Annotated in this window: 40 protein-coding genes, 2 tRNA genes and 1 pseudogene; 15 read left to right on the top strand and 28 right to left on the bottom strand. The window is 62.4% G+C overall.

Annotated features, from left to right (window positions below):
* The first annotated feature begins 1,147 nt into the window (after nt 1-1,147).
* The 4 genes from FJ319_05025 to FJ319_05010 all read left to right on the top strand — a co-directional run bounded on the left by FJ319_05025 (nt 1,148) and on the right by FJ319_05010 (nt 5,854).
* Nucleotides 1,148-1,381 carry a hypothetical protein gene (locus FJ319_05025; protein MBM3933649.1) on the top strand — a complete coding sequence of 78 codons (234 nt, stop codon included), beginning with the start codon at nt 1,148-1,150 and terminating at the stop codon, nt 1,379-1,381.
* A 43-nt stretch (nt 1,382-1,424) separates the two neighbouring features.
* Nucleotides 1,425-1,679, top strand: a complete 255-nt coding sequence (locus FJ319_05020; protein ID MBM3933648.1) for a hypothetical protein — start codon at nt 1,425-1,427, stop codon at nt 1,677-1,679.
* A 444-nt stretch (nt 1,680-2,123) separates the two neighbouring features.
* Nucleotides 2,124-4,262 (top strand): RNA-binding transcriptional accessory protein, encoded by a 2,139-nt coding sequence (locus FJ319_05015; GenBank protein MBM3933647.1) that lies wholly within the window; start codon nt 2,124-2,126, stop codon nt 4,260-4,262.
* A gap of 878 nt (nt 4,263-5,140) precedes the next feature.
* On the top strand, nt 5,141-5,854 hold the full coding sequence (locus FJ319_05010; protein MBM3933646.1) for a GNAT family N-acetyltransferase: 714 nt from the start codon (nt 5,141-5,143) through the stop codon (nt 5,852-5,854).
* Nucleotides 5,855-5,925: 71 nt separating this feature from the next.
* Here FJ319_05010 and FJ319_05005 read toward each other — a convergent pair whose 3' ends face one another.
* From FJ319_05005 to FJ319_04995, 3 genes are all read right to left on the bottom strand, one after another.
* Nucleotides 5,926-6,156: a hypothetical protein gene (locus FJ319_05005; GenBank protein ID MBM3933645.1), complete on the bottom strand. Its 231-nt coding sequence runs from the start codon at nt 6,154-6,156 to the stop codon at nt 5,926-5,928.
* A 572-nt stretch (nt 6,157-6,728) separates the two neighbouring features.
* Nucleotides 6,729-9,209 (bottom strand): endopeptidase La, encoded by a 2,481-nt coding sequence (gene lon / locus FJ319_05000; protein ID MBM3933644.1) that lies wholly within the window; start codon nt 9,207-9,209, stop codon nt 6,729-6,731.
* 3 nt (nt 9,210-9,212) lie between these two features.
* Entirely contained in the window at nt 9,213-9,620 is a 408-nt protein-coding gene (locus FJ319_04995) for an Hsp20/alpha crystallin family protein (GenBank protein ID MBM3933643.1), read from the bottom strand.
* Between the two features lie 183 nt (nt 9,621-9,803).
* Between FJ319_04995 and FJ319_04990 the strand changes: the two genes are divergently transcribed.
* Together FJ319_04990 and FJ319_04985 are read left to right on the top strand one after the other, a co-directional pair.
* A complete protein-coding gene (locus FJ319_04990) occupies nt 9,804-10,553 on the top strand; it encodes a DUF4145 domain-containing protein (GenBank protein ID MBM3933642.1) in 750 nt (249 codons plus the stop codon).
* A gap of 88 nt (nt 10,554-10,641) precedes the next feature.
* A complete protein-coding gene (locus FJ319_04985) occupies nt 10,642-11,937 on the top strand; it encodes a citrate synthase (GenBank protein MBM3933641.1) in 1,296 nt (431 codons plus the stop codon).
* A gap of 97 nt (nt 11,938-12,034) precedes the next feature.
* Here the strand turns inward: FJ319_04985 and amrB are convergent, their stop codons facing one another.
* The 8 genes from amrB to FJ319_04945 form a co-directional block, all read right to left on the bottom strand.
* Entirely contained in the window at nt 12,035-12,766 is a 732-nt protein-coding gene (gene amrB, locus FJ319_04980; protein ID MBM3933640.1) for an AmmeMemoRadiSam system protein B, read from the bottom strand.
* A gap of 192 nt (nt 12,767-12,958) precedes the next feature.
* Complete coding sequence (locus FJ319_04975; protein MBM3933639.1) at nt 12,959-13,264, bottom strand: hypothetical protein; 306 nt, start codon at nt 13,262-13,264, stop codon at nt 12,959-12,961.
* A gap of 441 nt (nt 13,265-13,705) precedes the next feature.
* Nucleotides 13,706-13,780: transfer RNA gene (locus FJ319_04970), tRNA-Gly, on the bottom strand.
* 30 nt (nt 13,781-13,810) lie between these two features.
* Nucleotides 13,811-13,886: transfer RNA gene (locus FJ319_04965), tRNA-Phe, on the bottom strand.
* Nucleotides 13,887-14,062: 176 nt separating this feature from the next.
* Nucleotides 14,063-14,926 (bottom strand): hypothetical protein, encoded by an 864-nt coding sequence (locus FJ319_04960; GenBank protein ID MBM3933638.1) that lies wholly within the window; start codon nt 14,924-14,926, stop codon nt 14,063-14,065.
* A 6-nt stretch (nt 14,927-14,932) separates the two neighbouring features.
* On the bottom strand, nt 14,933-15,136 hold the full coding sequence (locus FJ319_04955) for a hypothetical protein (GenBank protein MBM3933637.1): 204 nt from the start codon (nt 15,134-15,136) through the stop codon (nt 14,933-14,935).
* A gap of 62 nt (nt 15,137-15,198) precedes the next feature.
* Nucleotides 15,199-15,693 carry a hypothetical protein gene (locus tag FJ319_04950; GenBank protein ID MBM3933636.1) on the bottom strand — a complete coding sequence of 165 codons (495 nt, stop codon included), beginning with the start codon at nt 15,691-15,693 and terminating at the stop codon, nt 15,199-15,201.
* Nucleotides 15,694-16,117: 424 nt separating this feature from the next.
* Nucleotides 16,118-17,533, bottom strand: coding sequence for a hypothetical protein (locus FJ319_04945; protein MBM3933635.1), 1,416 nt, complete (start codon nt 17,531-17,533; stop codon nt 16,118-16,120).
* Between the two features lie 360 nt (nt 17,534-17,893).
* Here FJ319_04945 and FJ319_04940 point away from each other — a divergent pair, with 360 nt between their 5' ends.
* The 3 genes from FJ319_04940 to FJ319_04930 all read left to right on the top strand — a co-directional run bounded on the left by FJ319_04940 (nt 17,894) and on the right by FJ319_04930 (nt 21,315).
* Nucleotides 17,894-19,387 carry a thioredoxin-dependent thiol peroxidase gene (locus tag FJ319_04940; protein MBM3933634.1) on the top strand — a complete coding sequence of 498 codons (1,494 nt, stop codon included), beginning with the start codon at nt 17,894-17,896 and terminating at the stop codon, nt 19,385-19,387.
* Nucleotides 19,388-19,422: 35 nt separating this feature from the next.
* The gene (locus FJ319_04935) at nt 19,423-20,268 is read left to right on the top strand and encodes an amidohydrolase (GenBank protein MBM3933633.1); all 846 of its coding nucleotides are present in this window, start codon (nt 19,423-19,425) and stop codon (nt 20,266-20,268) included.
* Between the two features lie 147 nt (nt 20,269-20,415).
* Nucleotides 20,416-21,315, top strand: a complete 900-nt coding sequence (locus FJ319_04930) for an aminoglycoside phosphotransferase family protein (GenBank protein MBM3933632.1) — start codon at nt 20,416-20,418, stop codon at nt 21,313-21,315.
* A 169-nt stretch (nt 21,316-21,484) separates the two neighbouring features.
* Here the strand turns inward: FJ319_04930 and FJ319_04925 are convergent, their stop codons facing one another.
* The 5 genes from FJ319_04925 to FJ319_04905 all read right to left on the bottom strand — a co-directional run bounded on the left by FJ319_04925 (nt 21,485) and on the right by FJ319_04905 (nt 26,054).
* Nucleotides 21,485-22,477, bottom strand: a complete 993-nt coding sequence (locus FJ319_04925) for a hypothetical protein (protein ID MBM3933631.1) — start codon at nt 22,475-22,477, stop codon at nt 21,485-21,487.
* On the bottom strand, nt 22,474-23,379 hold the full coding sequence (locus FJ319_04920) for an ABC transporter ATP-binding protein (protein MBM3933630.1): 906 nt from the start codon (nt 23,377-23,379) through the stop codon (nt 22,474-22,476). Before FJ319_04920 ends, FJ319_04925 begins: the two co-directional genes overlap by 4 nt.
* Nucleotides 23,376-23,765: a GntR family transcriptional regulator gene (locus tag FJ319_04915; protein MBM3933629.1), complete on the bottom strand. Its 390-nt coding sequence runs from the start codon at nt 23,763-23,765 to the stop codon at nt 23,376-23,378. The genes FJ319_04920 and FJ319_04915 overlap by 4 nt, the downstream gene beginning before the upstream one ends.
* Nucleotides 23,766-24,067: 302 nt before the next feature.
* Nucleotides 24,068-25,099 (bottom strand): Gfo/Idh/MocA family oxidoreductase, encoded by a 1,032-nt coding sequence (locus FJ319_04910; GenBank protein MBM3933628.1) that lies wholly within the window; start codon nt 25,097-25,099, stop codon nt 24,068-24,070.
* A complete protein-coding gene (locus tag FJ319_04905) occupies nt 25,092-26,054 on the bottom strand; it encodes a sugar phosphate isomerase/epimerase (protein ID MBM3933627.1) in 963 nt (320 codons plus the stop codon). Before FJ319_04905 ends, FJ319_04910 begins: the two co-directional genes overlap by 8 nt.
* A 70-nt stretch (nt 26,055-26,124) precedes the next feature.
* Between FJ319_04905 and FJ319_04900 the strand changes: the two genes are divergently transcribed.
* Genes FJ319_04900 through FJ319_04890 form a run of 3 tightly spaced genes read left to right on the top strand, consistent with a single transcriptional unit; the run spans nt 26,125 to nt 30,145 of the window.
* On the top strand, nt 26,125-27,498 hold the full coding sequence (locus FJ319_04900; GenBank protein ID MBM3933626.1) for an MFS transporter: 1,374 nt from the start codon (nt 26,125-26,127) through the stop codon (nt 27,496-27,498).
* Nucleotides 27,495-28,820: an MFS transporter gene (locus tag FJ319_04895; protein MBM3933625.1), complete on the top strand. Its 1,326-nt coding sequence runs from the start codon at nt 27,495-27,497 to the stop codon at nt 28,818-28,820. Before FJ319_04900 ends, FJ319_04895 begins: the two co-directional genes overlap by 4 nt.
* Nucleotides 28,817-30,145 carry an MFS transporter gene (locus FJ319_04890; protein MBM3933624.1) on the top strand — a complete coding sequence of 443 codons (1,329 nt, stop codon included), beginning with the start codon at nt 28,817-28,819 and terminating at the stop codon, nt 30,143-30,145. The genes FJ319_04895 and FJ319_04890 overlap by 4 nt, the downstream gene beginning before the upstream one ends.
* Here FJ319_04890 and FJ319_04885 read toward each other — a convergent pair.
* The 4 genes from FJ319_04885 to FJ319_04870 all read right to left on the bottom strand — a co-directional run bounded on the left by FJ319_04885 (nt 30,111) and on the right by FJ319_04870 (nt 34,029).
* Nucleotides 30,111-31,226, bottom strand: coding sequence for a hypothetical protein (locus FJ319_04885; GenBank protein ID MBM3933623.1), 1,116 nt, complete (start codon nt 31,224-31,226; stop codon nt 30,111-30,113). The genes FJ319_04890 and FJ319_04885 overlap by 35 nt on opposite strands.
* 6 nt (nt 31,227-31,232) lie before the next feature.
* Entirely contained in the window at nt 31,233-31,511 is a 279-nt protein-coding gene (locus FJ319_04880; GenBank protein ID MBM3933622.1) for a hypothetical protein, read from the bottom strand.
* 95 nt (nt 31,512-31,606) lie between these two features.
* Complete coding sequence (locus FJ319_04875; protein MBM3933621.1) at nt 31,607-33,001, bottom strand: hypothetical protein; 1,395 nt, start codon at nt 32,999-33,001, stop codon at nt 31,607-31,609.
* A gap of 65 nt (nt 33,002-33,066) precedes the next feature.
* Complete coding sequence (locus FJ319_04870) at nt 33,067-34,029, bottom strand: GNAT family N-acetyltransferase (GenBank protein ID MBM3933620.1); 963 nt, start codon at nt 34,027-34,029, stop codon at nt 33,067-33,069.
* A 323-nt stretch (nt 34,030-34,352) separates the two neighbouring features.
* Here FJ319_04870 and FJ319_04865 point away from each other — a divergent pair.
* Nucleotides 34,353-34,445, top strand: a pseudogene (locus FJ319_04865) (histone H1).
* A 232-nt stretch (nt 34,446-34,677) separates the two neighbouring features.
* On the opposite strand, the gene FJ319_04860 reads toward FJ319_04865, so the two are convergent.
* The 8 genes from FJ319_04860 to argJ form a co-directional block, all read right to left on the bottom strand.
* Entirely contained in the window at nt 34,678-36,336 is a 1,659-nt protein-coding gene (locus FJ319_04860) for a D-aminoacylase (GenBank protein ID MBM3933619.1), read from the bottom strand.
* A gap of 204 nt (nt 36,337-36,540) precedes the next feature.
* Nucleotides 36,541-37,500 carry a hypothetical protein gene (locus FJ319_04855; protein MBM3933618.1) on the bottom strand — a complete coding sequence of 320 codons (960 nt, stop codon included), beginning with the start codon at nt 37,498-37,500 and terminating at the stop codon, nt 36,541-36,543.
* 165 nt (nt 37,501-37,665) lie between these two features.
* Nucleotides 37,666-38,841: an NAD(P)/FAD-dependent oxidoreductase gene (locus tag FJ319_04850; GenBank protein MBM3933617.1), complete on the bottom strand. Its 1,176-nt coding sequence runs from the start codon at nt 38,839-38,841 to the stop codon at nt 37,666-37,668.
* A 169-nt stretch (nt 38,842-39,010) separates the two neighbouring features.
* Complete coding sequence (gene argG, locus FJ319_04845) at nt 39,011-40,279, bottom strand: argininosuccinate synthase (GenBank protein MBM3933616.1); 1,269 nt, start codon at nt 40,277-40,279, stop codon at nt 39,011-39,013.
* Nucleotides 40,280-40,395: 116 nt separating this feature from the next.
* Nucleotides 40,396-41,598: an aspartate aminotransferase family protein gene (locus tag FJ319_04840; GenBank protein ID MBM3933615.1), complete on the bottom strand. Its 1,203-nt coding sequence runs from the start codon at nt 41,596-41,598 to the stop codon at nt 40,396-40,398.
* Nucleotides 41,599-44,373, bottom strand: a complete 2,775-nt coding sequence (locus FJ319_04835; protein MBM3933614.1) for a UPF0182 family protein — start codon at nt 44,371-44,373, stop codon at nt 41,599-41,601.
* A 10-nt stretch (nt 44,374-44,383) separates the two neighbouring features.
* Complete coding sequence (gene argB, locus FJ319_04830; protein MBM3933613.1) at nt 44,384-45,277, bottom strand: acetylglutamate kinase; 894 nt, start codon at nt 45,275-45,277, stop codon at nt 44,384-44,386.
* 163 nt (nt 45,278-45,440) lie between these two features.
* On the bottom strand, nt 45,441-46,649 hold the full coding sequence (gene argJ, locus FJ319_04825) for a bifunctional glutamate N-acetyltransferase/amino-acid acetyltransferase ArgJ (protein ID MBM3933612.1): 1,209 nt from the start codon (nt 46,647-46,649) through the stop codon (nt 45,441-45,443).
* 222 nt (nt 46,650-46,871) lie between these two features.
* Here argJ and FJ319_04820 point away from each other — a divergent pair, with 222 nt between their 5' ends.
* Both FJ319_04820 and FJ319_04815 read left to right on the top strand, forming a co-directional pair.
* Nucleotides 46,872-47,783: a universal stress protein gene (locus FJ319_04820; GenBank protein MBM3933611.1), complete on the top strand. Its 912-nt coding sequence runs from the start codon at nt 46,872-46,874 to the stop codon at nt 47,781-47,783.
* Nucleotides 47,784-47,880: 97 nt separating this feature from the next.
* On the top strand, nt 47,881-48,297 hold the full coding sequence (locus FJ319_04815) for an archease (GenBank protein ID MBM3933610.1): 417 nt from the start codon (nt 47,881-47,883) through the stop codon (nt 48,295-48,297).
* The last annotated feature ends 140 nt before the right edge of the window (nt 48,298-48,437 follow it).

Raw genomic sequence — 48,437 nt, 5'->3', positions numbered from 1 at the left:
CCCGTCGCTCCACTCGCCCGCAAGGCGGCGCCTCCCGCGGGGGCCCCGGCCCCCGCCGCAACAGCGCCTCCCGCGGCGCGCCGGACCGGCCCTACAGCCGTCCTGCCGGCGGCGCGAAGGGCCGCCCGCCCATACCCACGGAGCTACCGCGCTCACCGATAGGCAAAGGGTCCGGCCAGGGCGCAAAGCGCTCCACAGAGCGCTCCGCTCCCGCATACGACAACCGCAAGAAGCCTGAAAACGCCACCCCCAGGGACGCCGCCCAACGCCGTGGCGGCCGCCGCGCCAAGCCCTAAGCAGCCTGTCGGACCCCGCGACTACCTTTCTTCACCTAACCCCATCTCTCCGACTTCAGAGAGAAGGCCCCGATGGAATCGGGGTGAGGGCGAAGCCCACAGACTCCCTGCTGAGCCTTCGGCTCAGATTCGATCCTTATCCATGATTCCTGCCCCATCTTCTTTCTCCCCCTCGATGGGGGAGATGTCCCGGCTTTGCGGGACAGAGAGGGTGACCGGGGTTGGGTAAGTCAGGCGGGTCTCCCTCCTCCCCGAGGCAGAGGCCTTTGCCGCTCTGGGTCCGCCGCGGCGGATGAGGGCCACGGCAGTTCTGCCCCATTCTTACCTCTCCCTCGACGGGAGAGGTCGACCGGCGCCCTGGCCGGTCGGGTGAGGGTGCATGCTGTTCGGCTGTCCCCGTACCCTGTACCCCGTACCCCGTACCCCCCAAAATCCCCCTCATCCCGTCTTGACACGTGCGCTTCTAATGACCATAATGGAGCCGTATTTCATCCTTGGGAGGGTCCCAATGTCTCAGCGCAAACAGTCCAATACGTTTCGAATGGGTTTCAACCGCCCCGGTATGGCCGGCGCCGTCATGGCTTATCACGCCAGCCACAACACCTCGTCCATACGGTTACGCGGCAGATTCTCAGGAGAAACAAAAGCATGTGCGGAAGGAATTCGACTCCAAATATCATAAGCGTTGAGGTCTTCTCTTGCGAGACAATAGAGGACCTTAAAGCCCTTACGGTGCTGCTCATCAGCACCTCTCCCCGGCCTGCCGGGTCACAACTGAATATTCCGATCGAGCAGATCAGGCCCTGGCCGCAGGGCGCCGTCGTCGCAGACACAAGTGACGGGGACAGATTATGATTATTCTAGAAGGTAACGACTCAAACGCGGCCAGGAACACGCTCGACACTACCCTGCCTGCGGATGAATACGACACAATACCGGACCTCGCGCCCATAAAGGTGCGGACGAGAGTCATATCGCCACCCCGGCCCGCGCGGGACGGCATCGAAGAGGTAGAGCACATCACAGAATTCGCCTCCTGGCCGGAGGCACAAGCACCGCAAGTTCGAGGTGAGGAGCTAAATTGAATAAGTTCGGACTCCTTGCCGAGACGGAAAAGGAGTAATTAACATGACGACGAAGCTTAGAAGAGGTGTGACAGCGGAGGGAGAGGCAGCCAAGCGGCTCCGCCTCCAGCTCGATTTCTCCCCCGAGGCCCACGAGAGGCTCATGCGAATCCGCGAGCGCTCGGACGCCTCCACCAACGCGGAGGTCGTACGAAACGCCCTCCGTATCTACGACTGGTTCCTGGAGCAAAAGGTAAAAGGCGGCAAGCTCCAGGTAGTCGATGGCGACACCGTCAAAGAGGTACAGATCCTCTTCTAGGCAACCCGTCACCGTTAACAAATCACGAACCCGCCCCAATTTACTCGGGACTGCTGATTTCTGTAGCCTGCGCGATTCATCGCGCCTGTACTGCTCGCCGGGTTTGCCTGTACGCAACCCGGGCGATGGGAGTTTGAGGGCGAAGCCCTCAGGGATCGGTCCCCCCTCTCTCTGAAATTGGAGAGAGGGGGCTAGGGGGAGAGAGGTCGGGGGCGCCGGCCCTACGCACGCCGCCCTCATCCCCAGCCAACCTCGCGCTCCGATCCTACGCCGTCACGCGCCCACCGCCCTCGGACATCCCCTCTCCGCCCTCCGCGACCTCTGCGCGTAATCCCCGGCTGTTCAACTCGTAATTCGTAACTTGTAACTCATAATTTTCCCTTGACCTCTCCCCTCCTCCGCCGCATGATGGATACGTTCAACTCTCCTTTCACGGTGCACGCCATGACCCAGACCTGCGCCGCCAAAATCGCTGCCGAGCTCGCCGTCCGACCGCAGCAGGTGGACGCCACCGTCGGACTGCTCGACGGCGATGCTACCGTACCCTTCATCGCCCGCTACCGCAAGGAGGTCACCGGCAGCCTGGACGAGGTGGCCATCACCGCCATCCGCGACCGCGTAGGCCAGCTCCGCGAGCTCGACAAGCGCCGCAAGGCGATCCTGAAGTCCCTTGAGGAGCGCAACCTCCTGACGGACGCGCTCAAGGCCGATGTCATGGCCGCCGAGACGATGGCCGCGCTGGAGGATGTCTACATCCCCTACAAGCCCAAGCGCCGCACCCGCGCCACCATCGCCCGCGAGAAGGGCCTTGAGCCCCTCGCCATGCTCATCTACGCCCAGCAGCGCAATACCAACCCGTTCGCGGAGGCCGCCGCCTTCGTCAGCGCCGAGAAGGGTGTCGCCGACCAGGATGAGGCGCTCGCCGGCGCGCGCGATATTATCGCGGAGTGGGTCAGCGAGAACGCGGATGTCCGCGCGAAGCTCCGCGAGCTGTACGTCACAAAGGGCGTATTCGTCTGCCGGATGGTCGAGGGCAAGGAGGCCGACGGCGCGAAGTACCGCGACTACTTCGAGTGGGACGAGAACGTCGCGACGGCCCCATCCCACCGCGTCCTCGCGATGCGCCGCGGCGAGAACGAGGGCTTCCTGACCCTCAAGACCGTCGCCCCCGAGGGCGAGGCGATGTTCGCCGTCGAGCAGCTCGTCGTCAAGGGCGAAAGCCCGGCCGCCCGCCAGGTGCGCGAGGCCGCCGCGGACAGCCTCGCCCGCCTCCTCTCGCCGTCGATGGAGACGGAGGTCCGCCAGTTTACCAAGGACCATGCGGACCTGGATGCCATCCGCGTCTTCAAGGAGAACCTGCGCCAGATCCTCCTCGCCGCGCCCCTGGGCCAGAGGAATGTGCTCGCCATCGACCCTGGCTACCGCACCGGCTGCAAGCTCGTCTGCCTGGATAAGCAGGGCCGCATGGCCCACAACGATGTCGTCTACCTCCAGGCCTCCGAGGCCAAAATTAAGGAGGCCGCCGACAAGGTGAAGGCGCTCGTCAAGAAGTTCAAAATCGAGGCCGTCGCCATCGGCAACGGCACCGCCAGCCGCGAGACGGAGGCGTTCGTCCGCGCCCTGGACCTCGGCAAGGACATCGCGATCGTCATGGTCAACGAGTCGGGCGCGTCCGTCTACTCCGCCTCGGACGTCGCCCGCGAGGAGTTCCCCAACCACGATATCACCGTGCGCGGCGCAGTCTCCATCGGCCGCCGCCTCATGGACCCCCTCGCCGAGCTGGTCAAGATAGACCCCAAGTCCATCGGCGTCGGCCAGTACCAGCACGATGTCGACCAGCCCGCCCTCGCCGGCGGCCTGAACGATGTGGTCGTGAGCTGCGTCAACGCCGTCGGCGTGGAGGTCAACACCGCCAGCAAGCAGCTCCTCACCCACGTCTCCGGCCTCGGACCCCAGCTCGCCCAGAACATCGTGGACTACGTGGGCGCGAACGGCCCCTTCAATTCGCGGAAAGAGCTCCGCAAAGTCCCGCGCCTCGGCCCCAAAGCCTTCGAGCAGGCCGCTGGCTTCCTCCGCATCCGCGATGCCGCCAACCCGCTCGACGCCAGCGCCGTCCACCCGGAGAGCTACCCCATCGTCGAGGCCATGGCCAAGGACCTGGGCTGCACCGTCGCCGAGCTCATGCGCAGCCCCGAGCGCCAGGCCACCCTGGACCTCAAACGCTACGTCACGCCCACCACCGGCATGCCCACCCTCGTAGACATCCGCGCGGAGCTCGCCAAGCCCGGCCGCGACCCCCGCGAGACCTTCGAGGAGTTCAAGTTCGCGGACGTCCAGAAACCCGAAGACCTCCGCCCCGGCATGAAGCTCCCCGGCATCGTCACCAACATCACAGCCTTCGGCGTATTCGTAGACGTCGGCGTCCACCAGGACGGCCTCGTCCACATCTCCCAGCTCGCCGACAAATACGTCAAAAACCCGGCCGATGTGGTGAAAGTGGCCCAGAAGGTAATGGTAACGGTGGTCTCGGTAGACCTGGAGCGGCGCCGCATAGCCCTAACCATGCGCGGCGGAGGAGCTTAAGAGAGGAAGATTAATCGCAGAGTTCGCAAAGCACGCAAAGGTAAGACGGAGAGGGGGATTTGGGATCCTGTTTCTCCCCCTCGATGGGGGAGATGTCGCCGCTCCGGGCGACAGAGAGGGTGACTGGGGTGGTGATAGGCTGGGAGGCTCTTCCTCCTCTCCCCGAGGGAGAGGTGTCGCCGCTCTCGGCGACGGTGAGGGCTAAGGCTGCCGGCTCCCGGACCGGCCCACGGCTCACTGCCCACAGCGGCCGCCCCTTCACCGCACCCTTTCCCCTATTTTGGCATCCAATCCCTCACACCCCAACCCAAACCACACGCCGCCATGCCCGACCAACACAACCGCATCGAATACACGTTCATCAAACGCCTCGTGGGCGAGCCCTACTACCGCCTCCTCGACTACGCCGTCGACGTCTGCCCCACCATCTCCTTCAGCGCCGTCCCCCATTGCGGCGGCGACGAGCTCAGGTTGACCACCACGACACTCGAGCTATTCGGCAAACTGAAGCCGTTTCACGAGAAGACCTACGTGCACACCGAAGAAGGTTACCGTCCAAGGACCATATTCAAGCATCGCTACAGCCGCGAGTGCGCCGAAATCCTCAAGCCCGTGGCCGAATGCATAGACGACTGGTATCTGCTAGGCCTTCCGGAAGACCTCACGATCTATCGCAAAGACGGCTCCAGGTGGCTGGAGATGTGCTCACGCGAGGACTTCACCACCATGTTCCTGACCCATGAAGAGCACGACCGCCTTGTAGATGCGATCCCTGAGCTCAGCCCGGCGCTCGCCCCGGACAGCGACGACCCGGACGTGATCCGCCGGAATCACATTGCCACGCTGCACGACCTCACGGAATCTGAGGATGTCCAGGAGTGCCTGCGAGGACTCATAAACCTCAGGACCTATGTGTCGGAAGAAACGAACGCCGCGCTCGTGAGGCTGTGCGACAACCGCGATGTAGACATCGCCCACCAGGCCGCCCGGTACCTGGCCGAGCGCAAACACCCCCAAGCTCAGGAACTGCAGGCGCGGGTGTGGGCAAGGGCGAAGGAGTCCCATTGAACGTCCTCAGCCCCGACTTTCCCACAATCCGCCCCCTCCAGCGCCGCGACGTGGATGATCTCGCCCGAGCGTTCTCCGCCACCGACCCTCGCAACAAAACCGTAGCCCTCTTCCAGCGCTACTGGAACGAGAGCGCCACCGGAGATCGGTCCGTCCTCGTCGCCATCCTCAACGACACGCCCGTTGGTTACCTGACCGTCGTCTGGCGCTCCCCCTACCCGCCCTTCCGCGACGCCGGCATTCCGGAGATCGTCGACTTCAACGTCCTTCCCAGCCATCGGCGCAAAGGCATCGGCGCCGTCCTGATGGACGCTGCGGAGAACGCAATCGCCGAGCGCTCTCCGGTAGCGGGCATCGGCGTCGGGCTGGACCCCGGCTACGGCGACGCGCACCGCCTCTACGTCAGGCGCGGCTACATCCCGGACGGCCGCGGCCTATACCAGAACGGCAAACACGCCATCTACGGCGATACAGTGGTCGTCAACGACGGCCTCTGCCTATTCTTCACCAAGCGCCTGAAATAGAACAGCAGAGGGCGGCCGGGATTCCGACCGCCCTCTGCTTACTAAGGCTCCTGCAGATATCGACTCGCTCCCTACACCGCCACGTCATCCCGCCCCGACGCCAGCGTCGCCATCAGTTCCGCGCACACCGCGTCGTCTATGGACCGCTCCCTCCGCAGCCTGTCCACCACCAGCGCCGCGCTCGCCCGCTGCGCCTCCCGCCCAGCCGCGTCGTCCAGCGACACGAACCGCAGCTCGCATGCCTCCGCCACCAGCCCGCGCCGGCACAGGATGTGGCCTACCTTCCAGATGAGTTTGTCCATAGTGCCGTAACGCCGGCGGCCGGCCCTCGGTCCATTGGCGAGCTCGCCCTGTTCCCCGACGCAGGCGCCCTGTGCAGGCTTCGGACCATCCCCTGTCCCCTTCCTGCCTTCGGCGGAAGGGGAAAGAATCAATGAAGAATCTTGGGCTCCGCCCCAGACCCCGGCTCGGGGCTTCGCCCCGTACCCCACTGAGGGCAAGGCCCTCAGACTCCCAAGTTATCGGGCCGGAGGCCCGATCGTCGATCCTGACACCGGCTTCCATTTCCCGGATTTGTTTCTCCCCCTCAGGGGGAGATGTCACGGCTTTGCGGGACAGAGACGGTTTCGCCCTTTTCCTTTCTCCTCGTGACGGGGGAGATGTCGCCGCTTTGGGCGACAGAGAAGGTGACCGGGGTGGATGTGGATGGGTGGCTCTTCCTCCTCTCCCCGAGGGACAGGCCTTTGCGGCCCTGCGCAAAGGGTAAGGGCTATGGCTGGGCGGCTGTTGGCCCTGCCCCCTCTCTCTCCGTGCACGGTCGAAGATCCCGTATGCACCATCGGGAAGAGAGAGGGCCGGGGTGAGAGATGTCTCTTCACCCCGCCGCCTCCACCTTTGTCTCCGCCGACTTCCGCGTCCGCGTTTTGGCGGCCTCCAGCGCGTTATCCAGCACCTCGCTTACCGTGTCGGCAAGCACGACCTTCAGGGTGTCGCGCAGCTCCGGCGGAATGTCGTCGATGTCGCGCTCGTTGCGCTTGGGCAGGATGATCGTCTTGAGCCCCGCGCGGTGCGCCGCCAGGACCTTTTCCTTGATGCCGCCCACCGGGAGCACCTTGCCGCGCAGCGTGATCTCGCCGGTCATCGCCACGTCGCTCCGGACGCACCGGCCCGTGACCAGGGACGCCACTGCCGTCGCGATGGTGACGCCCGCGGATGGTCCGTCCTTGGGGATCGCGCCGGCCGGGACGTGGACGTGCACGGCCTTGTTTTCGAAGACCTCCGGGCGCACGCCAATGGCGGCGGCGCTGGATCGCACGTACGATAGCGCCGCCTGCGCGCTCTCCCGCATGACATCCCCGAGCATGCCGGTTATGATGAGCTTCTCCTCGTGAGCCGGCATCAGCGCCGCCTCGACGAACAGGATGTCTCCGCCGACGGGTGTCCACGCCATGCCGGTCGCCACACCAGGACGCTCCGTGCGCTCGGAGACCTCGTCCTCGAAGCGCGGGCGTCCGAGGTACTTCACAACCGCAGCAGTGTCGATTGTCGTCTTTGCCTGGCCGCCTTCGGCGATGTCTCGCGCGACCTTGCGGCAGATGTTAGCCACCTCGCGGTCCAGGTTGCGCACGCCGGCCTCGCGGGTGTAGCCCCGGATAATGGAGCGAATGGCCTCCCGCCGGAACATGATCTCGTCCTCGCCCAGCGCGTGCGCCTTCATCTGCTTGGGAACAAGGTACTTCTCCGCGATGGACGTCTTCTCCTCGTCCGTGTACCCGGAGAGCTGCAGCACCTCCATGCGGTCACGGAGAGGCGCGGCTATCGTGTCCAGCGTGTTCGCAGTCGCAATGAAGAGCACCTGCGACAGGTCGAACGACACCCCCAGGTAGTTGTCCATGAAGCTGTGGTTCTGCGCGGGGTCCAGCACTTCAAGCAGCGCCGACGACGGGTCGCCGCGCCAGTCCGCGGAGACCTTGTCTATCTCGTCCAGCATGAAGACCGGGTCCATAGCCTCGGCGCGCCGGAGGTTCTGGATGACGCGGCCGGGCAGCGCGCCGATGTAGGTACGGCGATGGCCGCGAATCTCCGCCTCGTCGTGCACGCCGCCGAGCGACACACGGATGAACTTGCGGCCCAGCGCACGGGCAATGGACTGTCCCAGGCTCGTCTTGCCGACGCCCTGGGGGCCGACGAAGCACAGGATCGGCTCGCGTGCGACCTCGTCCGAGGGCGTCAGCGTGTGCGGCGCTTCCGTTTGCGGCCCTTCCGCAGGCGGCGCCTGGGCTGCCAGCCGGTCCTGCCGCAGCTTTTTGACCGCAAGGTACTCGAGAATCCTGTCCTTGATCTTCTCAAGGTCGTAGTGGTCTTCATCCAGAACGCGCCGGGCGAACTTGATGTCGATGTCCCCGCCGGTCTTCTTACCCCATGGAAGGTTGGCCATCCAGTCCAGGTACGTCTGTATGATGCCGTGCTCAGGGGATGCCGAAGGAATGGACGAGAGCCGTGATAGCTCGCGCTCGGCCTCGCGACGCGCCTCGGGTGGCATCTTCACCTCTGCGATCTTCTTGCGAAGCTGCGCAATCTGCGGCTCGCCGCCCTCGTCCTCGCCCAGCTCCTTGCGGATCGCCTTGAGCTGCTCGCGGAGCACGTACTCTCGCTGGGCTTTGCTCATTTCCTTTTGCGATTCCGTCGCGATCTTCTGCTTGACCCGCCGGACTGCGAGCTCGTGCTGGAGAATGTCGACGAGCTTCTCAAGCTTCTCGTCAACGGTGTTCATTTCGAGGATTGCCTGGCGGACAGAGGTTTGGATGGGCGTGGCCCCTGCGACGAAGTTGGCAATCTGGTGGGCGTCGGACATACCGTCGATGACGGGGACCATCTCATCCGGCATCTCGTCGCTGAGCCGCACGAGCTCCTTGAACAGGTCTGCCACCGCGCGCGCCAGCCCCTCAGCCTGCACGCCGGAAGACTCTATTGCGGGAGCGCGCTCAATTCGGGCACTCGGGTACGGCTCGCTGGACACGTACTCGTTGACCCGGATGCGCTCCACGCCCTGGATCATCAGCCCCACAGTGCCGTCCGAGCCTCTTGCGAGCTGCAGGATGACGACGGCAGTACCGATGCTCGGCAGCTCCTCTACCGAAGGCTGGGCGGGCGCCTCCTTCTCGTGCGCCACCAGGGCCATCATGCGGTCCTTGCTGCGCATTACGTCGTCGATCAGCCGGATCGATCGCGGCTGTCCAACCATCAGCGGCACGACAGCCATTGGGAAAACAACGGTGTTGCGCACGGGCAACACCGGGAGAACGTCTGGGATTGGCGGCGGGCCAAGGGGGACCGACTGCTGCTCTGATGTCATGAATTAGCCTCTTCTTGCCCTTGGCAAGGTGATCTGCAGGAGTCCGCTCTGGTACGCAGCATTAACCCTGTCCGGGTCTACCGGCGACGAGAGCTCTATTTCCACGCGGAACTGCCCCTGGCGAATGCCGGCGGACCGGTAAGCCCCCTGCTCCGGCATCGGAGGCAGGGTCCGGTTGCCTTCGACCACGAGCGCATTGTTGTAGAGAGTGACCTCAGCGTCCTCTTCGCTCACGCCCGCGAGCTCCACCGTCACGATAATGGAGCTCTCCGTCTCGTACACGTCCGCTGCCGGTACCCAGCAGGTCTGAGAGAGGGTGTACCCGGAGGCGTGCATGCGCCTGAGCATGGGGTATGACCCTGCGTCCTGGACCACTACTTTGTAGCTGTAAGAGACCTTGCGGTACCGCATAGAGACGCCCCTCCAGAGCTGACGCGAACATAGGCCTATTGCGAGTGTAAGTCTGTGCCACTCCGCCGTCAATCAACTGGCGGGGCATTGGACATACCTTGAATAAGAACATGCCCGCATGAGAAACTTTGCGACAGATTCTAAACCTTGCGCCGCGCGCGCAGCCAGGCGGTCTGAGAGAATATGGACTTCGGGCCACAACAGTTCGCTGTCATTGCCGGTATACTAGTGTTCCTCGCCCTCCTCGCGTTCGTCCGCGTCACTCTCGCCAAGCGGGGCCTTTCGAATAAGAGCAAGAAGAAAGAGCAACGGGAGACCAAGGCCGCTCCTGCGTCAATTGTGAAGCGGACGAAGCCCCGGCCGGCCGCCCGCAAAGGGAGGCTCATACAGGACGTGCATGAGCCGGAAGACAAGGACCCGGCGCCGGAAGACGAAGTCGAAGAACCCGAGGAGCAGATAGAAGTACAGCCACCGGCCAAACGGAAGCGAAAGACGAAAGCGGCCGCGCAGGAGGCCGAAGAGAACGGCAACGGGTCTTACATGGGCGACCTGGTGGAGTTCGCCGAGCGTGCAGGGTTCGATGTGCCAATCACCATTAACCCGGAGATAAAGGCCGTCGCGCAGGCTTCGCCGCGCGCCGCCATACCTCTCGCGTGGGCGCCCGTCGAAAACGAGCTCGATCTCGCCGTGAAGCGCCTGCGGCTAGTTGAAAAGGGCGAAGAGACCGACGCCTTCGAGAACATCAAACGCCTGTCGGACGCGGGGGCGGTCAACCCAACAGCCGTCTCCCTGCTCCACAAGATGCGACAACTACGTAACAGCGCGGCCCACGATACGAAGATACGTATGCCTTTGACTACTGAGGACGCCATCAGCTACAGCCGGCTGGCCATGTGGCTTGAAAGGGAGATCGGCGGCAAAAAGGCCACATAGCCGTTCAGCAGGAATACTGTACTTGCCGCTACGTAGCTACAGTGCTAGACTTCCCCTAATCTAAGGCCCGCGTCCCACGGAGGCACTGATGCCATCCAATACCCTGACCGTTGTCGATAACCGCACGGGAAAAACTTACGAAATCCCGATACAGGAAGGGGCGATCAGGGCGACAGACTTACGGCAGATCAGGGTTACGGACGACGATTTCGGGCTGATGAGCTACGACCCGGCGTTCAACAACACTGCCTCCTGCCGCAGCGCGATCACGTACATCGATGGGGACGCCGGCATCCTCCGCTATCGTGGCTACCCCATAGAGCAGCTTGCTGAGAAGTCCACTTACCTGGAGACGGCGTACCTGCTGATCTACGGGGAGCTGCCGAACAAGACCGAGCTTGCGAAGTGGACCCGGAACATTACCATGCACACGATGCTCCATGAGAACATCAAGAAGTTCATGGAGGGGTTCCGCTACGACGGCCACCCGATGGGCATCTTCCTCAGCACCGTGGGGGCGCTCTCCACCTTCTACCCCGACGCGCGCCTGGTGGGCGACCCGGTGTCCCGGGAGATGCAGACCTATCGCGCCATCGCCAAGATGCCGACAATTGCGGCGTTTGCTTACCGCCACAGCCTGGGTTTCCCGTACATCTATCCGGACAACCGTCTCGCCTATCCCGGCAACTTCCTTAATATGCTGTTCCACCCCATGGCGGACGTGGAGTACAAGCCGAACCCGGTGGTAGAGCGCGCGCTGGACGTGCTTCTGATCCTGCATGCTGACCACGAGCAGAATTGCAGCGCGAACGCTATGCGCAGTGTCGGCAGCTCCAAGGCAGACCCCTTCTCCGCCATCGCCGCCGCGAGCGCCGCGCTCTACGGCCCCCTTCACGGCGGCGCGAACGAGGAAGTGGTGAAGATGCTGCAGAAGATCGGCTCGAAGGACAGGGTCCCCGAGGCGATCAAGCGCGCCAAGAGCGGCGAAGAGCGGTTGATGGGCTTCGGCCACCGCGTCTACAAGAACTACGACCCGCGCGCGAAGATCATCAAGCAGATAGCCGATCAGGTCTTCCAGGTGGTCGGCCGCAACCCGCTGATAGATATCGCGCTGGAGATGGAGCGCATCGCGCTGGAGGACGAGTACTTCGTCAAACGCAAGCTTTACCCGAACGTTGACTTCTATTCAGGCATCATCTACCAGGCGATCGGGTTCCCAACGGCAATGTTCCCGGTGCTCTTCGCCATCGGCCGCACGGTGGGCTGGCTGGCGCAGTGGCGGGAGATGATAACGGACCCGGAGCAGAAGATCGCGCGCCCGCGCCAGATATACACGGGCCCAGAGGCACGCAGCTACGTGCCAATGGAGAAGCGGGGGCAGTAGTTGGTAGTTAGTGGTTGGCCAGAAAGTAACAGGGGCGGCGATCAATCGCTGCCACTGTCTTTTTGTATCTGGCTGTTGACCAACTACCAACTACCAACTACCGCTCCCGCCCCCACAACAGTGCGCCCACAATAGACACAATCGACCCCGCTTGCTGGTCTGCCGGGCACTGATCGTAACCCATGGACTCGCCTCTTGCGGCGCCGTTCAGATAGCGGAGGGCCATGTAGATCGGCGGGAGACCGCATATCTTTTTCTGGTCTTCCTCCGCCCGCGAGATCTCGAAGAACCTGTCGGCATCCCCGACGCAAATCGCCTCAATGGACGCGGAGTCCTTGTCCATGATCGCCGCTTTGGCCGCGGCGTTGAGGGCGTTGGGATCACCGAACGCCGGACCCACGTGGGCGAGGTCGCCGGCGGCGATGACTATCGTATTCTTCCCCTTTGTGGCCTCCCTCAGGTAGTCCACCGCAGCGCCGATCGCCCTGTCCTGGCCCGGACCGGCCTCGCCGGTGATGAACTGGTGGAACGAGCCGCACAGGATGGGCACAACAGGGACCGTCCGGCCTCCGGCGGCGTAGTGGAACCATACCGCGGCCAGCTCGATTGAGTGCTCGTTAATGTGGTGGAGTTCCTCCGCGAAGGCTTCCGAAGGGCCGAGAACATCCGCTAGCCCGTCCACGATATCCCTGTCCGTCGGCAGCGTCCCCAGCGGCGTCGCATAGTTCTGTCGCGTGGGCGTGAGCCTGCCGGGGCCGCCCGCGTGGTCGGTGCCGAAGATAATCGCCAGCTCAACGTCCTTCAACGCCGCCGCGCCCCTGTTCCACATCTGTGCGTAGCTCTTGCCGCCGCGCTCGTAGTCAATGTGCGGGGAGATAACCCCCGCAAGCCTGCGCGTGTCTGCATGCTCAGGCGCCGGTGCGGTGCCGTGCCGCTGCAGGGCCGCCGCCAGCGCGCGCTTGTCGGAAGGATATACTGCGTCGGCGTGGGAGAGCTTTCGGTGCCGCTGGGCGCGGAAGCTCTATAGGGCGTCCGCCGCGGCCTGACGGTACTTGTCGCTGTCCAGCACAAACGCGGCGCCGAGCTCTGCGATGAACTTCCTCACCTGGCTCGGCGGCAACTCTATGCCGGCGCGGAGGGCAAGGGAGGTGCGCAGAGCCGTAAGGTCGCGCGTCCCGTCGCAGAGAGCGAGGAGGGGCACCAGGTACTGCGGCACCAGGACGGTCTTTTCGGAGAGTTTCAGGGGGTCGCGTAGAAAAAGATACGGCTGCCCCCGGTGCTGGACCCACTTGGGGTCAACGGGGCGCAGCTTCGGCTTCGCGGGCACTTGAATCTCGGTTGTCGTAGGGTCACACCTCGTGGGTCGAATGAGGGCGCGGCTTGCCGGAAAGCCGCCGGCGTATCACCGGCAGGGCGCGCGGGCAGGCTACGCGCAGGGCGCGAGAAGTGAGAGCCGCGCGAGCCAGATGGTCTGGTCAATTTGGCAGGAGTCGCATAGCTCTCGCAGCCAATACCCTTCGCAGCACTCATCGGTGTACTCCGCGTGGACCAAGCCGGCGCACCGCTCGTGCCGCCTGGGCCAGGCGCCTTCGAAGCACTCCGGGCAAAAGGAGTTGCCGCGGGAATGCTCTGATTCTGCGAGCAGCAGAGCGTTAGTATTGGACTTCTGCATAGGTCACCGCTTCTGCTTATGTAAGGCCATTATCTTACTGCACGGTGCGATTGAAAAGAAAATGCCCCGACGAATCGGGGCATTTTGTGTTTTCAGTGGACCGGAAGACGGGATTTGAACCCGCGACCTTCTCCTTGGCAAGGAGATGCTCTACCGCTGAGCCACTTCCGGGCAGGTTTAGTCTAGCACACTGTTAGACAGTGGTGCCACGGGTCAGAATCGAACTGACGACACCGGCATTTTCAGTGCCGTGCTCTACCAACTGAGCTACCGTGGCGCATATCTAATGTTAGAGGCGGACCGGCATGCTGTCAAGGTGTCGCCACATACACACGCAGATTCAAATCATGTGTCGAATCCACCCCACGGAAATACCCGTAACACGGTGCCGGACATTGCCAACACACGGTTGCCCACGCCCCGCAGATCCCCCACCGATGTTGGACCCAGGCGCTAAGGATTCGGCACCGTGAGCCCCGGCAGCGCAATCCTGATCACATCCGTGCCCTCCACCACCGACGTGTTCTCTCCCCCCGCGAGGTCGTCTGCAACCGTAACCCGCTTCGTAGTGCGGTCCAGATGTAAGGCAAACGTCCTCGACGGCGTAGGAGTCCTTGAGAAGGAGACCGCAAACTCTCCGTTGGGGCCGAACGTCCCGCGTTCAATGGGGACCACGAAGTACGGCGATGTCTCCCGCGCCTCCACCTCCCACCCCGACCTTGGCGGCTGCGCCCCGTAAACAAAGGCGGCGACGTATGGGTACTCACTGGCCCACGACCCGCTGCCGACCGAATAGTTCTCGATACTCCCCGAGTTGAGACTGTAGCCCGTCGTCGGTCGCCTCCTGTCCACCACAAGCAGGAATATCCGACCCTCTGCGAATCCCCTGTCGTTGCCCACGGTCCGGACATGGTTCCAGAAGCCGTAGTCCTCCGGCAACAGCCAGGCCCGCTTCAGCTCCTCCAGATCGCCCGGGTCTTGTATGATCAGGACGACCGGCGTGTCGGACGTATTGGCGATTTCGCTGGCGCTCGCCGGTAGCCGCATGGAGGCAAACTCCCCCACCCAATCGTCCTCTCCTCTGTTGCGCGTGCCGCTTCGCCCGTTCTGCTCGATGTAAAAGTGCTCCGAAACGGCGTCCATAGTGAATGGAAAGTCCCGGAGCTCAAGGTTCGGATACTGCACGAAGGCCTCTATCGTATATCCGCCGCTCTCCAGCATTGCCAGCGTCGTGGTGAACTCAACCTTCTGGCTGGCATGGACCCTGTCGCCGCGCCACCTGATGTCTCCCTTTATGAATGCGCCGTTGCTGGGCACCGCCAGTCACACATCCACCGGCCCCTCGATGCTCTCCGTCGCCCTGTATGAGACCGTCGCCTCGAACGGCTCGTTCACGTCTGGACTACCGCTCAGCTCCAGCCGCAACCCGTCCCCCTCCTCACCTATGCCCATCCGCCCGCACGCCGCCCATCCCAGCGCCATCAGCGCCAGCAACACAACCAGCAGAACGCGTTGCGACAAACTCATACTCACAGTCTCCCTGACAGGCTCCGCCCCTCCCCAATTCACGATTCGCGATTCCAAATTCACTATTCGCCTAATATTACATACACTCTCCCCGCGCTCACGCTCCCGTTCACCGTATCTACAGGCGAGCCCACGATGAGGTCGCTGATGCCGTCGTCGTTTATGTCTCCCATGGCGCCGCCGCTGCCGCGGGTGCTCTTCGGCAGTCCGAGGTATACCACATCCGAGTACTTCCGGAGACTGTACCGGCCGGCCTTCAGAGGGCCGTTAAGCACGTAGGCCCCTTCGCCCGACAGAATAACGAGGTCCTTGAGCTCGTCCCGGTTGTAGTCCCCAATCGCCACCGCCAGACCGGCCTGGTCCAGCCACGACGCTCCGGCGACAGTTGTCGTCGCAGCCTCAGAAAGGGCCGGCTCGCCCGCGCCGATAGGCCCGGGGACCACGTAGACGAGCCCCGCCCGATAGTAGCCACCGGCCCCCCTTGCGACGCTGCCGTCACCAGGTCTTCGTAAACGTCCCCGTTCATATCTCCGATCGCCAGTCCGTAGCCGGACCATCCCGCGCCGTCCGACCACACAATCGTCGCCGAATCTCCAGTCGCGCCGGAAATGTCGTGCGTCCCGTCCGCAAGAGGGCCGAACCTGACGACCGTCCTGCTCTCTTCCCAGTCTCCGGTGATCCCAAGAACGCCGAAGGCCATGTCAACCGACCCGTCCGCGTCCAGGTCACCGGCGGCGATGCCGTAGTGGTGATCGCCTGCAAGGCGTCCCGTGAACGTAGTCCCTGCCGAGGAGCCGTCAGCCATGTCGTAAATACCGGCGGTCAGCGGTCCATAGAACACGTACACCTCGCCGCTCGGCGTCGCCTTCCGTTGCATGAATTCCTTGAACGCCGTGTCGTCAGGTTTGTGATAGGGCACGAAGGCCCACGGCGCGCTCACGATCAGGTCGTCCGCGCCGTCTTCGTCGATATCGGCAATTGCTACAATGGCCCCGAGTTGGTCGCTTGAGCCCGCCCCCGGATCGTTATGTCCGACCGTTCCGCAATAACGCCGCCCGCCTCGACCGGCCCAAAAAGCACGTGCACCGCCCCAGCCCTCGCTCTACCGTCGAAGCTCGTGGACGGTGCGCCGACTATTAGGTCGCCCACGCCGTCTCCGTTGACGTCCCCTACGGCGATGCTCTTGCCCGAGACCGTCTCCCCCGGCCCTCCGCTGAGCGTGAAGTCAGCCGCGTCGCTGAGGCTGATCTCCGTCGGCTCACGCGAAAAGCCCGGGACGCTCGTCGCGGTCGGCGCGGGCGTCGGCGAAGGAACAAGCGGGTTCTGCCCGAACACCAACGGCTGGGGAAAGTTCTCCTCGAACCCCGGCAAAGCCCGCGAAGACGCCAGCGTAATCCCCTGGAGCCCGTCGTGGGCCAGCGCCACGGACCCAGCCTCCTTCCCATTGATGTTCACCCCAATGTGCAGCACGCCGTCCAGGTCGAAGTCCCTGATCAGCAGCGGCACCATCTGGTACGCCGATACCGCCCTGTCCTGCACCTGCCACTCCGGCCTTGGCTCGCCGGTGGAAATGTTTAACGCAAGGTTGCCCAACTCCCCGCCGTCCAGCGTCCACGTATCGAGCGAGTACCGGTACCCAGTCGTCGGCCGCTTGGCGTCCACCAGCATCAGGTAGATGCGCTCATTTCGTATCTCGTCCGTCAAAAAGGTGCCCGCCCTGGAAAAGAGTTTGTGCCGCCGCATGTCCCAGTTGGCCAGGGAGACGTTGCGCAACATGCCCGCCCTCTCCATCTCCCCGAAGTCGGCCAAGCTCTGTATGACGATAAGCCTGGGCGTCTCCTTCTCGTTCACCAAGTTCATCTCCGATCCCGGCGACAGGTAGGGCCGGTATGTAGGCACCTTCGCCTCGTCGCTCCCGGCCGTGAGCACAGACCCCGACCCCTGGAAAGTCGGGACCGGATAGCCCTCCGGGCGCCACACCTGGCCCGCGTAGGCGTCCACCCGCCACATCCCCTCCTTCGGGAACACAACCGGCGCAGTGAACTCGTGGACGTTACCCTCCTCAAGCGCCTCGAACCTGCTGCTCGTCAGGCCCCGGATATACACCGCCCCCGGCGGCAACGCTATTTCCACGACGGCCGCGTGCCACCAGGTCGACTCGACCGCCTTGACCGAGACCGTCACCTCCACCGGCTCATTGACATTCGGCCGCTTGTCGAACTTGACGCCCACCTCCAGTTCCCCCTCCTCCGGAGGGCACGCCGTCCCCACCAGCGCCATAAGCATTGAGCACAGGACCAGCAGAACGCGGCGCCGTACTTTCATAGACGCCTGCCATCGGACAAGCTCCGCACTTCCCAACACGTAAGATACATATACTACGCATAAACCGCCCATTCGGCTTCATTATTTAATAACCGTTGCTCTTCTTTCGACACTCGCATATGGGCTGCTCCTCGGACATCCCCCGGACCCCCTTCAATCGCTACAGTCTGAAAGGGGGAAAAGTACAACCTCAGGGCTTCGCCCCGAACCCCAGCAAGGGCTTCGCCCTCTGCCCTCCCAAGACACGCCCAACCCATTCCCATCACAAACCTAACCTTCCCCATGTCTTATCTTTGCGTCCTTTGCGCCCTCTGCGATGAGATTCGTCACCGTATCCCAGTGCCCTATGCGGGTTAATCCGGCCCCTCTTCCCTCACTCCGCCCCTTTCCTGTACATTTACCCAGATTGCCCTTCTGAAAGGAGCTGAACTGATGGCTATGCCCAACGTTGGCGCGAAGGCCCCTGACTTTTCCGTACTCCAGACCGACGGCAAGAAGGTTGCCCTGTCCGAGTTCAAGGGAAAGAAGGTTGTGCTGTACTTCTATCCCAAGGACGACACCTCAGGGTGCACCAAGGAGGCGTGCAGCTTCCGGGACTCCGATGCCGAGCTTCGCCGCGCGGGCGCGGTGGTGCTGGGCGTGAGCGCCGACGACGTTGACTCGCACCAGAAGTTCACGCAGAAGTTCAACCTCAACTTCCCGCTGCTGGCGGATACCGACAAGTCGATCATCAACGCGTACGGCGTGTGGGGCGACAAGGTGAACGCGAACACGGGCGCGGTCAGCCAGGGCATCCGGCGCATCACGTACCTTATCGACGAGGGCGGCAAGGTGCAGAAGGTATGGCCGATTGTGACGCCGGACGGGCATGTCGCCGAGGTGCTCAACGCCATCAAGCACGGCCCCTACCCTCGCGTGGGCGCCGGAAAGCATACCTACGAATGGGTGGAGAACTTCCTGCAGCAGCCGGACTCCGAGAGCGCACGCAAGGGGTGGTCGCACCACGGCATCGTCGTATCCGAAACGAGCGACATTATTACCTACCACCAGGAAGACGGCAACGTGATGCGGTTCGACCGCAACGGCGTGTTCAAGAGCTCCTGGCAAGGGTGGTTCGCCGATGCGCACGGCATGACGATCGTGAAGGAGGGCGATGCGGAGGCGCTGTGGATTGCGGACAATGGCCGCAAGCGCATGTCCAAGTCTGGCTACGAGTACCCGGCCGTGCAGGCGCAGGTGATCGGGCAGGCGGTGAAGACCACTCTCGACGGCCAATCGCTGCTGAAGCTGCCGACACCGCCTCTTCCGGCGTATGAGAAGGGCAACTACATGCCCACCTGGGTGGCCGTGAACGAGGAGCGGCTCGGTGGGAACGGCGATGTGTGGGTCGCGGACGGCTACGGCCAGAGCATGGTCCACCGATTCAGCAAGGACGGCAAGTATCTGAGCACGATCACGGGTGAAGAGGGCTCGGCAGGAAAGTTCAACACGCCTCACTCCATCTGCATCGACCGTCGCAAGGGGTACCCGGAGCTGTACATCGCGGACCGCTCGAACGGCCGCGTGCAGGTCTACGGGCTTGACGGCAAGTTCCGCCGCGTGTTCGGCAAGGAGTTCATGACCAGCCCCAGCGGCATCGTGACCCACGGCCAGACGATGGTCATCGCCGAGCTGAAGGCGCGGATCACGCTCGTGGATATCAATGACAACTTCGTTTGCTACATCGGCGCGAATGAGTCCGTGGCGACGGCCGATGGCTGGCCGAACAACAAGGACGAGCACGGCCACCCAGTCCGGTCCAGGCTGCTGCAGCCGGGCAAGTTCAACAGTCCCCACGGGATTGCGGTGGACAAGAACGGCAACATCCTGGTAGCGGAGTGGCTTATCGGCGGGCGGTTCATCCGCCTCGAAAAGGCGACGATCTAGGCAAGTAATCTGCGGTTAACCTCCGAGAGGGTCCCATGGCTTCGATGCGTGAGTACATCGATTCCCACGTGCACGTGTGGACGGCGGACACGGGCCGCTACCCCTTCATCAAGGGTATGGACCCGGCTACAGCCGTGCCGCGAGACTTCCCGCCGGAGACGCTTCTGCGGTGGGCGAGGCCTTCCCGCGTAGGCCGCATCCTGATCGTCGGGACGAACAAGTACGGGACGGACAACCGGTACCTGTTCGACACTATCGAGCGATTCCCTGCGGTCTTCCGCGGCGCGCCGATACTGGACCACGCGGCGCCGGACGTCGCCGCGCAGATAAAGGAGGCGCTGCACAGAGGCGCCGCGGGGTTCCGGATAGTGCCGCAGAAGGACTACGCAAAGGGCTGGGACAACCCATCCGCATTCGCCGCCATGTTTACCGCGGCGGCGGACACCGGCCAGGCCGTCTGCCTCCTGATATCCCCGCAAGGGCTGGATGACACCGCCGCCATGTGCGCCCGCTACCCGGACACAACGGTCGTAATCGACCACATGGCGCGCGTCGGCGCGGACGGACCCGTCACGGACGCCGATACCGAGGCGTTGTGCCGCCTGGCCAAGTACCCGAATGTCTTTGTGAAGGTCTCCGCCTTCTACGCCCTCGGTGCGAAGTCGAAACCACACGACGACCTCAAGCCCCTCATCAAGAGCCTCGTGGACGCCTTCGGCACATCGCGCCTCATGTGGGGTAGCGACGCCCCTCACCAGCTGGTCCACGAGACCTACGAGGACTCGATCGCGCTCGTTCGAGACAGGCTGGACTTTCTATCCGAAGCGCAGCGGAGGGAGGTCCTCTGCGGCACAGCCGAACGCGTCTTCTTCTGGCGGTGAGGGAAGGAATTAAGCGCAGAGCTCGCAGAGGGGAGACGCAGAGTTAAGGCAGAGGGGGACAGGCGCCTTGTTTCTCCCCTTCGATTTGCGCGAGGGGTGAGGGCTACGCCCGTTCGGTTCTGAGGCCTTTCCAGGCACCACACACACATGACTTATCCCATCGACATCCTCCCCGCCATCCAATCCGCCCTGGACAACCACCTCCCACACCTGCGCGTCGCAAGCGCCAGCTTCCTCGCAGAGGGTTTGGATGGTCACGTCTTCCGCGCCGCCTCCACCCAGCTCGGCGACGTCGCAATCAAGGTCCCCAAGCGTCGCCGGGTCAGTAACGACCTTGAGGACAAGATCGACGCCTTCGACCAGCTCCTGCAGGAGGGTACCGTCTCCCGCCTGTTCGAGAACTCGGATGTCCCCGTCCACCGGGTCTTCGGCGCGTACCTGGACGAGGAGACGGACTTCGGATTCATCGTGTCGGAGTACATTGAGCACGACGGTTCGCCGCCGGCCTGGGTCGAGGTCGGCGAGATCGTTCGAGCGATACACGAGATACGGCCGCCGCGCGGCAGGCGAGTCGCTCAGACTGAGCCCACCCTTGAACTTACACTTGCCCACCTGCTCGACATGCGCTTCCGCGCCGTCGAGCGCATATTCGGCGTCCGCCTCGCCATGCCCCCAAAGGCCGAAATGACCGACATGCTCCGCTGGCCGGGCCGGGAGCGCCTCCTCCACATGGACATCCGCCCCGCCAACATCCTCACCCTCAACGGCGTCATACAGGCCGTCGTAGACTGGTCCAACGCCCTTATGGGCGACCCCGCCCTGGAGCTCACCCGCATCGACGAGTGCGGCTACCTCACCCACGACTTCCTGTCCGGCTACGGCGCCCCTGGCGACTGGCCGGACCGCATGCCCCGGAGCGTCGAAATCCTCTACCGGCTTTACACCGCCACTCTCCTCGCCGTCGTCTTCCACGACGTCAAAGGCGCGGGCGACGAACACCGCGCTTTTGCCCGCGTCATTGCCCTATGCGCCGCGTTCAAGACGTGAAGAACATGGCCGCAGTGGACGCAAAGCTTATGAAAGCGTTTCGGCGAATGAGCGCAGCTCGGCGGAGAAATCATGTGGTGGTGCATTTCTGTGGCAACCACCTCATTTAACTCTTCGACATCGTAACTCTCTGCGGTTAGTCTCCATGCCCGCTGCGGCCAATCTCCCATTACCTTGCTCTCCGTACGACCAGGCCCACGACCAGCGCCAGCAGCGCCGCCGCCGCGCCGACGTATATCCCCGACTCCATGGCCTGGAACTTCACCAGCCTGTCCGGCGGGTGGTACGTGAACCGCTGGGTGTACTCCCTGTCGCCTAGGCAGGCCAGAAAGGCCGCGCTAATCTCCTTCTCCGTCATCCCCTTCTCCATCCGCCCGCACGTCGCGTCGATCTGATCGATCTCCGCCTGCTCCACGATCTGGCCGGACTTGTCGACCATGGATATCGAGACGATCCACGACCGCTCCGGTATGACCTCCGGCCGCGGGCTCAACATCTCCCCGGTGAACATCGGCTGCCTCACCTCCAGGGGCGCGGTGAACGCCGGCCGCAGCACGTCGCCCACGAACACGCGCGCGACGAAGTAAAGTATGACCATGACCAACATGGCGGGTATCGTGCGGCGGCTCAGCACGCCGGCCGCCAGCGCGACGCCGAAGCAGAAGATCGCATACGCGAACGGGACCACGCTCGTGGCGCCGAACGTGCGGTTGAACGGCTCGTCCACGCGGAGCAGCGGTGAGTAGAACCACCCCTTCATCGCCGCATACGCCGCTGAGAACACTGCTATTCCCACTAATGCCAGCGCCAGCTTCGTAGCGATCCATCGCCCGCGCGTCACACTCTGGGTCCAGGCCATCCGGTAGGTCCGCTGCTCAATCTCCATGATGATCGGCGCGGCCGCCAGCACGCCCGCCGCCGACGGCAGGAACTCCAGCCACATTGTGACGGTGCTGAAGTCCCTGTAGCTGTCGATAAACCGCTGCGCCAGCGTCCCGCACCCTGACAGCCCGTCCGAGCGGAGGCACGCCGCCAGCCCGGAATCTTCGAACCGCGTCACCAGCGACGCCCCCGCCGGTATGATGAACGCCGTCAGCCAGCCGATAACCGCTAGCGCGATGATAAGCTCAATGCGATACTGCCGCCACGTTGCCCACGTCATGCGGTCACCTTCTCTTTCGGCCGCTTCGACGGCGCAGCGACGTCGTTGCCGCGCTCCAGGTACCCCAGGACGATGTCCTCCAGCGAAGGCTCATGCACCGCCCATCGGTCGCCCAGGACGAGCGGCCCGTCCAGCTTCACCAGAGTGGAGACCTGCTTCTCCGCCCTGCTCTGGTGGATCACCTCGTGCACCTTCGACGCCAGCGCCTCCTCGCCCACCGGACCAATGACGATGCGGTGCCCGGCGAGTATCTGGTCCACCTCGCCGAATATCTGCATTCGCCCGCCGTAGACCAGCAGCATGGAGTCGCACACGCGCTCAAGGTCGCCAAGGATGTGTGATGACAGCAGCACGGCCGCGCCCGTCTCGGCCACCGTCTCCATCAGCGCCTGGAGGAATTCCCGGCGCGCAAGAGGGTCGAAAGCTGCAATCGGCTCATCTAGGAGAAGGAGGTCCGGTCTCTTGGCCACCGCGAGCGTCAGCGCCACCTGCGCCTGCTGCCCTCCGGATAGCCGGCCCACCCTCTTCTTCATCGGCAGCCCCAGCTTCTCGATCCTGCGCCGCGCGAACTCGTCGTCCCACCGCTGCTTCATTAGCTTGCCCATCTTGAGGGTCTCTTCCACGCTGAAGCCCCTGTACAGCGGGTGCTCCTGCGCGACGAACCCCACTCGCGGCAGCACCTGCTCCGCCTCCTGTGTGGGCGATGACCCCAGCACCTGGACCGTCCCCTCCGTCGGCGCAAGCAGCCCAATAGCCAGTTCTAGCATCGTAGACTTCCCCGCGCCGTTCGGCCCCACCAGCGCCGTCACCTGGCCGGGCCGGAGGCTGAACGTGCACTCCTTCAGCGCCCAGTGCGAGCCGTATTTCTTGCCCAGGTTCTCAGTCCGCAAAACTTCGTTCATATGCCCTCTTTAACACGGCTCTCTCGCCGGGTCGAATCGAACAGAGCCACAATACTCTCCTCGTCCAGCCCGGCCTGGCGGGCCTCTTTGAGCCAGTCCAACAGCGACGCGCGCAATCCGGCGTGGCTGTCCAGCGGCCCAGCGGGCGAGCGGATTACGAACGTCCCCAGCCCGGGGCGTGTCTCGATAAGTCCCTCGTACTCAAGCTCGCGGTAGGCCTTGAGGACCGTATTCGGGTTTATCGCCAGCTTCCCCACAACTTCCTTCAGCGTGGGCAGCTGGTCGCCGACGTGCAGCGTACCGAGCAGCAGGGCGCGCTTAACCTGCTCCACAATCTGCAGGTACGGACTGACCCCGCTCCGCCTGTCGATGTACAACTCTATCATCTAAAGTCCTAATGTACTAGAATAGTAGATATTATGGGAGGGCGATTCGAGGATGTCAAGACAAATGAATGGAGGGCAATTTATGAATGATGAATTATGAAGTATGAATATGCAGGGACGATCTCAGGGTAACCATGGTCCGGCGAGGTGTTTGCTGCGTCATGTTCTTTCCCTTAAGCCTCGCCTGAAGCGCACGTGGACGGTGGTAGGCCCACCGTCCACATGGATATCTTGCAGATGTCAGTTTCGCCGGCTATTCAACTCGTAACTTGTAACTCGTAACCTGTAACTTGCCTCCCCCTCTACACGTCCCCGTACTTCGCCACGCTCTCCGGCAGCTTCCCGTTCGGCAGCCACATCTCCTTGCGGAAGTCCACCGCCACCGACTTCCCGGTGCGCATGGACTCCAGCGCCTTTTCGGTGAAGATCGTAGGTATCGAGGCCTCCCACGCGTCCATCGTGCTCGCCTTGCCGTTCAGGCACATGTCGGCCAGTAGCTTCCAGTGCTTGTCGAAGCCGTCGTGGTAGCGGTTCTCCGGGATGCCCGGCTCGGTCGTCCCCTCGAACGCAAGCTTGGTGAAGCCGTGGATTGCCGCGCTCTTCGGGCCGCCCTGCACCTCAACGTACCACTTCGTGGGGTTGATGCCGCCCAGGCCCATGTCCGTGAACACAGAGTTCCCGAAGCTCCCATTCTCGAACCTGATGAGTATCGAGCTAGTGTTCGTCGCCTTCCCACCGTAGCCCATCGCGTACACCTCCGTCGGCTGCGAGCGCATCACGTGCCACAGCCAGTGGAGGTTGTAGCCGGCAGTGCCCAGGAGGCCCCAGTAGAGGAGCGGCCCCTTCTCGTCGTCGACGATGTACTGCTCCGTCCACGGCAGGCGGCACATGAAGGTGCTGTAGTAAGGGTGAGGGATGACCTCCCGCAGGCGCTTCGTGATCGGCGAGTACTTGAACCACCAGCCGCTCATCAGCTTCACGCCCGACTTGTGTATCGCCTCCTGCAGCCGCTTCCCCTCCTCGATCGTGTCCGTCAGCGGCTTTTCGATGAAGATGTGCTTGCCCGCGGACGCCGCCTCGATCGCCAGCCGCAGGTGGGAGTCCTGCCGCGTGCAAATGATTACCGCATCGATCTCGGGGTCTTTCAGGACCCTGTCGACGTCCGTCGTGTGGTACTCGGCCCCGAACTTCGCCGCGTAGTCTTTCGACGCCGCCTCCACGATGCAGCACGTCGCGACGATCTGCACCTCCGGCGTCGCCAGTATGTTCGGCGTGTGAATCCGCGCAATCTTCCCGCAGCCAATCAGGCCGCACCGCAGCACCTTATTATCCACGGGCGGCCCCCACCGTCTTCTCGGACTCGATCTGTTTCGTCAGCGCCTGTATGCGCGACATGTTGAGCCGCATCGCCTCCTCCTTGGAGCCGCCGGGCGGGAGGAAGTGCGTTGAGATCGAAAGCATCGCCTGGATGTTGTTGTCACGCAGGCTGCGCAGGACGCTCGGGAAATCGACCTGGCCGTCGCCGATAGGGCAGTAGTCGAACTTGTTGTGGTAGCCGTCCACGACCCTCAGGTCCTTGATGTGGATGGAGTTGATGTACGGCTTTACATTCAGGAAGCTGGCCGAGACCGCGTCGATCTCGCCGCTGTTGATGTTGTCGGCGGGCCCCCACATCACCTTCAGCCTCTTCGACTTCACCCGCTCCATCAGCGCGCGCATGTTCGTCGTGTTGCTCGTGTAGTTCCAGGGCATCATGCCTACCACGACGTCCACGTTGCGCTTCTCCGCCGCCTCTGCCACCAGCGAGAACGCCTTGGTAAGCTTGTCCATGTCCAGCTCCGAGATGATACCCCCGCGGGTTAGCCACCGCATAGGCCACGTGGGCTTTGCGGCGGTGTACTCGCCCGGCCAGGCGAAGCTGTAGGTCATCACCGTGTTGCACCCGGTCTTCACGGCGGCGTCCATGCACTTGAGCAGGTCGTCGAACTCCTTCTTTAAGAGCGGGTTGTCCTGCATGCCGGCGAGGTCAAGGTCGGTCAGGTGGACCTGCTTGAATGTCACGCCCGTGCCGATCATCCACAGCTTGAGCTTGTGCGCCTTGAGCCTGTTCATCGCAGATGCAATCTGCTTGTCGGTTGCCTCAGCGAAGTCCGGCTCGCCGGCGAGGAGCGTATACCAGACGTACTCGCACCCGGTATCCTGGGCCAGCGCCAGCGCCTGGTCCAGTGTGAAAGTGCGCACTTCGTTAAGGAACATTCCGATTTTGTAGCGATAGGGAGTCAGGGCCATATGCAAAATCCTTCCCTTGCTGGTATGGAGACGCGCTCAATTTACCACTTTCGGCGAGCGTTGACACGGCATGGCCCCGCCTGTACTCTGGGCTGGCATTTCATGCGTCCGATTTCAGGAATACACTCCCAAGATGACCACGCAAACGCCGGCAGACAACGCCGGCACGTCCCCGGCCCTTAAACCAACGGCTCCCCCTTCTGCCACCGATTACGACCATCCTGCTCGCAAAGAAGGCGCACGAGCCTTTCTTGTCGAATCGGCCGTGGGCTCCACACCCGTATCCGTGCATGGGCAGTTTACCCACCCGTTCATTATCAAGATGGGCGCCACAAGCTCCCATATGGCGCTCCTTGCCGCGATGAGCGAGGCGTTCTCAATCGCCTCGCAGCTCGTGGCCCCGTGGCTGACGCGGGCGACCGGCGGTAGGAAACGCATGGTAGTCGTCTCCACTCTCGCGGCCGCAGTCCCGTGGGCCGGCCTTATAGCCGTCCCTTTCCTTCCGGATGGCATCCGGGTGTGGGCCGCCCTGATTATGATCAGCCTTACCCTCACCGTCGCCCTGATCGGCGACGCGCCGTGGGGGAGCTGGGTGTCGGACCTTGTGCCTCCCGGCCGCCGGGGCAGGTGGATGGGCCGACGAGGGACGATAGCCCTGGTGGTCTACGTCGGCATCGGCCTTGTTGGCGCATTTACCCTCGACGGCCTGGGCGAAGCGGTGAAATGGGGGTTTGCTGTCGCGTTCGCCGCCGCCCTTGTCGCCAGGGTTGCTTCGGCATTTATCTTCTCAAGAGTTGCCGACCCGCGGCCGGACCTGAAGATGACGCCGATGCCGCCGCCGTGGAAGCTCGCGACGATGGTGAAAGGCAATCCACGGCTGGGCCGTTTCTACGCCTACATGCTGGCGATACACTTCGCGATATTCTTCGCGGCGCCTTTCTTCGGCATATACATGCTGAACGATCTTGGCATGTCGTACACCGCGTACGTTGCCGCCGGCGTTGTCAACAGCTTAGCCCAGATGGTCGCGATGCAGTTCTGGGGCCGCGTGGCCGACCGGAAGGGCAACTACTTTGTGCTGGCGGTCTGTGGTGTGACTTTTTCCCTGTGGCCGATCGTCTTCATCGCCGTACCCGCGATCTGGTATGTGTTCGTGGCCAACATTGCGATGGGTCTAGCAAGCGCAGGCTGGGCGCTGTGCCAGTACAATTTCGTCCTGGAGAACTGCTCGGATGAGGACCGTCCCCGCTCAGTCGCCTTCTACCGTATCGTTGTGTCCGTGGGCTCCGTCACGGGCTCACTCGTGGCCGCAATTCTCGCGCCGCGGGTTCCTGAGCTCCTCACCTACCAGATAATGACGATGTTCATCATATCCTCTGCCCTGCGCGGCGCGGCCACGTTGGCCCTGCTCCCGCGGTTCCGGGGGAAGGCGCTCGCTGCATGATAACGAAACGCTTTCCGGCCAAGGCGCCCGATGCTCCGGCCGAGACTGGACCGGCTGACCGCGAGCGCGACGCGAAGCTGTTCATGGCCGAGGTCGTGCCGAGCTCGATACCCACCGGCGTGTATAACAACTTCTGCAACGCCTTTGCGCTCAAGATGGGCGCATCCAGCTCGCAGATGGGGTTTCTGGCGGCGACGATAGAGCTTTTCTCCATGCTCACCCAGCTTGTCGCACCCAGGCTTGTAGGGATACTGGGCGGACGGAAACGGATGACGGTAATCGCCACCGTCTTCGGCGCGATTCCGTTCGCGGCGCTGATGGTGGTCCCATTCCTGCCCGCGGGCGCGCGAGTGTGGGCGGCCATTGCCCTGCTAGGCCTGGCCTTCCCGCTTGCCCTTCTCAGCGACCCCGCGTGGGGAAGCTGGATGTCCGACCTGGTCCCGCGCCACATGCGCGGTCGGTGGATGGCCAGGCGCGGTGCTTACCAGATGGGCATCTATATCGTCCTCGGGCTTACGGGAGCGCTCGCGCTCGACCGGCTTGGCGACGCGGCAAAGTGGGGTTTCATCGCTGCCTTCGCGCTTGCGCTGGTCTCGAGGTTCGTCTCCGCGGCGATTTTCGCAATCGCACGCGACCCAAGGCCGGGCCTGCGTCTCTCACCGGCGCCTCCACCCTGGAAGATGTTGAGACACCTTACGGCCAAGACGAACCTGAGCGGGATGAATCGCTATCTGATGGCGATGCGCTTCGCCATGCCGTTCGCCGGTCCGTTCTTCAGCATCTACATACTGAACGACCTGGGCCTGTCTTACACGCAGTTCGTTGCCGCCGGCGTAATCAGCGGCATAGCACAAATGACGGTGATGCCGCTGTGGGGTAAGCTGGCGGACCGCAAGGGCAACTACTTCGTACTCGTGACCGGCGCCGTCTTCTTCTCTCTCTGGCCTACCCTGTTCATACTGGTGCAGGAGACCTGGTACATCTTTGCCATGTACGTTGTGCTGGGACTCGCCGAAGGCGGCTGGGGCATGGCCCAATACAACTTCGTTCTGGAGCATTCCACCGATGAAGAGAGGTCCAGCGCGGTTGCGCTCTACCGGGTTATCCCGGCAGTGGGGGCGATGCTTGGAGCACTCGTGGCGGCGACGATAGCCCTGCACATGCCTCAGATTTTCGCCTACCAGATTATGACCATGTTTGTACTTTCCACGGTCCTTCGCAGCGCCGCCACTATCGCGCTGGTGCCGCGCTTCCGCCCTGGGAAGGCGTCGCCTGGACCGGAGTTGGAGAGGCAGTCCTCAGGGGAGTCACCGGGACAGTGAAGACCCGCATTCCAGAGGCGTCCGCGCCTTACCCCAGCGAGTACGATCTCCCCGGTCGAAAACGCGGCGCGAGGGTGTTTCTTGCCGAGGGAGGCTCGTGGGCGGCGACGTCTGGCGTACAGGCGAACTTCTTCAACGTCTTCACGATCAAGCTGGGCGCCACAGCTTCGCAGATGAGCCTCTTTGCCGCCTCCGCCGAGCTGTTCACTATCGTTACTCAAAATTTCACGCCTGGCATCACACGGGCCATGGGCGGCCGCAAGCGAATGGTCGTTGCGACAAACCTCCTGAGCGCGATTCCCTGGGCTATGCTCTGCTTTGTACCCGCCATGCCTAACGGCTCGCAGGTATGGGCGTCCATCATCCTCACCGGCCTTGCCATGACGGCGCTGCTGGCCACCGAGGCGGCATGGATGAGCTGGATGTCAGACCTCGTCCCGCAGCACCGTCGTGGGCGCTATATGGGAGTGCGGGGAGCTATGACAACGGCCATTTCAGTGGTAATCGGGATCACAGGGGCGTACGGCCCGGGGCTCTTCCAGGGAGGTCGATTCGAGGGCGACGGTGCGGGAGGAATGGCCGCAGGAGTATTTGTCGCGTTGTTCGCGCTGGGCACCGCGGCCCGGATAATCTCCGCAGTGATGTTCATGACGGTAGAGGACCCTCGGCCGGACTTGAAGGTAGCGGTCAACCCACCGCCGTGGAAGCTACTCAGCCTGGTCACGCCGCGCACGCGATTGGGGATGTTCTACATATACATGTGCGTGGCGTATATCGGCGGGTACTTCGCGGCGCCGTTCTTTGGCGTGTATCTCCTGAACGACCTCGGCCTATCCGTGAGTAGGTATATCACGTTCGGCATTGCGTCCAGCATCGCGGCAATCGTCACCATGCCGTTCTGGGGCCGATTCGCAGACCGCTACGGCAACTGGAAGGTCATGGCCATCTGCGCCACAGTCCTCTCTGCCTTCCCCGTCTTGATCATGCTCCATCCCAGCCCCTGGTGGATCGGTGCTGTCTACGCGTTTACGGGCCTGACAACATCAGGGTGGGGGTTTTGCCTGTACAACTTCTGCCTTGAAAATGCCTCCGACGAGGAGCGGCCCCGCGCCGTCAGCCTTTACCGCGTTATGGGCTCCACCGGCAGCCTGGCCGGGGCATTACTGGCCGCATACCTGGCGCCTCGAGTGCCCACAATCTTCACGCACCAGATCATGACAATGTTTGTCATAGCCCTGGTGCTGCGAGGCGCGGCAACGGCGGTCATGATGCCCATGTTCAGGGGAACGACTAGTGCGTTTTCGGCATCTCGTAGTCGTCCCTGAACGTGTTGTACTTCACCAGCACTTCAAGGTCCTCCACCGCAAGGCCGTAACCCAATCGTTCCGGGCGGAAGTCGTGGGAGATCTCCAGAACGTTGTGGCCCTTGCGCGGCTGCACCCTGTGCAAAGTGAGCTCTGCCCACCGGTCGTACGGGTACATGTTGCTAGCCCGGTAGTGCGCGCAGGGCTCGGCGGCCAGCGACTGCCCGTTAAGGAACAGCGATATCCTGTCCGCACTGACCATGTTGTGCAGCCGCATCCTGATGCGGATTTCATGGATACGTCCCTTGCTCTCAACAGGGTCGTCGGCCAGGTAGAAGGGTATTGCGTGCCTCTTGCCAGGATCCACGCAGTTGATCTCCAGAGGGAGCGGGCGTTTGAAACCCAGCTTGTCCGTGTAGTCCGACTTCCGGTTAACGACGTAGTGCTTGGTGCTCTCGCGCAGGATATCGGGATTACCAATGTCCGCGAGCGTTCGGCGCTCGGTGTCGCCAAGCGGCCATCGCATGAACCATGAGTACATTCCGTCGCAACCGCGGTCAAAGTAGCTCGCCGCGGCGGCGTGGTACATTGCCGGCGTGGCGAAGACGCGCGTGTAGTATTGGCGAGCCTCGTTTGTGTAATAGGCCATAAGAATCGGGTAGACCGATGCGTTGTACTTGTGCGCGAGCTCCACGAGCCACTCCACCGGAGTGTCGGCGTCGATGCGGTTGTGTGCGTAGACGAGCGGGGACAGATAGTCTACCAGACCTTCCTTGAGCCACGTGCGGATATCTACCCCGTGCGCCAGGTTGATCTCTTCCGTGGGATAGACTCGGACTCCGATCAGAGCGGTCTGCCCAACCCTGTTCCGCGCCGTCTCCGTCGCCTTGCGGACCCACTCGGTGACGACGGGAGTGTACTGGGTTACGTCTTCTGCGCGCAGGTGGAAGGCGGACCATCCCGGCGGCGCAGCAAAGTCCAACTCAACTCCCTGGGTGTTGTAGCCCACCAGCAGCTCGCGCACGATGCCGAAAAGATGGTCGCGCACGCGCTGGTCTGCCCAGCCGGGCCCGCCGCCCCGGGTGCTGAGGGCGGGGTCCATTCCGCCCTAGCCGCCCAGCCGAAGGCTGGCGATGAAGTCCATGCCATGGTGGTGCGCGCGGTCGATCAGCACCTGCGGCAGGTCGTGCCCGTCAGCCTGCAGCGACTTGATGGCGTTGTGCGCCCGCCACTCGTAGTTCCCGAACTCCTTCACATCGTCGCCGAAGGGCATGCTCACCTTCGTGGGATAGAAGAGGCCGTCGTCCCTCGCCACGCCGTATACGAACGTGTTGATCGGCGTGCCGGCAAGCTGGTCCACCGGCGCCCATGCGTCCTTGAGGCGCATTGGCGGCTCAAAGTTCTACAGATAGAAGTGGCGGGCGTCGTCGAAGTAGATATTCCTGCGCTGTCTCATTGTGTCTCCGGATACAAGATGCCGTCCTAGATTCCCGAAGGGAATGGCGTGTACTCGATGATTACCTCTACCTCCTCCACGGTCGCATCGCCGGCCATGTCTTCCGGGCGGCTGTCGAGCGAGACGGTGAGGACGTTGTCGCCCTTCTTCGGGCGGACACTCCCGAGATTGAACTCCTGGATAGTGCTGCGGAAGTCGCGGAGCGATACTCCACCGCCGTGGTAACTCGTTACGTGCTCATCGTCCAGCGGCTTCCCGCTGAGCTTGAATCTTATCGTGTCCGCCGCGAGCAAGTTGGTGACCAGGACCTTCAGTTTGACCAGCCTCACCTGTTTTGAGTTGCCCTCGACATCGTCCGCGATCCGGAACCGGATCTCGTGCGGCGTTCCCAGGGCGGCCGATGAAAGGGTGACCGGCAGCGGGGCGGGATAGCCCATCTCGGCGCCCTTTTCCGTGCGCTTGTTGAGGAAGTAACGTTTGTCCGCCTCCCTGACGATTTCCGGGTCTCCCATTTCCGTCAGGATGCTACACTCCAAGCTGCCGAACGGCCAGTGGAGCGCGTGGGTGTAGATCCCGTCCACGCCGCGGTCCCAGTGGTTGGCTATGACCGCCCGCGCCATTTCGGTGGTCGGGTACACGTTGATCGGCGCGCCGCTGAACGTTGATCGCGCATAGTGCTGCATGAAGCCGTAGACGGACACATCCGCCTCGTGCGCAGGTCCGATGATCCAGTCGATCGGCATGTTGATATCGAAGTCGGCGTAGATGTAGAGCATCGGGACAACGTAGTCCAGAAGCCCTTCCTTGAGCCACGCACGCACGTCCATGCCGTGTCTGAGGTTCATCTCCTCCGTCACATAGACGCGCGCGCCCACAAGGCCCGGGCGGGCATTGCGCTCCCGGACGGCCCGGGAGGCCTGGCGCACTTGCTCCGTCAGCACATCCACATACTTGCTTTCCTGCCCCGGCGGGAGGAAGGGCTGCATGCCGGAGGGGTACGCGGCGAAGTCCAGCTCCACCCCCTCGACGTCGTAGCTCGCCATCTCTCTTATGACCTTCATCTGCTGCTCGCGGAAACCGGCGTCGCTGAGGCCTGCGCCGCTGGCCGGGAACGTTGCGCCCGGAGGGTCGATGGCCTCGGTGCTCGCCATGCGAAGGCTGGCTAAGAACTCCATCCCCTTTGAGTGCGCGCGGTTCGCGAGGAGAGATAGCGGGTCCAGCCCCCTGTCTACGAGGCTCTTCATGCACTTGTAGGCCCGCCAGTAGTGGGCGGACTTCACGGGCCTGCTGGTCTCGCAGAACATCTTGCCGACCTTCGTGTCATAGTACATCCCGTCGTCGCGGCACACGCCGTAGATTAGCGTGTCCACGGCCGTGCCCACCACCTCGTCCACCGGCCGCCAGGCGTCCTCCATTTTCATCGGGGGGTCGAAGTTGAAAAGGTATTAGTGGCGCGCGTCGTTGAAGTAGATAGTGCGGCGCTGTCTCATATGGTCTTCCCCATCTTTATCGATTCCACCTTGCGGTTGTCGAACTCAAGGTCTTCCCCAGGCTCCCAGCGGGCGAATCCCTCTGACTGGTACATCTGGTGCTTCTGTTCGTCCTCCACCGACAGCACGGCGTAGCCCGTCGTGGCGCCGTTCTCCTTGCCCCAGGCCAGCGCGGCGTCTATCAGCGGCTTCCACGCTTCAGCGAAGCGGTAATGAGTGAAGCCGTCCACGCGGCACGAGTTGGGCTTGTCGGTCCGGACACTGGACAGCCCAACGATCCGGTGGTCTTCTGTGACTGCGGCGAACCAGGCGCCGAAGCCGTTCTTCGTGACCGCATTGTAGCGCGGGTACAGGCCCATGCAGGACCGTTGCAGGTTGTACGGCGTGGAGTACAGCGGCACGTTGGAATCCAGCACCTGAACGTTATGAGGAGTAAGGATAAGGGGGATCATCGGCACGCGGTGCGGCGGGCCGCCGGCCTGCACGGTGAACTTGCCGGTGCGGCGGAAGTAGTCCACCATGTACTCCTCAGGCGATGCGCCTGTGGTGATATTCGCCATGACGTTGCTGCCTGCGAGGCGGTGCCACCCAAGACGGCGGTACATCCGCGCCGGGCCGGGCTCACTGGTGCCGAGAAACATTGCCTGACCGCCCAGGGCCTTGAACTCTTCGAGCGCCTGCCTGGAAAGCTCTGTGGCTATGCCCTCCCTGCGGAACTCCAGCTCAGTGGCCACCTCGCCGAATCCGCCCAGGTAAGGGATGTTCAGGGGCACTGTGACGTGGCAGGTGCCTGCCAGCTTGTTCCCCTTGCGCGCAATGTAGAAGACGCCCCGGTTGTAGTCCAGCTCGTCTCCCAGGAGCGCTTCGATGGTGACATCCTGTGAGCCGGGGAACATCTTCTGCCAGAAGTTGATCAGCTCTTGTGAAAGGCCAAGCTTCAGCGGAGCTTCAAATTTCATGTGGCAGGCCTCTGTAGGGGAGTTCGGAAGGCATTACAATCGCCGATGTCGCAAATCGACAGTTTGGTGCAAATGCCTTACACTCTCTTAAATTAAGTATTGACAATGTCCGCAATGAGTGCTGTAAGATGCAGGCAAAGCTTTGCAGGTATACGCAATCGCCGATTGCATGAGATATACCATGATCGCGGACCAAGAACAAGCTGATTGCCCTGCGATTATCTGGCCCCATATCGGGTCGCTCCTTTAATCGGTTCGTCCCAGACGGTACGAAAATCGCCCTTAAGGCGGAAAGGAGTCAAAGAACCATGGCTGTCCCTCCCAAGCCCGCATCGGCCGCCCCCGGCAAGTCCGCCGCTCCTGCCAAGCCGGCAGCGCCCTCCAAGCCCTCTGCCGCCCCCGCCAAGAAGAAGTAGTTCGGCGATGTCCGGTCGAAATCGAGAGGAGACCCCGACTGGTCTCCTCTTCGATTTAGCCGATTCGCCGCCTCGAAATCGCCCGCTGCGAACAGGGCCGGCACCCTGGGCCAGGTCTTGGACCATCCCAGGTAACGGCGCGATCGCCTATAGGGCCGGACACCGCATGCCCCCGATTGCACACGGCTTTGCGCGACAACGAGGGTGTCGGCTGTTCCGGCTGTTCAACTCACTATCCCCAATTCACTATTCGCCCTTCTCCCCCCCTCCTCAACACCCGCCCCGACCGCGCGCCCGTATGCTTCCCGCCCTTGATTACCGCCTTCCCGTTCACAAACACGTGCGGCATCCCCACCGGGTACTGGTGCGGCGCCTCGAACGTCGCGCGGTCCAGAACCGTGTCCGGGTTGAACACCACGATGTCCGCTGCCTTCCCCTTCTCGATGTAGCCGCGGTCCTTGATGCCCATCCTGTCCGCCGGGAAGCCGGACATCTTGCGCACCGCCGTCTCCAGCGTAAGCACCGGCACCTCGCGCACGTAGCGGCCCAGGATGCGCGGGTACGTGCCGTAGAAGCGCGGGTGCGGCATCGACTTGCCGTACAGGCCGTCCGGCGACACCGCGTTGCCGTCCGAGCCGATCATGCCCATCGTCTGCGACATGAAATAGCGCATGTCTATCTCGTTGCGGTTGTGCCACGTCGCGGATATCTCGTCCTTCTCCTCGCCCAGCAGGCGCAGCACCGCCTCGGATGGCGCCTCTCCGGTCTGCTGGGAAACCTGCTCGATGGACTTCCCCACCGTCCAGCGGTTCTTCTCGGTCGCCGTCATCGTGATCACGACCGTCTTCCAGTCCGTCACCGGCCCGCCGTCCAGCCCGGAGTTCATCTCGTCGATCGCCTTCTTGCGCGCCTTCTTGTCCGCGAGCCTGACCAGCAGCGGATGCAGGCCGCCCTCCTTGAGCCAGATCGGCGCGGTCTGGTGCAGGTCGATGCCCGCCGCCGTGTAGGGGTACATGTCGTACGTGATGTCGATCCCCTCGGCCCGAGAGCGATCGAACACGTCGATCATCCTCTGCCCGGTGCCGAAGAAGCGGAAGTCGTTGATCGCCAGGTGTGAGAACTGCACGCCGATGCCCGACCGCCTGCCGACCTCCGCCGCCTCCTCGATCATCTTGACCAGCAGCCCCGGCAGCACCCGCGCGTGCGTCGCGTAGATCGCCCCGTACGGCTGTATCGCCTTGCAGACGGCCGCCACCTCGGCCACGTCCGCGTACATCGAGGGCATCAGCGTCAGCCCGGTGGACATCCCGAACGCGCCCTGCTCCACGCACTCTATCGCCAGCCGCTGCTGCCCCTTGAGCTCCTCCGCCGTCGCCGGCCTATCCATCAGCGCGCCCACGCCCACGCGCAGCGCCGCGTTGCCCACCAGCGCCGCCACGTTGATCGACACGCCGTTGGAGTCGATGCGGTTCGCCCACTCGTCCATCGTCCGCCAGTCCCACTCCACCACCGACGACATCGTCGTCCCCATGATCTCCTTCAGCGCCTGCGGCGTGGCCACGCCGCACGGGAACGCCGAGTACGAGCAGTTGCCCACCACCTGCGTCGTCACACCCTGGTACACCATGCTCTCCGCGCCCGGATCGTCCAGCACCGTCACATCCGAGTGCGTGTGAATATCGATAAACCCCGGAGCAACCACATGCCCCTTCGCATCGATGCGCTCCCTCGCCTCCGCCTTCCCCAGCTCCCCCACCGCCTCAATCCTCTTCCCCCTGATACCCACATCCCCCCGGTACCCGGGCTTCCCGGTGCCGTCCACAATCGTGCCATTAAGAATGAGGGTATCGAACGTAGCCATCAAAAGAACTCCCGAAAAAGATGCGGACATTGTAGCAGCGAAGAGGGGGATTAAGCGCAGAGGACGCAGAGGGAAGACGCAGAGCAGGGGCGGTTCTTGTTTCTCCCCCTCGATGTGGGAGATGTCGCGGCCCTGCGCGACAGAGAGGGTGATCTTGGGGCTGGGCCGGGCGGGGCGACGCTTACCGCCTGTGACGGCAATCACACCTGCGAAGCGCCTCACTTTCCATCGTATCTATGGTCTAGGCGTGGTCGGGCGTCCCAGCCTAGCCTCATCAATTCTCCGACCAGGGATCGTCGCGGCGATCCTGTCAGCCAGTTGCAATTTCAGGTCGGTTGGCTCTCTCCACACAATGTGATTGAATTGACGAGTATCAAAATGAACAGTACCGATGTCAGTTTCGCGGCAAGTCCAGATAACGTCCATGTTTAGTCCCTTGGCGAAACCAGCCTCAAAATATACTCCAGGCCGCTGCCCCGTAACATCGGCGACCAAGAGACTGCTTCGACGAATCTCAGCAACTATTCTGTCATCTATTTTGTCATTGTGTTGGACTTGATCGATTCTAAGCGGCTTATACTCGGTCGCCTCCAAAGCCACCTTGATCCCATCGGTCCAGGCCTGTGACACGGAATCATGGAACCACATTGCGACGAAGGCTTGGTCAGAGTCCCCCTGAAGTTTGGCAATCTCTTTCGCCCGTTTCCATCCATCGGGAGTAAGCCTGATTCGCCAATCACGGGCTAATCGATCGGAAGTCGCCTGAAGTAATTTCTGCTGAACAAGGTTCTCCTTGAGCGCCTGAAACTCTTCTTTGTCGCGAGCCAACACCAATGGATAGTTAGCATTGAAATCCAACTCCACGTATTGATCGGCCCACTTCTGGGTCTTGCTATACAACAGAAGAACGCGGTCCAGTTTTTCGAGCGGTGTTTCGTCCGGAACAGACCCTATCATAGCCTTAAAGTTGTCGACCTTTATTTTCAGAAATCGACCCGCATCAGATTCACCTCGCGTTAGGTAGGAAAGGACATGCCGTTTATCGTTCGCTTCATCAAACCCACTATCTGCCAATTGCATATCAATTGCGTATCTACCACAGGTCGAGCACTCCACAAATCGCATAAACATACCGTCGCTCGGCACTATTACAGACGCCTGCTTGACGCACAGAGGACAGATCTGATTCGGCATTCTAACCCCCAAAACGGTCCATAGGATCGGCGAGAAATAGAACATATGTAAGCATAATGCGTGTTGTGCAACAGGAAATCAAGAGGGCACTTTGATTGATAGACTTGAGTTTCTTTCTTCCCCCTCTGCGTCTTCCCTCTGCGTCCTCTGCGCTTAATCTTCTTCCTAGACCGACTGCCCCGCCACCCAGCCTGACGACCACGCCCACTGGAAGTTGTAGCCGCCCAGCGGGCCGGTCACGTCCACGCACTCGCCCACGAAGAACAGCCCCGGCACCTTGCGCGCCTCCATCGTCTTGGACGACAGCTCCGCCGTGTCCACGCCGCCCAGCGTTACCTCCGCCGTGCGGTACCCCTCCGTGCCCGCCGGGGTGAGCGTCCACTGCTTGAACGCAGCCGCCGCCGAGTCCAGCTCGCGGTTGGAGGCCTGCCCTATCTGGCGGTTCTCCAGGTACACGTCGCACATCGTCTCGGCGATCCTCTTGGGGAGCAGCTCGGCCATGAGCGTCTTCAGCTCGGCCTTCGGGCGCGCGGCCTTCATCCTGCCTAGGTGGTCGCGGAGATCCAGGTCGGGGAGCATGTCGATGACCACCTGCTTGCCCTCACGCCAGTGCGACGATATCTGCAGCACCGCCGGCCCGCTGAGGCCGCGGTGCGTGAACAGGACGCTCTCCCGCCACGTCACGCCGTCGCACGTCGCCGTCGCCATGAACGACACCCCGGACAGCTTGCCGAACACATCGAGGTCCTTCGGATGGAGGGTGAACGGCACCAGCGCCGGCCGCGTCTCCGTCACCCGCAGCCCGAACTGCCGCGCGACGTCGTACGCAAACCCCGTCGCGCCCATCTTCGGTATCGAAGGCCCGCCCGTCGCGATCACCAGCGACTCCCCCTCGAACCGCCCCATCGAGGTCTCTACCGCGTACCCGTCCCGCCGGTCGATGCGCTCAACCTTGCACTCCACTCGGAGCTCCACCCCCACGGCGGCGCAATCGGCGAGCAGCATCTGGACGATCTCGGACGACGCGGTGTCGCAGAATAGCTGGCCCAGGTGCTTATCGTGGTAGCGGATGCGGTGCTTTTTGACGAGGTCGATGAAGTCGTGCTGCGTGTAGCGGGTGAGGGCGGATACGGAAAAATGGGGGTTCTGCGAGAGGAACTTCTCGGGCTCGGCGTTGAGGTTCGTGAAGTTGCAGCGGCCGCCGCCGGAGATGAGAATCTTCTTCCCCACCTTCTCAGCGTGCTCGATCACCAGCACGCGCCGCCCGCGCTTCCCGGCCTCCACGGCGCACATCATCCCCGCCGCCCCGCCGCCGATGACTATGACATCGTATTGCGTCATGAAGACCTCTAAGAAGTTAACCGCAGATTACGCAGATTACGCAGATTTCTTTTTCTGGTGTCCGATATTGCCCTCAAGTGGTCATGCCACTGTGCCATAACCACCTCCAGACAACCCCGCACGCCAGACAAAATAATCTGCGTAATCTGCGTAATCTGCGGTTAAACTCCTACTCTTCCCGCCCCAGCGCCGGGAACTGCCGCACGCCCACGTTGCGCGCGGAGACCTGGAGCACCTTCAGGAAGCCTTCCGCGTCCGCGTGGCCGTAGGAGCCGATGGCCTCCATCGACGAGTCGTCCGTGTACAGCGAGTGCGGCATCGCCTCTAGCGTGTCGTCCGCCGTGTCGAAGCCGACCGTGCCCCGGTAGAGGCGCACAGTGATCGTGCCCGTCGCGAGCCGGTTGATCGGCTCCAGCGCGGCCAGCGCGGCGGTCGTGGTCAGGTCCAGCCAGTAGCCCTGGTATATCTGCCGGCTGATGATCGAGGATAGGTACGCGTGCAGCTCCCGCGCGCGGCGGTCCAGGATGAACTGCAGCAGGAACTCGTAGGAGCGGCCCAGCAGCTCCATGCCCGGTGCCTCGTAGATGCCGCGCGACTTTATCCCCACGAACCGGTTCTCGACGACGTGCGTGCCGATGCCCACGCCGTGCTTCCCGCCGATCCTGTTGGCGGCCTGGAATATCTCAACGAGGCCCATCGCGTTGCCGTTAATCGAGACCGGCGTGCCCTCCTCCCAGCGGACGGTCACCGTCTCGTACTTGTCCTCGCCGTCCCACGGCCACACGCCCATGCCCGGATCGACGAACGTCGGCGAGATCGTGACCTCTTCAAGGTCGCCCGCCTCGTGCGTGAGCCCCAGGAAGTTGGCGTCCGTAGAGTAGCGCGACTGGCTGGACGGCCTGATGGGGATGTTGTTCTTGTGGCAGTACTCGATCATCTGCTTGCGGCCGGGGAACTGCGCCACGTACTCGGGGTCTCGCCACGGGGCGTAGACGTCCATCTTGGGCGCGAGCATGTTCATCGTGAGCTGGAAGCGCACCTGGTCGTTGCCTCGGCCGGTCGCGCCATGGAACAGCACGGGGATGCCGCGCCTCTTCAGCTCCGGCAGGATCGCGCCCACCGTGATCGGCCGCGCGATTCCCGTCGTGTTCCAGTACTCGCCCTCGTACCGCGCCTGTGCCTGGATGACCCTGAGACCGGCCTCGGCAAGCGCCTGCTTGCCGTCCACGATCATCGCCTCCACCGCGCCGGAGCCGAGCATGCGGTCCTTGATGCCGTCCAGGCTCTCCTCGTCCGGCTGGCCCAGGTCCACCGTGAAGCCGGAGACCTCGAACCCCTTTGACGTTAGCCAGTGCGTGACCGTGCAGCTATCCAGCCCGCCGGACACCGCGCCGCCAAGGAGCTTTACATTCTTATCTTTCAACTCGCGCCAGTTCACAGAGTACCTCTTGAAGAAAAGTATGAATTATGAAGTATGAATGATGAAGGATCGATCCGAATGCCTTCGATCCCCACTTCATACTTCATAATTCATCATTCATAATTCGCCTTCTCTTACTTCTTCGCCGTTGCCGTCTTCGCGCCCTCAACGATCGCCTTCTCGAACAGCCCCACCGCCTTGTCCACCTCCGCGGCGTTTACCGTCAGCGGTGGCATCCAGCGGACGATGTTCGGCCTCGGGGCGTTCAGCAGCAGGCCCAGGCCATTCGCCGCCGTCAGCGTCGCCGCCGAGATCTCGATATTGAACTCCACGGCGTTCAGCAGGCCCACGCCGCGGACTTCCTTGATGAAGCTATGCTTCGTCTTCAGCTTGCCCAGGCCGGCCCTGAGCCGCTCGCCCATCTTGACGGCGTTCGCGGGAACGTTGTTATCGATGGCGTACTTCACCGCCGCGTACGCCGCTGCGCTAGCGAGCGGGTTGCCGCCGAAGGTGGAGCCGTGGTCGCCCGGCGCAAGAACGTTGCAGAACTCCTTCGTCAGGAACGCGCCGATGGGCGCGCCGCCGCCGAGGCCTTTGGCAAGGGACATCGCGTCCGGCTCGACGTCGAACGCCTGGTAGCCGAACAGCGTCCCAAGCCGGCCGATGCCGGACTGCACCTCGTCGAAGATCAGGAGCATGCCGTTGTCCGTGCACCACTTCCGCACGGCCTTCATGTACTCCTTCGACGGAACGTTTACGCCGCCCTCTCCCTGCACAGGCTCCATCATCACGGCAGCTGTCTTCTCGGTCGTCGCGCGCTTGATGGCGTCCAGGTTGTTATACTCAACCACCTTGAACCCCATTGGGGCCGGTAGGAAGCTGTCCAGGGGCTTTCCGGAGGCGGCCATCGTCACGAGCGTTCGCCCGTGGAAGGAGTGGTCCATTGTGATGATCTCGTGCGCGCCGTTCTTCTTCGTGATGCCGTACTTTCGGGCAAGCTTGATCATGCCCTCATTGGCCTCGGCGCCGCTGTTTGCGATGAAGATGCGGTCCATGCAGCTGTTATCAACGAGTATTCGGGCCAACTCGAGCTGCGGGATCGTGTAGAACTGGTTGGAGGTCTGGAGAAGCGCCTTCGCCTGCTTCGCTATCGCCTCGGCGACTACAGGGTTGGCGTGGCCGACATTGACGACGGCCCACCCGCCGGTGAAGTCCAGGTACTCCTTGCCGGCGTCGTCCCAGACCCTGGTCCCTTCGCCTCGCACGATCACGATCGGCTGGCGCCGGACGACCTGCATGTAGTACTTCTTTTCAACTTCCTTCCAGTCTGTTGTCATCTATTGTCCTCCCGGGGTTTGCTCGAGGCCTTCGAGCGTCTCTTCGAGATCCAGGATGCTGTCAAGCAGCCCCTGGACGGCGTTCTTCATATTCCGTAGGCTCTCGCGAATCGCGTCCAGGTCGCCGGGCTCCGTTACCGGAGGCGGAGGCGGCTGGACCGACGCGCCAACGAGCGCGTCTATGCCGACTGGCACGGATTCCCTCATGACCACCCGTTCGCCGGACGCCAGCACCACCTGCTTCAGTTCCGGGAACTCGATGCCGGCAGCCTGCAGGTACACGGGCTCCGCGTACAGCAGGCCGTAAGTGTCTTCGTGAATCACCGGTATTACGAGCAGGTTGCCGCGTATGCAGGTTGAGCCGCCCTGGCACCGCAGCGTGAACCATTCGGAAATGAACGGGTCGTTATCGATCTTCGCCTCAACCTGCTCGGGGCCGTCCACCTGCCTGTCGCGCGGGAAGATCAGCGCCTGAAGCTCGCCGTAGTTATCGCCGTCACTCCGGGCCGCCAGCCAGCCGGCCATGATCGGCGGATCATTGCGCGTGTACGGCGTCAGGAGCACGAACTCGGGAACTGTCTCGCCCGGCAGCTTCATGATGGCGTAGTAAGGCTCAACCTGCTCGAGCTGCCCGGAGATTCCCACCTTCTCTCGTGCCAGACGCCACAGGTCCTCGCGGTTGTAAAAGTCCTGCGGGTCGGTCATATGGTAACGCAGGAACTTCTCCGCCTGCACACTAAAGATGTTATTGGCGTAACGGATGTGCGACCTTAGCGAATCCGGCATTGCGTCGATTGGCTTGAAGAGTGTCGGGAAGATATTCGCGTACGTGGCTGCAACGGGGTCATTCTGGTCGACGATATAGAACTGGACTGTGCCGTCAAAGGCATCCACGGTCACTTTCACACTGTTGCGAATGTAGTTGTAGGAATTGATCCCCGTGCCGACTTGTTCCGAGTAAGGGAAGTGGCTGCTCGTTGTGTAGGCGTCCAGCATCCAGAAGAGCTTTCCATCCGCTGCGACGATGTACGGGTCTTCGTCCATTCTCAGGAACGGGGCGATCGCATGGGCGCGGTCGCGGACCGTGCGGCGGTACATAATCTTGCTTTCCGCCTTGAACTCGTTCGTAAGCAGGATCGCCATATCGCTGAACTGCCACGCGTACGCGAGGCGGCGGATGAACGAGTTAATCGGCACTCCGCCGGCGCCGTCGTAGTAGAAGTCCTTGGCTTCAGAGCCTTCCAGCTGATAGTCCAGCTCAGGGGTATTCGTGTCCACGAATACGTACTCGTCCGTCATCTCTCCGTAGTAGATGCGCGGGTTGGTTATTAGCTGCTCCGGCTGAGCCGCGCCGGGGGCGGAAATCCTTATGATGCCGTCGTTCGGGATATCTTTAGCGTAGAAAAGCGGGCGGCCTTCGGGCGTGAACTCAGTAACGGGGCTCATTGCAATACCGAAGCCGTGCGTATAGCGCAGCTTGGTGTTGACCCAAGTCTGGGCTGCAGGGCCGAGCTGGCTCTGCTCAACCTCGCGCGCCGCGAGCATCACCTGCCTCAGCTCCCCGCCGATCATGTAGCGGTCGATGTCTGCCTCGTTGAAGGTGTAGTAAGGCCTGATCTGCTGGATCTGCTTGTAGACATTGGACAGCGGGCCGTTGTCCCATAGGCGGATGTTCTCGATCGATTCCGGGTTCTGGTCTATGAGGTCGCGCGTCATGCCGGGCACGGCCGGGTACTGGAGGCTCTGGATATTGTCCAGTCCATAACCCAGGCGCGTGAATTCGATATTGTTCCGGATGTACTGGCGCTCAAGAGCGAACTCGTTCGGGTTCACAGAAATGCGCTGCATCGCGTTCGGCCACCCTGAGCCGAGCGCAATGGCCGCGACTGCCCACAGCGCGAGCGCACCGCCCAGCAGCCGCAGGCCGCGTACGTAGGCGTTCACCAGCATTAGAATGCCGCATGCGATGGCGATAAATGTCAGAATGAGGAACGCGGGCTCCGAGGCATGAACATCCGTATAAGAGGCGCCGAAGATTGAACCCTTTGCCGAGAGAACTATGTTCATCCTGTCGATCCAGTGTCCTACCGCCAGCGCAAACATGATTGACGCGCCGATGGTGGAGATATGGACCTTGAAAGCAGGGTTCAGGGGAAAACCGACGCCGCGGAAGTTGTAGCTGACGAAGTACGCGAAGAGTGTGGATATGAGCACGGCGATGCCGGCCGCGAGGAGCCAGGTCTGGACCATGTCGTAGAGAGGGAGCGTGAATACGTAGAAACCGGCGTCGCGACTGAAGATCGGCTCGGTTATGCCAAACGGCACTGCGGCGCCGTACCGCATCACGAGTGCCCACTGGGTGGCCGCGATAGAGCCGAAGACCCCGCTCAGAACGAGAACGATGACAATGGCGCCCCAGAGGATGAGGCGGCGCAGGAACTCTTTGGTGCCTGCGGGCATGGGCACGAGCTCGGGGCACTGCGAAATCCGCAGGGCGAAGTAAATGCTTGTGCCGCACAGGAGTGCGAAAACCGCGCCCGCACCTATGAAAAGGGCTGCCTTCGTCGTCAGGATCTTAAGGTAGACATCCCGGTACCCAACCTCTTCGAACCAGAAGAGGTCAGTGAACACGCCGCGCAGGAAGTTCGCGAACGCGAACGTCGCAATCACCGCGGAGATGATAACGATCCACTTGATCCGGCTGCGCAGCTCGGGTGTCATCGCGCCGGTCAGGTCGAACGGCATGTTTGGGCGGCGCGGAATATCAAACGACATCTATGCTCACCTACCCCACTCTGGTGCCGATGGCCGCGCCGTTCAGCACGTCCATCAGCGCATTGGGCTTGCGCCCGTCCACGATGTGAGTCGACCTGCCGCCGTGGAGCGCGAGCAGGCACGCTCCGATCTTGGGGATCATTCCCCCGGCGATCACTTTCGAGTCCACGAGCTCTTTTGCCTGGCGCTCCGTCAGGCGCGAGATGACTCGATTAGAGGAGTCCTTAACGCCTTCCACGTCGGTCATGAAGACGAGCTTCTCGGACCGGAGGGCGACTGCTATCTGGCCGGCCGCCGTGTCCGCGTTGATATTCAGGAGCGTGACCGGGGCACCGGGAACGGCGCCCGCCTTGACGGCCACCGGCGCGATAACCGGCATAAAACCGCGCTCCATCACTGCCAGGATGGGGTCGGCGTTCACCTTAGTGACGTTGCCGACAAGGCCGAGCTCACGGTCCATTATTTCGGCCTCCATCATACCGCCGTCCGCACCGGAAAGGCCCACGGCCTTACCGCCCATGGCATTGATTGTCGCCACCAGCTGCTTGTTGATGAGGCCTGTCAGGACTGCGGTCACGATGTCCATGCTCTGGGGATCTGTCACCCTGAGGCCGTTAACGAACCGCGGGCGTACACCCTGCTTTTCCATCCACTCGGAAATGACCTTGCCGCCGCCGTGCACCACCACCGGGATAACGCCGCGTTTTTGCAGGGCGATGATATCAACAAGCGTCGTGTCGTGGCTGCCGAGGGTGCTGCCGCCGATCTTCACCAGCAGGCTGCCTGTGGCTGCCGTCCCCTTCTTAGGATTAACGTCCTGGCCGGGATTAGGTTGCGTCATACCCTGGGTCGTGCCTTCATGATTGATAGGAAAAGGGTTAATGTTCAATGTATTGGATTCCATACGCGAGTCCGGGGAGGGTGGTCCCCTGGTCCTGTGAGGTTAATGACGGCGCGCGCCGCCGCCTTGTTGCGAGGCGCGCGCTGCTTAAGCGACGGTGTTTCGTCGGAGAAAGCGGGCGGAACGGTTGTGAGGGATGATGTGTGGGTGGGTCAATCCAGGGCCCTTATGTGGCGTACGCCGAGTTAAAGGTAACGTACTCCTCGGTCAGGTCGCAGCCCCAAGCAGTGCCGGAGGCCTCGCCGGCGTGAAGGCTCAACCGGAACTGCACGTCCGGGACGCTCATAGCCGAGATAACGGCTTCTTTCATGTACGGGATGGACACACCGTCGTGGACTATGTGGATATCGTTGATGAATATATCCACTTTGCTCTCATCGAAATCGATGCCGCTCTTCCCGAGCGCCATCATTATGCGGCCCCAGTTAGGGTCGCGACCGTGCACCATCGACTTTACAAGGTTGGAGCCACAGACCTCGCGCGCCGCCTTGCGGGCGTCCGCAACGGTCTTGGCGCCGTCAACGACGACCTCAAGAAGGCGCTGAGCGCCCTCGCCGTCGCGCGCGAGCTCCTTGGCAAGGCTGATGCAGATGTAGGTGAGGGCCTCCTGGAACGCCTTCGCGTCCGCGGGGTTCGCCTCTACGGGCTGGCCACCGGCCTTGCCGTTCGCCATCACGATGCATGTGTCGTTCGTGCTGGTGTCGCCGTCGACGTCGATCTGATTAAATGAGGTCTCTATCGCCTCTTTGGTGGCCTTGCGAAGGAACTCCAGCCCGACGGGCGCGTCCGTGGCGATAAAGCACAGCATGGTCGCCATGTTGGGATGGATCATGCCCACACCCTTGGCTGCGCCGCCGAGCGTCACCTTGCGACCCGAAAGGTCCACGGAGATGGCCATTTCTTTCGGATGAGAGTCGGTGGTCATAATTGCGCGGGCGAACTTGTGGCCGCCGTGCTCACTCAGGTGGATATTCCCGATGTTGTGGCGGATGAGCGCCATCGGAAGCTCCACGCCGATGAGGCCTGTCGAGCAGATCAATACTTCTTCCGGCTGGATGCCTACGTGCTTGGCCGCCAAGGCTGTGAACTCCTCAGCGTCCTTGAGCCCCTGCTCACCCACGCACGCGTTGGCGCATCCGCTATTGGCGACGACGGCGCGGGCTTTGCCTTTTGCGACGCGCCTCTGGCTCAGCACCACGGAGGGAGATTTCACCATATTGGTCGTGAAAGTAGCCGCGACGTTGGCCAGCACTTCTGAATATAGAAGGCCCAGGTCCAGCACGTCCTCGCCGCTGCGCTTGAGGCCTGCGTATGTGCCGCCGGCGATAAAGCCCTTCGCGGAGGTTACACTTCCGCCCTTGATAAGCTCGATCATTCTTGACTGTCCTGGAAGGCCCGTTGGCCGGGTAAACGTATCCGGAGGAATGGGCGCAAATACCCATCCTCAAAGCTTACGGCAGTATAGCATAGTCGATTTCGTCGCACTAGTGGATTTGTGGCCGTCGAAACCTCTCGCTGAGGCGCTTGGCAAGCGCCTTGACAATGTCGCGCCGGCGCATCCAGAATTGGGTCACAACCCTCTCGCAGGAGCAGGCCAATGCCGATCAAAAGCATCCTTGTGCCGCTCGACGGCTCCCCGCAGGCCGAGGCCGTCATTCCATACGTATACGCCATCGCGGCCAGTTTGAGCGCCCGCGTGATGCTCCTGCACGTGATCGGCGGGTCTCGAGCTGTTGCCGGCAAGCTTAAGAGCGAGGCCGAGCAGCAGCAGTACCTTGAGCGCATCCAGTCGCGGTCGTACCAGGCGGCCCAACATTACTTGCTGCAGCAGGTAGGCAAAATGAAGGATGCCGGCATCCAGGCGGACAGCGCCGTCGCGATGGGTGACCCGTCGTCCGTCATCGTCGAATACGGAGGCGACGTGAGGCCGGACCTGATTGCGGTGTCCGCGCACGGCAGGTCAGGCGACGGCGTGCTCATGGGCAGCGTAGCAAGCCACCTCGTACAGAACTCTCGCTCGCCACTGCTCCTGGTACCGAAGCTTGACCCTGCAAAGACCGCGCTGGGTTTTGTTGAGGAGATCATCGTCGCGCTTGACACTTCCGAGATGGCAGAGACCGTTCTACCGCTGGTCCATGAGGTCGCGATGGGATTGAAAGCACGGGCGACACTGGTGCTTTCCATACCAAAGCTCTCGCAGCTGTACCTGGGGCCGGAGATGGTATCGCACCCACAAGACATACTGGACAAGTCAGAACGAGAAGCCAGCGCGTACTTCACGGAGATCGCGATGCGCATGCACTCCGAGGGGGTCGCGACCGGCTGGAAAGTGCTCCACGGAGAGCCCGCCAATGCGATTGTAGAGCACGCCAGGAACCGCCCGAACTCGATGATCGCCATCGCCACGCACGGCCGCTCCGGCATAGGCCGCTGGGTAATGGGCAGCGTGACGGAGAAGGTAGTCCACGCCAGCGCGGTGCCGGTGCTGGTGTACCGACCGGCAAAGTGAGAATTATGAAGGATGAATTATGAAGTATGAAATGAGGAAGGGGACCTTTCGGATCGAACCTTCACCATTCATCCTTCATAATTCATAATTCTCTTCCATGACCTACGACTACTTCGAGCACACTGCCGACATTGGCGTAGCAGCGCGCGGCGCAACGTTCGAGCAGGCGCTCGCCCAGGCCGCCGTCGGCATGTTCAACCTAATCGCTGACCTTTCCACCGTCCGGGAGATGCATTCTCGCCATATAGCCGTCACCTCCACGGACCGCGAAACCCTGGTTGTAGACTGGCTCAACGAGCTCCTGTTCCACTACGAAGCCCACGACTTCCTTCCGGTCGCCTACTCCGTAAAGGTGGCGCCCGAAGGCGCGTCCCTCACCGCCGAGTGCCGGGGCGAGTCCGCCGACTCCCAGCGGCACCGCCTGCGCCCGGCGGTGAAGGCCGCAACGTACCACGGGCTGTCGGTGAGGCAAGACCGCCGCGAATGGCAGATACGCGTTGTACTGGACATTTGACCTGACTGTCCCTCACCCCCAGGATTGTCAATGCTCAATGACTTTGTCAGTCTTACTGCTCAGTGATTTTGTCAGTACGACTGGTTTTGGTTGAATCAGTCTCGATCTCCAAGGGTGATCTGGAGCCGGCTTTCGATCCT

The sequence above is a fragment of the SAR202 cluster bacterium genome (assembly GCA_016872355.1).
GTDB lineage: Bacteria > Chloroflexota > Dehalococcoidia > Lucifugimonadales > VGZY01 > VGZY01.
This window is presented reverse-complemented; position numbering and strand designations above follow the sequence as displayed.

What these genes read in the sequence shown, in the direction of transcription:
- FJ319_04995 (MBM3933643.1), bottom strand. Translation starts at nt 9,620, where the DNA reads ATGCGGTACCGCAAGGTCTCTTACAGCTACAAAGTAGTGGTCCAGGAC.
- FJ319_04850 (MBM3933617.1), bottom strand. Translation starts at nt 38,841, where the DNA reads ATGACGCAATACGATGTCATAGTCATCGGCGGCGGGGCGGCGGGGATG.
- FJ319_04935 (MBM3933633.1), top strand. Translation starts at nt 19,423, where the DNA reads ATGGCTTCGATGCGTGAGTACATCGATTCCCACGTGCACGTGTGGACG.
- FJ319_04820 (MBM3933611.1), top strand. Translation starts at nt 46,872, where the DNA reads ATGCCGATCAAAAGCATCCTTGTGCCGCTCGACGGCTCCCCGCAGGCC.
- FJ319_04895 (MBM3933625.1), top strand. Translation starts at nt 27,495, where the DNA reads ATGATAACGAAACGCTTTCCGGCCAAGGCGCCCGATGCTCCGGCCGAG.
- FJ319_04920 (MBM3933630.1), bottom strand. Translation starts at nt 23,379, where the DNA reads ATGAACGAAGTTTTGCGGACTGAGAACCTGGGCAAGAAATACGGCTCG.
- FJ319_04955 (MBM3933637.1), bottom strand. Translation starts at nt 15,136, where the DNA reads ATGAGTTTGTCGCAACGCGTTCTGCTGGTTGTGTTGCTGGCGCTGATG.
- FJ319_04860 (MBM3933619.1), bottom strand. Translation starts at nt 36,336, where the DNA reads ATGTCCGCATCTTTTTCGGGAGTTCTTTTGATGGCTACGTTCGATACC.
- FJ319_04815 (MBM3933610.1), top strand. Translation starts at nt 47,881, where the DNA reads ATGACCTACGACTACTTCGAGCACACTGCCGACATTGGCGTAGCAGCG.
- FJ319_04940 (MBM3933634.1), top strand. Translation starts at nt 17,894, where the DNA reads ATGGCTATGCCCAACGTTGGCGCGAAGGCCCCTGACTTTTCCGTACTC.
- FJ319_05015 (MBM3933647.1), top strand. Translation starts at nt 2,124, where the DNA reads ATGACCCAGACCTGCGCCGCCAAAATCGCTGCCGAGCTCGCCGTCCGA.
- FJ319_04925 (MBM3933631.1), bottom strand. Translation starts at nt 22,477, where the DNA reads ATGACGTGGGCAACGTGGCGGCAGTATCGCATTGAGCTTATCATCGCG.
- FJ319_04930 (MBM3933632.1), top strand. Translation starts at nt 20,416, where the DNA reads ATGACTTATCCCATCGACATCCTCCCCGCCATCCAATCCGCCCTGGAC.
- argJ (MBM3933612.1), bottom strand. Translation starts at nt 46,649, where the DNA reads ATGATCGAGCTTATCAAGGGCGGAAGTGTAACCTCCGCGAAGGGCTTT.
- FJ319_04915 (MBM3933629.1), bottom strand. Translation starts at nt 23,765, where the DNA reads ATGATAGAGTTGTACATCGACAGGCGGAGCGGGGTCAGTCCGTACCTG.
- lon (MBM3933644.1), bottom strand. Translation starts at nt 9,209, where the DNA reads ATGACATCAGAGCAGCAGTCGGTCCCCCTTGGCCCGCCGCCAATCCCA.
- FJ319_04870 (MBM3933620.1), bottom strand. Translation starts at nt 34,029, where the DNA reads ATGAAATTTGAAGCTCCGCTGAAGCTTGGCCTTTCACAAGAGCTGATC.
- FJ319_04855 (MBM3933618.1), bottom strand. Translation starts at nt 37,500, where the DNA reads ATGCCGAATCAGATCTGTCCTCTGTGCGTCAAGCAGGCGTCTGTAATA.
- FJ319_05025 (MBM3933649.1), top strand. Translation starts at nt 1,148, where the DNA reads ATGATTATTCTAGAAGGTAACGACTCAAACGCGGCCAGGAACACGCTC.
- FJ319_04950 (MBM3933636.1), bottom strand. Translation starts at nt 15,693, where the DNA reads ATGGTCCGGCTACGGACTGGCGATCGGAGATATGAACGGGGACGTTTA.
- FJ319_04885 (MBM3933623.1), bottom strand. Translation starts at nt 31,226, where the DNA reads ATGGACCCCGCCCTCAGCACCCGGGGCGGCGGGCCCGGCTGGGCAGAC.
- FJ319_04875 (MBM3933621.1), bottom strand. Translation starts at nt 33,001, where the DNA reads ATGAAAATGGAGGACGCCTGGCGGCCGGTGGACGAGGTGGTGGGCACG.
- FJ319_05020 (MBM3933648.1), top strand. Translation starts at nt 1,425, where the DNA reads ATGACGACGAAGCTTAGAAGAGGTGTGACAGCGGAGGGAGAGGCAGCC.
- argB (MBM3933613.1), bottom strand. Translation starts at nt 45,277, where the DNA reads ATGGAATCCAATACATTGAACATTAACCCTTTTCCTATCAATCATGAA.
- FJ319_05005 (MBM3933645.1), bottom strand. Translation starts at nt 6,156, where the DNA reads ATGGACAAACTCATCTGGAAGGTAGGCCACATCCTGTGCCGGCGCGGG.
- FJ319_04840 (MBM3933615.1), bottom strand. Translation starts at nt 41,598, where the DNA reads ATGACAACAGACTGGAAGGAAGTTGAAAAGAAGTACTACATGCAGGTC.
- amrB (MBM3933640.1), bottom strand. Translation starts at nt 12,766, where the DNA reads ATGTGGAACAGGGGCGCGGCGGCGTTGAAGGACGTTGAGCTGGCGATT.
- FJ319_04900 (MBM3933626.1), top strand. Translation starts at nt 26,125, where the DNA reads ATGGCCCCGCCTGTACTCTGGGCTGGCATTTCATGCGTCCGATTTCAG.
- FJ319_04835 (MBM3933614.1), bottom strand. Translation starts at nt 44,373, where the DNA reads ATGTCGTTTGATATTCCGCGCCGCCCAAACATGCCGTTCGACCTGACC.
- FJ319_04905 (MBM3933627.1), bottom strand. Translation starts at nt 26,054, where the DNA reads ATGGCCCTGACTCCCTATCGCTACAAAATCGGAATGTTCCTTAACGAA.
- FJ319_04945 (MBM3933635.1), bottom strand. Translation starts at nt 17,533, where the DNA reads ATGGGCGGTTTATGCGTAGTATATGTATCTTACGTGTTGGGAAGTGCG.
- FJ319_04990 (MBM3933642.1), top strand. Translation starts at nt 9,804, where the DNA reads ATGGACTTCGGGCCACAACAGTTCGCTGTCATTGCCGGTATACTAGTG.
- FJ319_04880 (MBM3933622.1), bottom strand. Translation starts at nt 31,511, where the DNA reads ATGCGCCTCAAGGACGCATGGGCGCCGGTGGACCAGCTTGCCGGCACG.
- FJ319_04985 (MBM3933641.1), top strand. Translation starts at nt 10,642, where the DNA reads ATGCCATCCAATACCCTGACCGTTGTCGATAACCGCACGGGAAAAACT.